Source organism: Desulfuromonas svalbardensis (genome assembly GCF_055389415.1).
This window is the reverse complement of sequence record NZ_AP042416.1, coordinates 632,069-689,739: the sequence shown is the minus strand read 5'-3', so window position 1 is coordinate 689,739 and position 57,671 is coordinate 632,069. Positions and strand designations below refer to the sequence as shown.

Genomic DNA, 57,671 nt, shown 5'->3' with positions numbered 1-57,671 from the left:
TGAATCTCTGCAAAGTATTTCTCAATCGCTAGATCACGTCGAAAATTCAATTCACGCATTAGCCAAACAATCGAATAAACTGGTTCAAGAGGAACGTGAGAATATTAAAAATGTGATGGGTGATGCGCAAGGATATTACCAACTTGTTGATAGTAGTGCGAACCAGATATCTGAACTGGCTTCTAACGTATCGCGCCAAGTTGGCTATGCCGTAACGTCAATGCAATTTCAGGATATGTCTACGCAAATAATTGATACCGTCAGTAAGAGACTCATCGCAGCAGAGGAGTTGCTTGATGGCCTTGTTGCGTTATCAACGAGTGCTGATCCTGATGGTTCAAATGACTCTAGTGAACAGTTGTTGCAGCTTCTCAATTCAGCAAGAGAATTGGTACAACAAAGTCATCACAATCCTGTTTCACAAAAAAGTATGGATGACGGTGATATAGAATTGTTTTAAGTTGGCCATTACAGCCTTCTGGTTGGCGAAGTAATGTGGCAATTTTGAAATGGATCCCCGATTATTTACTTGGCGTTGAAGAGCTTGACAACCATCATCGGCACCTGTTTGATTTACTGAATAAGAGCTATGACATATTTGTTGCTGCTGAAGAAATTTTGATGACAAAAAATGATTTCCTAGGGTTGCAACAGCACCATGGGTTACGTCTAACATTTTGTCAGAGAATTAATGAGATTCAAAGAGGTCATCTCCATGGCCGGACAGAACTGTCATTGGAAATTTTGTTGTTTTTAAAAACTGGATTATAGATCATGTGTTCGTCAAGGATGCCGAATATGGGAATTATATTGCGAATACAGTTTAAATTTACCCCCCCCCAACTTAAAATGTTAGGAGTTGCTTCATATGGCAAAAGTAATTTTAGCAGTAGATGATTCACGTTCAATTTTGCAAATGGTTTCATTTACTCTCAAGGGTGCAGGGTACCAAGTTGTAGAGGCGTCAAATGGCCAAGAAGGGTTGGCTGCAGCCAAAAAAACAAAGGTTGACCTAGTGTTGACCGATTTAAATATGCCGATTATGGATGGTATCACCATGATTCAACAATTACGTGCGCAACCCGCCTATCGGTTTACGCCAATGCTAATGCTGACAACTGAAGCAGGCGGGAATTATAAGGCAAAGGGAAAGGCCGCAGGTGCTACGGGTTGGTTGGTTAAGCCATTTGATCCGCAAAAATTACTCGGAGTGGTCAAAAAAGTGTTGGGCTAACACAAAAAGGAGCACGCATGTTTGAATTTGAAGAACACGTTGTTGAATCATCTTCCGGTGGCAGATATCTCGAATTGATTTTATCTGGCGCGGTGAGTATTGAAAATATCAGTTGCTTAAAAGACCTGTTGCTGGAGAAGTTTGAAACGAACGATCATATTATTTTGGATATGGGACAAATATCCGTCGTTGATTTTGCATTGTTTCAGCTTTTGTGTGCGACCAACAAGTACACCCAGCAAAACGGAAAAGTCTTTGAGTTGAAAAATCAATGCACAGAAGCGTTTATTGATCGCGCCCAGTCCTTGGGCTTTTTGCGCGAGCAAGGTTGTGCCGAATCGGAAGACCCAAAAAAATGTTTGTGGATATCGCAAAACATGTAAAGAGTTCTAGTCGAGCATATCTGAGGTTATAAGAGAAGAAGGGTCAAATTACTTATGCAAGATTCACCTCAACAAGCATTTAAAGAAGAGGCGTATGAACTTTTAAGTGAATTAGAGGATTCGCTGATAGAGCTTGAAGAGCAACCTGAAGATATGGATGTTATTGGCCAAGTTTTTCGTGCCATGCATACCATTAAAGGCTCAGGGGCGATGTTCGGCTTTACCGCGATTGCTGAATTTACTCACGAAGTTGAAACTGTTTTTGATTTAGTTCGCAATGGTGAGCTTAAGGTCAATAAACATCTTGTTGATTTATCTTTGCAAGCCCGAGACCATATTTTGGCACTGTTGAATGCAGATAGTGATGATGAGGCTGCTGAGCAAGTTGATGGTGATGAACTCGTCCAGAAGTTTATAACTCTGGCTGGGCAATCCAATAAATCTGAACCTGCAGCGGAATCCACCGTGGAACCCCCACCTGTTGTGCAACAGCCCGCTACAGAGATTCCACTAAAAACCTATCGCATTCGATTTAAACCAAATATTGATATTCTCCATAATGGAACGATGGTCGAAAATCTTCTGGATGAGCTGGCAGAGTTAGGTTCCTGTCGTATTGTCGCTCACAAACTAAAGGTTTTGCCCCTCGATCAACTTGATCCCGAAAATTGTTACGTTGCATGGGATGCTATTTTAACCTCGCAGTGTACAGAAGATGATATTCACGATGTTTTCATCTTTGTTGAAGATGATTGCGAACTAACTATTTCGATTGTTGATACAGGCGCAGATGGTGATAATCAACAGATTACACGACTGGGCGATATTCTTATCGAACGTGGTGAGATAAGTCAGGCTGAAATCGATGTCGTTATGGCCAAGTCAAAACGGATTGGTGATATGCTGGTTGATGCCAATCTCGTCAGTCGTGACCAGATCGAATCTGCCTTGGTTGAGCAGCAAGAAGTTCGCAAAATAAAAGAGACGCGCAAAGAGAAGCCACCCGTTTCAAGCAGTTTACGCGTGCCCGCAGAGCGCCTTGATGAATTAGTCAATCTCGTCGGTGAGATGGTCACGGTTCAGTCGCGCCTGAGTCAAACGGCAAACAGCAAAGCCGACCCAGAGTTGAACTCGATTGCCGAAGAGGTTGAGCGGTTAACCGAGGAACTTCGTGATAGCATTCTCAATATTCGTATGCTGCCAATCGGCAGTACCTTTAGCAAATTTAAACGCTTGGTTCGCGACATCTCCAATGATTTAGGTAAGAAAGTTGAACTTGAAACCGTCGGTGCCGAGACCGAACTCGATAAAACAGTTATCGAACAGCTTAATGACCCGTTAGTGCATATTATTCGTAACAGCATGGATCACGGCATTGAGATGCCCGAAGATCGCTTGAGCGCAGGAAAAACCGAGCACGGTACGGTTCATTTGAGTGCTGAACACTCTGGAGACAGCGTCATCATTCAGATACGTGATGACGGTAAAGGTTTAGACGCGGATGCTCTACATAAAAAAGCGATCAGCAAGGGGCTTATTGGGGCAGAGGATAATCTGTCACGCCAAGAGATTTTGCAACTGATATTTGCACCAGGATTTTCCACTGCTGAAAAAGTGACCGGGCTGTCTGGCCGGGGCGTCGGCATGGATGTCGTTAAGCGGGCAATTGAAGCGTTACGCGGATCTATTTCACTGGAAAGTAAATCAGGCGTTGGTACCACGGTGAGTATGCGAATTCCACTCACGTTAGCTATTATCGAAAGCTTATTAGTCGAAATTGGTGGCGGCAGCTTTGTTCTGCCGTTGTCGGCAGTCGAAGAATGTGTCGAATTAACCTCTGCAGATACCAAAGAATCTCATGGCCGACATTTAGCCAATGTACGTGGCGAACTTGTTCCCTATTTGCCGCTGCGCCAACTTTTTGATATTGAAGGTCCTGTTCCTGAAGTGCAGCAAATTGTGATTACCAGTATCAATGGCCAAAGGCTTGGTTTTGTCGTCGATGGTGTCGTCGGTGAACACCAAACGGTTATCAAAGCACTGGGGCCGATGTATCGAGGCGTACAAAGCGTTTCTGGCGCGACGATTTTAGGCGATGGGAGTGTGGCTTTGATCTTGGATATTGTCCACTTGATGCAGCAATCAGTTGAATGATTATGAACGCTAGGGGGGGATATGTCCGAGCAAGAAAATGAACACTGCAACCAATTTCTGACCTTTGTTTTGTGTGATGAGATTTTTGCTCTTGATATCAGTAAAGTGTGTGAAGTGTTGGATTGTGCCGATATCACCAGAGTACCGCAGGCACCGGACTATATGTGTGGTGTGATCAACCTACGCGGTAGTGTGGTTCCCGTTGTTGATATGCACTGTAAATTTAACCTCGATGCCAGCGCACGAACCGTCAATACCTGTATCATTATTATCGAAGTTGAATTAGATGGTGAAAAAACCGTGGTTGGTGCCGTGGCAGATTCGGTACGCGAAGTGGTCGATTTGGAAGCCGATCAAATTGTTGCGCCGCCGCGTATTGGCACAAAGCTCAATACCGAATTTATTCGTGGTATGGGTAAACACCTCGATGGCTTTGTGATCATCCTTGATATTGATCAGGTATTTAAGTGTGATGGTGAAAACGGGAGCCAGTAAAACATAAGCTGGCGATGATGTGGATTATGTTGCCATGGCAATCATTAGAAGATGGTGCGGTGCGAGTCGACTTCGCTAATGAGCTGAAGGTGGATGGTTAATAATAATGAAATTTTTCTGTAATTTAAAAGAAGATAAGCGAGGAGGCTACTGTGGCGGAGGATGGATCAAATGAGCAAAATCAATATTTAACCTTTACCTTGGATGATGAGGTGTTTGCAGTTGAAATTTCTAAAGTACGTGAGGTGCTCGATTTTTCAGATGTAACCAAGGTTCCGCAAATGCCAGAATTTATGTGCGGTGTCATCAACTTGCGTGGCAACGTCGTGCCAGTCGTCGATATGCGCTGTAAATTTGGTATTGAAATGACCGAAAGTACCGTCAATACCTGCATCATCATTGTTGAAGTAATAATGGATGGTGAATCGAGTGTTCTCGGCGCATTAGTTGACTCGGTGCAGGAAGTGTTGGATTTAGAGCCAGATCAGATCGAACCTCCACCGCGTATTGGTACTAAGCTGAATACCGAATTTATTCGTGGTATGGGCAAGCATAACGATCAGTTTCTTATTATTCTAGATATTAACCGTGTTTTTTCGCACGATGAAATTTCGTCGTTGCAAGGGGGCGGAACGCCCTCGCAAGAGGAATCGACTGGGTAATGCTATCGTAAATGCGTTACTTAATAAGACGCTGTCGGTATGAAATGGTACTTTTTAGGTTTTTTAATTTAGTGCGAGTCGAAAGGAATAAAAGATGAAACTCGGAATGAAGATAGGGCTTGGTTTTGCGACGTTGCTGGTTATTGCCATCACTCTCGGTGGTCTGGCAATATGGAATATGTCGAATGTGGAAAGGGAGTCAACAAAGCTTTCACAAGAATATGTTCCTGAGGTTGAGGTTGCCAGTAATATTGAACGTTTTTCCATGATGGCCATGTTTCAAATGCGCGGTTATGGTTTTACCGAGGATACCCAGTTTTTGGATAAGGGGGTTGCTAATCTCGAACAGGTAAAAAAATATCTCCAAGCTGCCAAAGAGCTCGCCGAAAATTCACTTCATTTGGTGAAGCTTAAGGGGGCAATTGATGGGGTTGAAACTGAAGTTGAGCGTTATGAAGGCCTTGTCGGCCAAACCGTTGAACTTAACCGGTTGATGAGTGAAAACCGTGATCAACTCGATGGCGCAGCAAAAGTTTATATGCAAAATTGTAATGATTTTCTTGCAGGTCAAAATCGTAAAATGTTGGCAGATATTGCCAACGGCAAGTCGCAAGAGAAGCTTGGGAAGCGGTTGCAAAAGATTACAACGGTCAATGATATCATCAACCTTGGCAATGCCTCTCGTTTAGCTGCATGGCGGTCACAGGCCCAGCGTAATCCAAAAATTATTCAAGCTGCCTATGGTAACTTTGATATGATGGCTACCCACTTCGAGACATTACGCAAGCTGAGTATAAGTCCTGACGATATTCAGCGCATTGCTGAAACGGTGAAGGCTGCCTCACAATATAAAGCTGCGATGGGCGAATTCCTCGCTAATTGGCTAAAAAATGAAGCGGTTGGCAAAAAGCGTAGTGAGGCTGGAATCCATGTGCTCGAACTGTCCAAAGAAACAGCCATGGCAGGAATGAACCAAACCAATGAGATTGCAAAAGGGGCTGTTTCAGCACTTCGCTCAGCTTCAACTGTGATGGTTGGTGGTTTGATTTTTGCGGTATTATTAGGTGTAAGTGTTGCGTTCTTTATTACCCGTCTGATCACCAAGCCGATTATTAAAGGGGTTGAATTTGCTCAGTCGGTTGCTGCTGGTGACCTTTCTGCACAATTAGATGTTTCATCAAAAGATGAAGTAGGTGATCTCGGTCGAGCCTTGAATGGGATGGTGCAACAGCTTCAACAGGTTGTCACTGATGTGCGCAGTGCTTCCGACAATGTCGCTTCTGGGAGCCAAGAATTGTCTGCTAGCTCCGAGGAGATGAGTCAGGGTGCTACGGAGCAGGCTGCTGCCGCTGAAGAAGCATCCTCCTCTATGGAGCAGATGGCCGCCAATATTCGTCAGAACGCCGATAATGCCATGCAGACTGAAAAGATCGCCGTTAAATCTTCCGAAGATGCTAAAAGTGGTGGCGAAGCGGTCACCCAAACGGTCAAGGCGATGAAAGATATTGCCGACAAGATCTCCATTATTGAAGAGATCGCCCGTCAAACAAACTTGCTTGCTCTCAACGCTGCTATCGAAGCGGCACGAGCTGGTGAGCATGGCAAAGGGTTCGCCGTTGTTGCCTCTGAGGTACGTAAACTTGCTGAACGCAGCCAAAATGCCGCCGCTGAGATCAGTGACCTCTCCTCTAGTAGCGTCGAGGTTGCTGAAAAAGCTGGCATCATGCTGACTCAAATGGTTCCCGATATTCAGCGCACCGCCGAACTCGTTCAAGAGATTGCTGCCGCCAGTAAAGAGCAGGATACTGGTGCTGACCAAGTTAACAAAGCGATCCAGCAACTCGATCAAGTGATTCAGCAAAACGCTTCAGCCTCTGAAGAGATGGCCTCCACCTCTGAAGAGCTCAGCAGTCAAGCCGAACAGCTGCAAGATACCATCTCGTTTTTTAAGGTGGATCAAAGCGCTCAGCGTAGTTCATCACGGCCAAAGGCAGCCGCGCCAGCGGCACGCATTAGTCATGTAAGTGGTGCACCAACAGCCAGCAAAAAAGCGGATAGCGGTCTTTCCCTCGATATGGGCAGTGGTCGCGATAAGCTCGATGATGATTTTGAAGAGTATTGATCCTCTCGTGTGAAATTTGACTAAAAAATACCCGACAAGACACCGCTTTATGTTGATCTTGTCGGGTATTTTATTCTATTCAATGCTCCATGCTAAGCGTATAATAAGCGTTAATTCCTGACATGATAATTAATGAAGTGCAATGAACTGGGGGCCAGCGTATGGAGCTAAGCAAGACAGATTTTCAGCGCTTACAAAATTATATTTATGAACAACTGGGTATACAAATATCCGAAAAAAAACGCACCATGCTTATGGGGCGGCTAACGAAGCGGCTGCGTGTACTTAAAATGGCAACAGTCAGCGAATATTGCGATTTTCTCTTCACTGCCGAGGGCCAACAGTTAGAGCAGGTCCACCTGTTTGATGTCATCACCACTAATAAAACTGATTTTTATCGCGAATCCAGTCATTTTGATTTGTTGACGTCAACACTTCTGCCGAAGTGGCAGGAGTCCTTGCGTGAAAATCGCAAATTTAAAATATGGAGTGCGGGGTGTTCCTCCGGCGAAGAGCCATATACCATGGCGATGGTTTTAGGTGATTACGCAGTAAAAAATACGGGCCGCTCTTTCGATTACGACATTATCGCCACAGACATTTCAACCCGAGTGTTAGACCATGCCAAGAAGGCTGTTTATCATGCCGATCGAGTTGAACCCGTCCCTGCCAATATTCGCAATAAATATCTATTGAAAAACAAGGACAGGAACAATCCTTTGGTACGGATTGCTCCCGACTTACGTAAAAAAGTTCGCTTTGGCCGAATGAATTTCATGGATCACACCTTTTCTCTACCAGATAAAATGGATGTTATTTTTTGTCGTAATGTCATCATCTATTTCGACAAGGAAACTCAGGAAAAATTAGTACAGAAGTTTTGTCAAAATCTGCGCCCGGGGGGGTATCTATTTCTTGGCCATTCAGAGTCGTTACACGGTTTTGATGTGCCACTTCAGCAGATTGCCCCAACGGTTTATTGTTATCAACATTAGCTCGTCTTTTGTTTGTATACATTTAGGACACTATGAGACCCCAAGCCCCCCGTCAGCCAAATGTTCACCTTAAGCCAGGAGAGTTGGCGATTGTCTCCCAGCCTGTATTGATCGAAACCGTATTGGGTTCGTGTATCTCGGTATCGTTTTATTGCCCCTTTCAGGGTATTGGTGCCATGTGTCATGGCATGTTGCCCACGGGCGATGCGACAGAATTTAAATATGTCGATTCAGCCATCAACCATATGGTTCAAGCTCTAAAGGGTAAAGGGGTCAATTTATCGACTGTGGTGGCAAAATTGTTTGGTGGTGCCGATATGTTTGCCTTGTGTCGTGATATGGGGCCAGCGAAATACCCAGTTGGTGAGCAAAATATCGCTAAAGCGCGTGAGATATTAGCCCGTCATCGCATTAAAATTAGTAATCATGATGTTGGCGGTGTGTATGGCCGTAAGTTACTTTTTTTTAGTGATACGGGTCAGGTGTTTGTTAAAAAATTAAGTCGTAAAACTGTTGATATGGAATTAATGATGTCTCTCGTTGGGGGAAATGAGTGTGGCTAAAATTAAAGTATTGATCGTTGATGATTCAGCTGTTGTGCGCCAAGCTCTGCAGTCTGTTCTCGAATCGGATCCACACATCGAAGTGATCGCAACGGCGAACGACCCCTTTGTCGCCGCTCAACGGATGAAAGATCAAATCCCAGATGTCATCACCCTTGATGTTGAAATGCCACGGATGGATGGCTTGACCTTTTTACAAAAGATTATGTCGCAACATCCTATTCCTGTCGTGATGTGTTCCAGTCTCGTTGATAACGGTTCAGAAACTTTGATGAAAGCCCTAGAATATGGTGCCGTCGAAATTATCCAAAAACCTAGCCTAGGCACACGTAAGTTTCTTGAAGAATCGCAAGTAAGAATTTGTGATGCTGTCAAAGCAGCGGCCCAGTCCCGCCCACGACAGATAACGCCGCGGCGCAAAATTGCACCCAAACTGACTGCCGATGCCATATTAGCCAAACCAAAATCGGAAGCGATGGTGCGTACCACCGAAAAAATTATTGCCGTCGGTGCTTCCACGGGTGGCACTGAAGCACTCCGTATATTTTTAGAGCAATTCCCCATGGACTCCCCGGGCATTGTGGTGGTGCAACATATGCCTGAAAACTTCACTCGTGGCTTTGCTCAACGGTTGGACTCGTTATGTCAAATGAGTGTCAAAGAAGCTGAAAACAACGACACCGTCGTTCGTGGTCGGGTACTCATTGCCCCAGGCAACAAACACATGCTCCTTAAACGCAGTGGTGCGCGCTATTACGTTGAAATAAAAGACGGCCCCCTCGTTTCTCGTCATAGACCTTCCGTCGATGTCTTATTTCGTAGTGCGGCGCGTTACGCTGGCAAAAACACTGTTGGTGTGATCCTCACTGGTATGGGTGATGATGGTGCCAAGGGGATGAAAGAGATGAAAGAGTCTGGCGCTATCAACATAGCTCAAGATGAAGCAACCTGTGTGGTGTTTGGCATGCCAAACGAAGCCATTAAGGCGGGTGCTGTTGACCATGTCATGCCATTGGAAAGTATCACCATGAAAGTACACTCCTTATGCCGATAATTGGAACGAACCTGTTGGATTAGATTGTCCGCATTTTCTCATTATTTGGAAGGAGATTATCGTATGAAATTAGGAATGAAAATAGGGCTCGGTTTTGCTGCTTTGCTGGTTATTGCCATCACCCTCGGTGGTCTGGCAATATGGAATATGTCGAATGTAGAAAGGGAGTCAACAAAGCTTTAGCAAGAATATGTTCCTGAGGTAGAGGTTGCCAGTAATATTGAACGTTTTTCCATGATGGCCATGTTTCAAATGCGCGGTTATGGTTTTACCGAGGATACCCAGTTTTTGGATAAGGGGTTTGCCAATCTTAAAGAGGTAAAAAAATATCTCCAAGCTGCCAAAGAGCTCGCCGAAAATTCACTTCATTTGGTGAAGCTTAAGGGGGCAATTGATGGGGTTGAAACTGAAGTTGAGCGTTATGAAGGCCTTGTCGGCCAAACCGTTGAACTTAACCGGTTGATGAGTGAAAACCGTGATCAACTCGATGGCGCAGCAAAAGTTTATATGCAAAATTGTAATGATTTTCTTGCAGGTCAAAATCGTAAAATGTTGGCAGATATTGCCAACGGCAAGTCGCAAGAGAAGCTTGGGAAGCGGTTGCAAAAGATTACAACGGTCAATGATATCATCAACCTTGGCAATGCCTCTCGTTTAGCTGCATGGCGGTCACAGGCCCAGCGTAATCCAAAAATTATTCAAGCTGCCTATGGTAACTTTGATATGATGGCTACCCACTTCGAGACATTACGCAAGCTGAGTATAAGTCCTGACGATATTCAGCGCATTGCTGAAACGGTGAAGGCTGCCTCACAATATAAAGCTGCGATGGGCGAATTCCTCGCTAATTGGCTAAAAAATGAAGCGGTTGGCAAAAAGCGTAGTGAGGCTGGAATCCATGTGCTCGAACTGTCCAAAGAAACAGCCATGGCAGGAATGAACCAAACCAATGAGATTGCAAAAGGGGCTGTTTCAGCACTTCGCTCAGCTTCAACTGTGATGGTTGGTGGTTTGATTTTTGCGGTATTATTAGGTGTAAGTGTTGCGTTCTTTATTACCCGTCTGATCACCAAGCCGATTATTAAAGGGGTTGAATTTGCTCAGTCGGTTGCTGCTGGTGACCTTTCTGCACAATTAGATGTTTCATCAAAAGATGAAGTAGGTGATCTCGGTCGAGCCTTGAATGGGATGGTGCAACAGCTTCAACAGGTTGTCACTGATGTGCGCAGTGCTTCCGACAATGTCGCTTCTGGGAGCCAAGAATTGTCTGCTAGCTCTGAAGAGATGAGCCAAGGGGCAACGGAGCAAGCGGCCGCTGCCGAAGAAGCCTCCTCCTCTATGGAGCAGATGGCCGCCAATATTCGTCAGAACGCCGATAATGCCATGCAGACGGAGAAGATCGCTGTTAAATCTTCTGAAGATGCAAAAGGCGGTGGTGAAGCGGTCAACCTGACGGTTAAAGCGATGAAAGACATTGCCGAAAAGATTTCGATTATCGAAGAGATCGCCCGTCAAACAAACTTATTAGCCTTAAATGCCGCCATCGAGGCAGCACGCGCTGGAGAACACGGTAAAGGGTTCGCCGTTGTCGCTTCCGAAGTGCGCAAGCTCGCAGAGCGCAGTCAAAGCGCCGCCGCCGAAATCAGTGAACTCTCCTCCAATAGTGTTGAAGTTGCTGAAAAAGCAGGCACCATGCTTACTCAGATGGTTCCCGATATTCAACGTACCGCTGAATTGGTACAAGAGATTGCCGCCGCCAGTAAAGAACAAGATACTGGTGCTGACCAAGTGAACAAAGCGATCCAGCAACTCGATCAGGTCATTCAGCAAAACGCTTCCGCTTCAGAAGAGATGGCCTCCACTTCCGAAGAGCTCAGCAGTCAAGCCGAGCAACTGCAAGATACCATCTCCTTCTTTAAGCTTGATGAGGGTACTCGACGTTCAGCGTCACGGCCCGTTTCGGCAGAACCTGCCGCACGGATAAGTCATGCGAGCAGCGCGCCAGCAGCGGCTAAAAAAGCGACGAGTGGTCTCTCCCTCGATATGGGCAGCGGTCGTGATAAGTTGGATGATGATTTTGAAGAGTATTGATTAAACCATAGCTGAAAAGATTAGAGTCAATGCCCCGTAAGACACACAGATCACTGTGTTGTTTTACGGGGCATTTTTGTTTTTAACGGCAGAGTTCGGTGTTTTTTAATTAAGAAAAACCTCTTAAGGTCTTGTTTGTACGATTATAATTTTGTTTTTCTTGAGTTTTAAATAAATCTACTTCATAGATTAGGCTGTTGTTTGATGGAAAGTTTTTTATTGACTATAGCAGGATGAAAACCCTGTTGAGTATCGCAGCATGGAAGAAATGTGAAGCCTCAATTGCGATAAAATAGTGCGGAAGGTCAGATTTCGACGCTTAAAGCCGCAGAACGCGTGATTCAAAAGGTCTGAGAGGCGTGATTTTACCTGAACTGTCAGGAAGAGTTTCCCATTTTGTGCTCAATAGAATGTTGCTGCCGAAAGCCTAATCTGTATCTGTGAGTCAAAGGCGGCTCACTAATACATCCCGAACTTATAACTTCTGGATTCTCACCATGATCAGCAGGAAAAAAAGTCTACTCCTACCTGTCGCTATTCTGGCAATTGTCATTCTTTCTGGTCTAGTGATGACAACCCAGCTGGTCGATCACGGTCGGCAGGAGTTTCGCCTAGATCTGCTGCGTCATGCCCGTATTTCCGCCAGCAGTTTCTCGCCGCAACAGGTGACGAATCTCGTTAACAGCTCAAAACAGAATCGACAGACTGGTTGTGAGCCGGTGTGGGAGAGGCTACAGAAGATTCAGCAGGCGATTCCGCAGATGCGCTATATTTACCTGATGCATCTGGTCGATGGTCAGGTGCGTTTTCTCGCCGATAGCGATGATCCCCCCTGTAGCGATTACTCGGCGGAGAACGGCATCTATACGGAGGCTTCGGCTGAGCTGAAAAACATTTTTGCCACCGCCCAGCCTTTTGTTGAAGGTCCGTTGGCCGACCAATGGGGGAGTTGGGTTTCGGGGGTCGCGCCGATCATTGATCGACATACTGGCGAGGTCGTTGCTGTTGTCGGCTTAGATATCGATACGGCTAGTTATTATTCCAAGTTATTAATTTATCGTGGTTTCGGTATCACTGTAACCGTATTGACAGCACTCTTGGTGATACTACTGTTGGCTATTCTTTGGCGTGGCCGTAATGCCAGAGATAGGTTGGCGGATCTCAACCGATCTCTTAATTGTGAGATCGTCGAGCGTCAACGCGCGCAGAGCTGCTTACAACAACAGCTGAATTTTCTCCAAGTGTTGATCGATGCGATTGCTTATCCGGTCTTTTACCGTGATGCTTGCGGAAAATATCTAGGCTGCAATCGAGCATTTGCAACGTTGGTGGGAAAAACCAAAGCTGAGCTCATTGGCAAATCGGTTCATGACCATTTCCCACCAGAGTATGCAGATGTATATGCTCAGGCAGACCGAGACCTTTTAGCGCAGGGCCTGGGGGGAATCCAGACCTATGAGTTCAACATTCCCAGTGTCGAGGGCAAAGCCCTTGAGGTGATCTTCTCCAAGGCAACTTTCCCCACCGTGAACGGCAAGCTGGGTGGGGTGATTGGCACCATTGTCGACATCTCCGAGCGTAAAGAGGTGGAGAAGGCGCTCAGGAAAAGCGAAAATCTGTTTCGCTCGATCTTTGCCAATACCGCCGCCGGTGTCATCACCGTAACGTTTAAAGGTGAATTCCTCAAGACCAACCCCGCGTTCTGTCAGATGCTCGGTTACAGTGAAACTGAACTGGGACAGATGAGTCAGCACGATATCACCCATCCCGATGATCTGGAATCCACCGCAAGGATCTATCGTGATGTGGTGCGGCATAAACCGGAGCGATTTGAAATTGTCAAACGTTATCGGTGTAAAGACGGCACCATCGTCTGGGTGCAGATCACCGGTAGCTGGGTTTACGATGGCGAAAATCCGATCCACGCCGTATTGCTGGTGCTGGATATCAGCGAACGTAAACGGGTCCATGATGAACTGTGTGTGCAGAAGGAGTTGTTGGATAACATCATCGACCATGTTCCAGCGTCGATCTTCTGGAAGGATCGCCAATTAGTATTCCTCGGCTGTAATCAGGCTCTGGCGAATCAGGCTGGTTTTGATCGTCCGGCGGAGATGATCGGTAAAACGGACTACGATCTGCCATGGAAAAAGGAAGAAGCTGATTTTTTCCGCGCCTGTGATCGCCAGGTAATGGCATCGGCGCAGCCGATGCTCGACATCGAAGAGACTCAGCAGCAGGCCGGTGGCCGGCAGGCCACTCTGTTGACCAGCAAGGTGCCATTAACGAATCGTGCAGGTGATGTTGTCGGCCTGCTCGGTATTTTTACCGATATCACCGAACGTAAGCAGGCTGAGAAAACGCTGAAAAAAAGTGAACAGGACTACCGGCTGCTTTATAAGCAGTTTCGGGGACTACTGAATGCCATGCCCGATACCATAATGCTGATCTCTGCGGACTTGACCATCGTGTGGGCAAATCAAGGGGCTAGGAGTCAGTTTACCGACTACGGTAATCTCCATAACCAGTACTGCTTTAATGCTTTGGATGGGCGCAATCAACCCTGTGCGAGCTGTCCAGTTCAGCGCTGTTTTGAATCGGGAAAGCATGAAGAACAGCTTGTTTATGGCGGCGATGGCCGCGTCTGGGCGGTGCGCGCCTATCCCCTGAAAGACGAGCATGGCAAGGTGGTCAATGTTATCGATGTGTGCAGTGATATTACCGAGAAAATAAAGTTGCGCACAGAGGCGGATCGTAACAGCCGTTTGGCCTCTCTGGGCGAATTGGCAGCTGGGGTTGCCCATGAGATCAATAATCCCAACGGCTTGATTTTGCTTAATACCCCGATGCTGCGTGATGTGCTGAATGATGCGCTGTGCCTATTTGAGGATCACTATCAACAGCATGGTCGGTTGGAACTGGGTGGACTGGACTATCACGAGCTGCGTGATGAGTTGCCGGCGATGCTGCAACGCATTGAGGGCGGAGCGGTGCGGATCAAGCGTATTGTTGAGGATCTGAAAAATTTTGTCAGTCAGGGTGAGGTTGATCTGTCGGATCCGCTGGATCTCAATGAGGTTGCCAAGACCGCGATTCGATTGGTGGATAATTCGATCAAGAAAACGACGGATCATTTTGAAACTGATTTTGGTACTTTGCCACCAGGTCAGGGTGACTTTCAGTGGATTGAGCAGGTGGTCATCAATCTGGTCCAAAACGCCTGTTTGGCTTTAACTGATCGCAGTGCCAGAGTGCGGCTGGCGACCTATTTCGATGCCGAAAATAAGTGCAATATCTTGCAGGTTCAGGATGAGGGCGCAGGGATTGCTCCCGAAGCATTGGCACACGTGACCGATCCGTTTTATACCACTAGGCGCCAAAGTGGCGGTACTGGGCTGGGGCTGTCGGTCTCGGCGCGCATCATCCGTGAGCATAATGGTCAACTTGATTTCCAGTCCATACTGGGAGTTGGAACCGTGGTAACGATGAAACTGCCTATCGCCGAACAGGGAGAGCCCGCATGAAAAAATTGTTTCCAGCACAACCAGTGCTGTTGATTGATGATGAAGAGGATTGGACCGCGAGCATGGCGCTGAGGTTGAAATGTTCAGCGGGGATTAATCATGTGCTGACCTGCTGTGATAGCCGCGAGGTCACTGCCCTGTTGTCTGAGCATGAGGTCAGTGTCATCCTCATGGATTTGACCATGCCCTACCGTTCCGGCGAGGAGCTGTTGGCCCAGATCCGTGCTGATTACCCCGATATCCCCGTGATTATCATGAGCGGCATGAATCAGCTGGAGATCGCAGTTCGTTGTATCAAAAATGGTGCCTTTGATTATTTTGTCAAAACGGTGGAGATGGAACGTCTGGTGGCTGGACTCCACCGCGCCTTGGCGCTGCGCGAGCTGAAAAATGAAAATTCAAAGCTCAAATCGCTGATGCTGGAGGATAAATTTGACTATCCACAGGCGTTTGAAAAGATCATTACCCGCAACCGTCAGATGCTTTCGCTTTTTCAATACATTGAGGCGGTAGCCCAGAGCCCAGAACCAGTACTGATTACTGGGGAAAGCGGTGTCGGCAAAGAGTTAATAGCGCGGGCAGTACATGATGTCAGTTGCACCGATCAACCGTGGGTCGCTATTAATGTTGCAGGGTTGGATGACCTCGTTTTTGCCGACACTCTTTTCGGTCATGCGCGTGGTGCCTTTACCGGCGCTGAAAAAATGCGGCCGGGGATGATTGCACAGGCCTGCGGTGGTACATTGTTTTTAGATGAGATCGGTGATTTGAGCCTCTGTAGTCAGGTAAAGCTGCTGCGGCTGTTGCAGGAGGGGGAATATCTCCCCCTTGGGGTTGATCGTCCGAAGTGGCATAATTGTCGATTTGTCGTGGCTACCAATCTGGATTTGGAACAGCGGGTAGCAGAAGGAACGTTTCGCAAAGACCTGTTTTATCGTTTAAACGCCCACCGAGTGCACCTGCCAGCGCTAAGAGAGCGGCGCGAAGATATTCCGCTATTGCTGAACCATTTTATCGAGGAAGCCGCCCACAGTTTGGGGAAAGTCACGCCAACCCTGACGCCGCAGTTGCAACTGCTGTTGTCCACCTATCACTTTCCCGGCAATGTGCGCGAGCTGCGGGCGATGGTTTATGACGCGTTAACGCAACATCGAGGACATACCTTGTCGATGGCAAGTTTTAAAAAAACAATGGATAAGGGCCATGATCCGTCACCGACTCAGGCTATGGACTCTACCCTCTGCCCAGTGTCCGATGCGATGTTGACCTTTGGTCCGCAGTTGCCGACTCTGGAAGAGTCGGCAACACTACTTGTTTATGAGGCTCTGCAACGTTGTCAAAATAATCAGACGATCGCTGCGCGGCTGTTGGGGATTACCCGCCAGGCCCTGAATCAACGCGTGAAAAAGCTCAAAGAGTCGTTGGTATCAGCACCGATCTGATGGCGCTGACTGATGGCACGGGGGTGCAAGAATTATTGCTCTGCAACAATTGTGCATATTAGTTTTTGTCCCCTAGCTTCAATAGGTTAGCTCCGAACTGTCTGCTTCTGTCAATGTAGATTGCCCCCCCCTTTTTTTTATTTCACTCTGCACAATTAAGAATAAACTCCTAAATATCAGCAAGATAGATCCGTTCGACTGAAGTGGCATCCTTGTTGCAATTCTCATTAAGAAGATGGTGTTGGTTAGTAGGTGCGGAACATTTTATGGCAACAAATTCTATTTTTAGTTCACCATCGACAGCCACTCATGTGGATAAGATCTGCAACCACAAAGGGTTCTGGAAGCTACGTGATTTACCTAACTAGCAAATGGGTGAAAGCGGTTTTTTCAACTAATAACGAGGGGAACGCTCAGATGGCAGAAGATACAGAACAGACGAATCAATATTTGACTTTTCAACTCGATGACGAGGTTTTTGCCCTTGAAATTTCAAAAGTCCGTGAGGTGCTCGATTTCTCCGATGTAACCAAGGTTCCACAAACCCCCGAATTTATGCGTGGAGTGATCAACCTGCGTGGCAGTGTGGTGCCAGTGGTGGATATGCGCCTCAAATTCGGCATGACCGAGGCCGAAGCGACGGTGAATACTTGTATCATTATTGTCGAGGTGATCATGGACGACGAAGCCAGTGTTTTAGGTGCGCTGGTCGATTCGGTTCAGGAGGTGCTAGATATTGAACCGGATCAGATCGAACCGCCACCGCGTATCGGGTCCAAGTTGAATACCGAATTTATCCGTGGCATGGGTAAACACAACGAACAGTTTGTCATTATCCTCGATATTGATCGAGTGTTCTCCAGTGACGAGTTAGCCATCGTCCAACAACTGGGTGATGGTGCGACACAAAATGAAACCGTAGCACACCAAAAATAATTAACACAATAAAGGAGAATAGCAATGAAACTCGGAGTCAAGATAGGGCTGGGCTTTGCCTGCCTGCTGGTTATTGCCGCCACCCTGGGGATTGTGTCCATCTGGGAAATGTCTAGTGTTAAAGAGGAATCGATTCAGTTGACTGATGAATTTGTCCCCCTTATTGATGGGGCGACTCAGATCGAGCGCGAGTGGCAGAGCGGCATGTTCCAATTGATGGGCTATGCGACAACAGAAAATAATGGCTATCTTGAAAAAGGTAGACAACATATAGCAGCACTTAAAAAGAAGATACGGGAGACCAAAGAACTGGGTGAGCGGTCGGCTCATTTAGTCCGAACACCAAAATTAGCGACCGATATTGAGGATGCGATTCTCGAATATGAGAGGCTTCTGAATGCTACAGTGGCCACCTTCGCCAAGATGGATAACAACCGAGATGCTCTCGATCAAGCTGCTAGACAGTATATGAAAAACTGCACCGATTATCTCAACGAACAGCAGGAGAAACTACGGCGTGACATTGCGTCGGGCGCTTCAGCGGCTCAGCTGAGTCAGCGCTTGAATAAAATTATCTTGGGCAATAAGGTCATTTCCCTCGGCAACTCCTCCCGCTTGGCGGCCTGGCGCTCCCAAGCGCAGCGGGAACCAAAAATAATTCAGGATGCCCAGCAGTACTTCACCGCCATGGATGTAATATTTGCCGAGCTGAAAAAAATTACCAGTAAAGATATCGATATAAAGCGCATTGATGCTGTCCACGCTGCGGCCGGTAATTATAAGGGGGCGATGAACGACCTGCTTGTCAACTGGCTAGCTGTGAAGGAACAGGGTAAGGCGCGGGTGCCGGCGGCATTGTTAGCGTTAGAGAATGCCCAGACCCTGTCGCGTACAGGGTTGGAGGCAACGAATAAGGTTGCCACCACTGCGGTATCTGCATTGCACTCGGCTTCCAACGTTATGGTTGTCGGTCTAATCGTGGCCCTCATTATAGGCATAATTATCGCCTACTTCATTACGCGCGCTATCACTGTACCGATTTTTAAGGGAGTCCAGTTCGCCGAGGCGATCGCCGCTGGTGACCTCTCCCGTCAGCTTGATGTTCATAGTAAAGATGAGATCGGTCAGTTAGCACAGACTCTCAATGGTATGGTTGGCAAGCTCAAGGAGGTGGTAGAGAATGTCAAGGGGGCGTCTAGCAATGTTGCATCGGGTAGTCAAGAGCTGTCGGCCAGTTCCGAGGAGATGAGTCAGGGAGCTACCGAACAGGCTGCCGCGGCCGAAGAAGCCTCCTCGTCCATGGAGCAGATGGCGGCCAACATCCGCCAGAATGCCGATAATGCCATGCAGACCGAAAAGATTGCCGTTAAATCGTCTGAAGACGCTAAAATTAGTGGTGAAGCGGTTTCCGAAACCGTTACGGCGATGAAGGAGATTGCCAGTAAGATCGGTATTATCGAGGAGATTGCCCGCCAGACCAATTTGCTGGCTCTCAATGCTGCCATCGAGGCGGCGCGGGCCGGTGAGCACGGTAAAGGCTTTGCTGTGGTGGCTTCCGAAGTACGCAAGTTGGCCGAACGCAGTCAGGGGGCCGCTGCTGAGATCAGTGATCTCTCTTCCAGCAGTGTTGAGGTGGCGGAAAGGGCTGGCTCCATGCTCAATCAGATGGTACCTGATATTCAGCGGACCGCCGAACTGGTGCAGGAGATTGCTGCCGCCAGTAAGGAACAGGATACTGGCGCCGATCAGGTTAACAAGGCGATTCAGCAACTCGATCAGGTGATCCAGCAGAATGCTTCCGCTTCTGAAGAGATGGCCTCGACCTCTGAAGAGTTGAATGCCCAGGCTGAACAATTACAGGAGACGATCGATTTCTTCAGAATTGATGAGGGCGGTGGTCGCCGTCAACCGCAGCGCATCGCGGCAGCGGTTCCGAGCCTTGGCGCACCGATAAAAACTGTCGCCCCTCGCCGTCAATCCAAGTCGGACAGTGGCCTAACGTTGGAGATGGGAACGGGGCGTGATGCTCTAGACCGTGATTTCGAAGAGTATTAACCTCTGCGGTGCGATCAACCTCTCTGGTTGGTCGCACCTGTAGCTTCCTAGTTTTGAACTTTTAGCAACCGGTATGTCTGACCACCTGCTGCCAAGGTTCAATCTCCTTATTTTTACTTTCAGTTCACACTACCCAAACATTTATCATTCAGAATTTTGATAGTCGATATCGTACACCTATTTATTTGAGGTACTCCATGTTCCAAGGCCATATTCTTATCGTCGACGAACACTATGAAAAAGACCAACAGGTCGGCCTTTTGTTACGACTGTCCGGCTTTAAGATCACTTTGGCGCGTACGTCAAGTGAGGGGATCAATTGGCTGACAAGTTTAAGTGAGGAGTCGAGTGGTTTTGATCTGATGTTGGTCAATAATGTCACGCGGACGACGGATTTATTGCCCCTGTGTGATGTGGCGAGTCGTTTAACGGGAGGGCTGGCTGTTTTGCTGGTCGAACGTCATTCTCTGCCTGAGAGCGTGATAGCCGATATTTGCGCCACTAGTTGTGGTCGGATAGATTCGTGTTGCCCGGAGGAGATAACGCAGCGAGTACGTCAATTGATTGAGCCAAAAACATAGAAGACAGCCATGAGCTATAGATGGCAGTCCATCTTGCAACTGAAGTTGATGAATCTTTTTCTGCATTAAAGTAAGAGCCAAACTGGTCGGTAGAGTTCTCGCTGTTTTTTCAATTCGCCACGGGTCGTCGTTGCACACACATTTTAGTCTTCCACATGCTACGTCCAGTATCCAGCTCCAGCTGGTGCACGGATAAGTCATGTGATCAGCTCTCCAGTAATGACTAAAAAACAACGAGTGGCTTTTGTCTCGATATGGGTAGCGGACACGACACGTTGGACGATGACTTTGGAGAATAATAATTTAGCCATAGATAAAAAGATTAGATTAGATGCCCCGTAAAAAACACAGTAATTTGTGTACTTTATGGGGCGTTTTAGTTTTTGACTGTTGAATTTGAGATCATTTTTAATGAGTGTAAAGCGCTTAAGTCGTTGTATACGCGAAATAAGTTGTTTTTCCCTTGAGATTTTAATAAAACTACCCCATAACATTAGGTTAGACGTGTAGGCATTGAAGTTGTTTTTTTATTGCAATTAGTTGATTTTTTCTAGTCAGATGAGGGGTGGTCGTATGTCGTGGAAAAATTTTCGTTTAAGAACCAAATTTGCGGTCGGGTTTGGTCTCGTTTTACTGTTATTAGTTGGTGTTGGTATTTGGGGCATTGTTGGTATCAGCGATATTGTTGGCAACGCTGACGAGGTGATTAGTGGCAATAAGTTGAAGGGTGATATGGTTCAGCGTGAGGTGGACCACCTGAACTGGGCAGGACAGGTCAATGCGCTCCTGACCGACGACAAAATTATCACTCTTACGGTTCAAACGGATCCGCATAAATGCGCCTTTGGCAAATGGTATTATGGTCAAGGACGACGAGATGCCGAGCAACTTGTTCCCCAAATTAAGACACCGCTAGCAGAGATAGAGGTCTATCACACCAGTTTGCACGAATCGGCCAAGGAGGTTGGTTCAGTTTTCAATCAGGCAGATCTGTCCTTGGCGCAATTTTTAGCTGAGAAAGAAGCTGATCACCTTCAGTGGGTGAATCTTATTTTAGGCTACTTTGCCAGTGATCAAAAGTCCTTGTCGGTACAGGCCAATGAACACCTATGCGGGTTGGGTAAGTTTATTTATGGTGAGAATGGCAAGGCTGCTGCTCAATCCGATGCACGATTGGCAGAATTCCTTGATAAAATTAAAGAACCACATCGCCGCTTGCATCAATCAGCTAAGTTGATTATGTCCCTGCCAAAAACAGAAGCGCACACTGTTTTTGAACAACAAACGTTACCAGCGTTAACCGAGACGAAAACGGTTTTGTCTGACATGAAAGGTCGGGCAACGGAGAGGATTGAGGGGATGGTTGCTGCTCAAGTTATTTACGCAACAAAAACAGTCCCCAACTTGAAAAAGGTTCAAGGACTCCTCGGTGAGATTAGTAAGACGACCGATGAGCACATCATGACCGATGTCCAGATGCTTGCTGCAGCGGCTAAAACCAGAACTGGGGTGATTATCTTTATTGCTGTGGCATTACCTCTCGGTTTCTTGCTCGCGATTGTGATCGCACGCGGGATCATTGGGCCACTGAAAAAAGGGATCGATTTTGCCGTACTCGTTGCCGATGGCGATTTGCGGGCAACATTAGATGTTGATCAACAGGATGAAGTGGGCCAGTTAGCAACGGCGCTTAAAAATATGGTTGAGCAACTTCAGGGTGTTGTCGCCGATGTGCGCAGTGCCTCTGACAACGTCGCCTCGGGTAGCCAAGAACTTTCTGCCAGCTCCGAAGAGATGAGTCAGGGGGCGACAGAACAAGCCGCCGCCGCCGAAGAAGCCTCCTCCTCTATGGAGCAGATGGCTGCCAATATTCGTCAGAACGCTGATAATGCCATGCAGACGGAAAAGATCGCGGTTAAATCGTCCGAAGATGCCAAAAGCGGTGGCGCGGCGGTAACCCAAACTGTCAAGGCGATGAAGGATATTGCTGAAAAGATTTCGATCATCGAAGAGATCGCCCGTCAAACAAACTTATTAGCCTTAAATGCGGCCATCGAGGCAGCCCGTGCCGGTGAGCACGGTAAAGGTTTTGCCGTTGTCGCTTCCGAAGTGCGTAAACTTGCTGAGCGTAGTCAAAGTGCCGCTGCTGAAATCAGTGATTTATCCTCTAGTAGCGTCGAGGTTGCCGAAAAAGCTGGCACCATGCTTACTCAGATGGTTCCCGATATTCAACGTACCGCTGAATTGGTACAAGAGATTGCCGCCGCCAGTAAAGAACAAGATACTGGCGCTGACCAAGTGAACAAAGCGATCCAGCAGCTCGATCAGGTCATTCAGCAAAATGCTTCCGCTTCAGAAGAGATGGCCTCCACTTCCGAAGAGCTCAGCAGTCAAGCCGAGCAACTGCAAGATACCATCTCCTTCTTTAAGCTTGATGAGGGTACTCGACGTTCAGCGTCACGGCCCGTTTCGGCAGAACCTGCCGCACGGATAAGTCATGCGAGCAGCGCGCCAGCAGCGGCTAAAAAAGCGACGCGTGGTCTCTCCCTCGATATGGGCAGCGGTCGTGATAAGTTGGATGATGATTTTGAACAGTATTGATTCAGCCATAGATTAAAAGTTAGATTCGTTGCCCCGTAAAACAGTGAGAACTGCTCTGTTTTACGGGGCATTTTTACTTTTGAAGCGAGGTCGTCGATATTTGTTGTTTTCAGAAGAGGATAGTCCTTTACAGCGAGGAGCGAAAAGACGTAATATTTTGCGTTTATGTTTTTTTGAACCTTAATTCCGCATTCTATTGAGTCGATACACTATTATGAGCAGCCCTCCTATTTCCAGATTTTTTGATTGGTTACGCCACGTTGGTTTGAAAGTTCTCAACCGATTCCGCATTAGCGAAAATACCTTTATGGCTATTTTGGCCGTTGCCATTGGTCTGTTGTCTGGGCTGTGTAATTACGCTTTCCGTCAAACCATTGATTTTTTCCATTGGTTAGTGATCGAACAGGGGATGGAATTTTTTGACATCTCGTGGCATCACTGGAGTAGCGCGCGCTGGTGGGCAATTTTGTTTCCCGTCGTCGGTGGTCTGTTGATGATCCCCTTTGGCATTTGGTTCAAAAAGGACCTAAAGTTCGGTTTCTCCTCCTTTCTCGAGCAAGTGAATCTGCGTGGTGCAAAGATCCCTGGGCGTACCATCATTACCCGTGGCTTAGCCAGTGCCATCACTCTGGGAACCGGTGGTAGTGCGGGGCAAGAGGGGCCGATTGCTCAAATTGGCGGCGCAGTGGGTAGTCAGTTTGGTCAAGGGTTTAAGGTCAGTGGTAACCGCCTCAAGGTGTTGGTGGCCTGTGGTGTTTCCGGTGGCGTGGCGGCGACCTTTAATGCTCCTATAGCTGGGGTATTTTTCGCTCAAGAAATTGTCCTGCTGTCGTCATTTGAAATTTCGAGTTTCACCTCAATTGTTATCGCTAGTGGCATGAGTACCGTGGTGTCGCGGGCGCTGCTTGGCAATGAGATCGCGTTTCATATCCCCCCTTATCAGATGGGTTCACACTGGGAACTGTTGTTGTATGTGGTTCTTGGCGCGATTGTCGGAGTGTTGGCGGCGACCTTTATCGATGTCCATTTTCGCATTAAGGATGTGTTCGATAAGTTGAAAATTCCGCGGTTAATGAAACCGATTGGTGGGGCATTTTTGGTTGGTTTGATTGGCGTCGGTTTCCCGCAGGTGTTTGGTAACGGTTACGATTTCATGAACGAGTTCCTCAACGGTGGTGGCACGTTGTATCTGCTCCTGGCGTTGATCCTATTTAAGGCGATTGCTACGTCGATCACCCTTGGTTCAGGCTTGCCTGGCGGTTTGTTTGCCCCAGTTTTGTATATCGGTGCGGTGATTGGTGGGGCGTTTGGTCACATTAGTCAGCAGCTACTTCCCTCATTAGCGATTTCACCAGGCTCGTATGCTCTTATCGGCATGGGGGCTTTTCTGTCGGCTGCGACCCATGCACCAATGACTGCTATCTTCCTGCTGTTTGAGATGACCGCTTCGTATCAAGTTATTGTACCGATCATGTTGTCGTGTGTGATTGGGACCTCCATCTGCCGCCATTATAAAAAAGAGAGCTTGGATACCGTTGAATTAGCGCGGGCAGGCATTGATCTTGAGGCGGGTAAAGAGCGTAATATTATGAAGTCGATCAACGTGGGTGACGTTATGACCACTCAGCTTGAAACGGTGCCAGAGAGCATGACTCTGCGACAGTTCACCGACTTCATTGCCAGTACTAAGCATACAAATTTCCCTATCACCAATATCGATGGTGAGTTGACAGGGATCATCTCTATTCAGGATTTTCTTGGGGTCGTTTTTGAAAGAGATTTGATGGACTTGGTGGTGGTCAAGGAGTTGGCAACCCCTGAGGTAACCACTATTTTTGCCGATGAAAACTTAGATCATGCGATGCGGAAAATTGGTTATCGTAATATCGAACAGCTACCTGTTGTCGCTAGAGATTGTACCAATAAATTGATTGGTATTATATCGCGGCGCGATATGGTCTCAGCCTACAATAAAGCTTTGATGGCGCGGACTCTTGAGGAAGATGTTGATGAGTAGAATCAGTCCAAATCTTAATCCACACCAGTTGGAAGCGGTGAATCATGCCGAAGGGCCATTATTGATTTTGGCTGGTGCAGGGTCGGGGAAGACCAGTACCCTCACCGGGCGGGTGATTCATTTAGTGCAAGAACTTGGCGTTCCCGCATGGCGAATTCTAGCGGTAACCTTCACCAATAAAGCGGCGTCCGAAATGAAGGAACGCATTGAAAGCCGCCTTCCAGACCAAGAAACGCCGTGGGTTTCCACCTTTCACTCCACCTGTGTACGAATTTTACGCCGCGAAATCAACGCTTTAGGCTTCGAATCGTCATTTACAATTTATGATGATCAGGATCAAGAGCGGATGCTAAAAAACATCCTCAAAGATTTAGGCATCTCCGATAAAGAACTTAAAGCCCGTGCCGCAGCATCGGCTATTGATGCGGCAAAAAATAAAGGGCAGTTTCCTGACGCTATGGCCCAGGACGATAGCAATAACCGTGTTGTCGCGCAAGTGTATGCCATGTATCAAGAGCGGCTGAAGCGTGCCAATGCTCTAGATTTTGGCGACTTGCTCCTCTATTGCGTTAAGTTGTTTGACGAGCATCCTGAAGTATTGGCGCGTTATGCGGGGCGGTTCCTGTATATGTTGGTGGATGAATTCCAAGATACCAATATGGTGCAATACCGACTGGTACAACAGTTGTCCTCCGTGCATGGCAACCTGTGTGTGGTGGGTGATGACGATCAGTCGATCTATCGCTGGCGCGGTGCTGAGGTGGGTAATATCCTCGGTTTTGAGCGCGATTTCCCCGGTTGCACTACCATCCGGTTGGAGCAAAATTATCGTTCAACAGGGACAATCCTTGAAGCTGCCGGAACGGTTGTCGCGAATAATATCGGCCGTAAAGGTAAAACCTTATGGACCGAAAACCCTGATGGTGAACCAATCACTCTGGAAGCACTGCCTGACGATCTAGAAGAGGCGCGTTACGTGGTGTCACAGCTTAAGCTGTTGCGCCAGTCGGGCCGTCATCTGCGCGACATAGCGTTGCTCTATCGCACCAATGCCCAATCGCGAGTTCTTGAGGAGGCGTTGGTTGGCGAGCGCATCCCTTATGTGATGTTTGGCGGTATGCGCTTTTTCACCCGTATGGAGGTTAAAGATATCCTCGCTTATCTGCGGGTGTTGACTAATCCTGCCGATACCATTTCAGCGCAACGAATTGTCAATGTTCCAGCGCGCGGAATCGGTGCGACAACGATTGCTAAAATTGCTAAATTCGATCAAGAGGCGGGTGGTTTTCTTGCCGCATGTCAGATGGCGATTGATCGTGGAGTTCTTAAGGGGGCAGCAGCAAAAAAAGTCACTGAATTTGTGCTGATGATCGATGGTTTTAGGCAGCGCCTTGAGGATGTTTCTTACCCGCAATTAACGGAAGAACTGATTAAAGAAACCGGCTACGAACAGATGCTCAAGGGGGAAAATACTCAAGAGGGCAAGGATCGCCTCAATAACCTTGATCAATTGCTCGCAGGAATGGAAGAGCACCGGGGGCGTGAATTGACCTTGCAAGACTACCTCGAGCAGATCGCTTTGGTGACCGATCTTGATGCCTATGATGCTAGTTTAGATCGAGTGACTTTGATGACCCTCCATGCATCCAAAGGGCTTGAGTTTCCAGTGGTATTTATGACCGGTATGGAGGATGGCATCTTCCCCTCTTCGCGTGCTACGGATGGTGGCGAACAGCTTGAGGAGGAGCGTCGGCTATGTTATGTCGGTATGACGCGGGCGATGGAGAAGCTTTTTCTGACTCATGCGCAACGCCGCCGTGTCTACGGTAGTTATCAGTATAATCCACCGAGTCGTTTTATTGCCGAGGTTCCAGAAAGTTTACTTGCTGATGTGGTAAAAAAACCGCTTCGGTCCACTTCTAAGCACAATCTGTCCTCGTTGTTTGATCAGATTCCAACCACTGCACCCGCATCGAACCCTGCAAGTGCACCAGCGTCTGTGGCGTCGCCGCCGCAGGCAGTCGCTGCAGCGATCGCTGATCAACCCGTCATTGAAGTGGAACGCCCCGCCGCCCGCAGTGATGATTTACGTATTGGCAGTCGGGTTCGCCATGCTCGTTTTGGTGTTGGGACAGTGCGTCGCCTTGAAGGGGCGGGAGATAAACAAAAGGTCACGGTGTATTTTAACCGTTTTGGGCCGAAGAAGTTACTGCTGAAATTTGCCGGACTAGAGCCAGCGTAAAGCAGCTCTGTAGCAATATGCGGTTTTTGAGATGAAAAAAAGCGCCCCTATTATGGGGGCGCTTTTTTTATTGTCAGTAGGCTGTCGGACTTGACGGGCCGTAGCGAGAAATAGACTGCTTGAGACCAAATTTTCGAGAATTTGAGAGCGAATAGCTGGCCTATTTGTCGAAAATTGTCGGGGATATGGGCCAAGTCAGGCTATTTCGCAGTAGGTCCATGTTAAGTCTGATAGCCTGCTAGTTGCGTACTTGTGGCAGTAACTCTTCGAGAAGTGTGAAGTACTCGTGCAGGTCAGCCATGGTCATGTCAGCCATATGGGGGATACGGAACGTTTTGTTCTTAATCTTGCCGTAACCGTTGTCCATCGCATAGCCGCGCTCACCGGCGAGTTTTTTCAGCTGCTCAAGATCGGTGCTGCCATCGTTCTCACCGCTGGTCAAGGTCATGGAGCGACAACCCTCTGGGGCAAATAGGCCAAACCCTTGCTGCTGTAGCCATGTTTGTGTTGCTTCAGCCATTTCAGCGTGACGTTGATAGCGGTTGTCTAATCCCTCAATAAACATTTTCTTCAACTGTGCATCAAGGCCAAAGATGAGGCTGATGCATGGGGTGCTTGGTGTGTTGTGTTTGAGGTCGTTCTTTTCAAACTCCTCAAAGTCAAAATAGTAACCGCGATTGGGTGTGGCTTTAGCCTTATCAAGGGCCGCACGAGAGACTGCACATACCGCTAATCCGGGTGGTAGGCCGAAGGCTTTTTGCACCCCAGCGAGGCATACATCAAGGCCTAGAGCCTTAAAGTCGATGGGAACCGCTGTCATTGATGACACGGTATCGACAATAAAAGAGACGTAAGGGTATTTTTTCATCACCTCAGCGATTTCAGCTAACGGCGACATCACACCTGTTGAGGTTTCGTTGTGAACCATGGTCATTGCATCGTAGTCACCACTTGAAAGAGCCTTGTCAACCATCTCAGCGGTGATGGGTTGTCCCCATTCGGCACTATATAGGTCAGCCGGAATGCCGCATCGTTTGGTGACATCGTGCCACTTGGTGCTAAATGCGCCATTACCAAAGTTAGCGCAGCGTTTTTGCACCAGATTACGCACTGCACCCTCCATGATGCCGAAGGCGCTACAGGTGGCCAAAAATACTGGATCTTTGGTGTTGAGCAGGGTTTGTAATTGTCCGGTAACGCTGGCGTGAAGGGTGGCATATTCGGGCATCCGGTGGCCAATCATCGGTGCGGACATGGCAGCAAAAACGTCATTACTGACTTCTACTGGGCCGGGGATGTAAAGTTTTTTTACCATGATGATTCCTTTCGGGAGCCTCTTTAATGGGAGTCTCATGAGTACATTGATTGATGCGTTGCCTGTGCAACTGCTTGAAATATAACCTATTTTTTGTACTGACTCTGTGGTTTATCATGGGTGAAAAATGGTGTCAAGTTCTTGTGTGGCTGCCGCCGCCTTGTCTGCATGTATTCGTGGTTATTTTTTTACTGAGTTACCCCTTGACTTTCCCCCGTCACTGATTATATTTTCCTTTGTTGTTAGCACTCCAATACTACGAGTGCTAACGTTAATTTTTACGTTAACTACGTCGTTATTTTGGCATGATGCCACAATTTTTTATTTATTAAACCTGAAGGAGACAGAGAATGAACATCAGACCTCTGCAAGACCGCTTAATCGTCGAGTGTATTGAAGAAGAAACAATGACCGCCGGTGGTATTATCATTCCTGATACAGCATCTAAAGAGAAGCCACAAGAGGGTCTCGTTGTTGCTGCTGGTAAGGGCAAGGTCACAGCTGAAGGTAAAGTTCTCCCTCTTGATGTAAAAGTGGGTGATCGTGTTCTGTTTGGCAAGTATGCTGGCAGTGAAGTTAAAGTTGAAGGCAAAGCGTTCTTGATGATGCGCGAAGATGATATTCTCGGTGTGGTTGAGAACTAATCAACGATTATTGAAATAATCTGTACCATCAATATGCTTATTCAAATTACATAGGAGTTTCAATACAATGGCTGCAAAAGAGATTAAGTTTTCCGAAAGTGCCCGCGCTAGTATTCTTGCTGGTGTTAATATGCTCGCTGATACCGTAAAAGTAACCTTGGGACCTAAAGGTCGTAACGTTGTTATTGATAAATCCTATGGTGCTCCATTGATCACCAAGGATGGCGTTTCAGTTGCTCGTGAGATTGAGCTCGAAGACAAATTTGAAAACATGGGTGCTCAACTGGTTAAAGAGGTTGCTTCTAAGACCTCTGATATCGCTGGTGACGGTACAACCACTGCAACGGTTCTCGCTCAAGCGATCTATCGTGAAGGCGTGAAGCTTGTGACTGCGGGTCACAACCCAATGGAAATTAAGCGCGGGATTGATAAGGCGATTGAAGCAGCTGTTGGTTCACTACGTGAGCTTTCACAGCCTATTCAAAATCACAAAGAGATCGCTCAGGTTGGTACCATCTCAGCAAACAGTGATGAGACCATTGGTAACATCATTGCTGAAGCAATGGACAAAGTCGGTAAAGAGGGTGTTATCACCGTTGAGGAAGCTAAATCAATGGATACCTCTTTAGAGACCGTTGAAGGGATGCAGTTTGATCGCGGTTACCTTTCTCCTTACTTTGTTTCTGATTCAGAGCGCATGGAGTCTGCAATGGACGATCCTGCAATTCTCATCTACGACAAGAAGATCTCCAACATGCGTGATCTGCTTCCTATTCTTGAGCCTGTGGCCAAGACGGGTCGTCCTCTTATGATTATTGCTGAAGATGTTGATGGAGAAGCGTTGGCAACTTTGGTTGTTAACAAGCTACGTGGCACATTGAACGTTGTTGCCGTTAAAGCTCCGGGCTTTGGTGATCGTCGTAAGGCGATGCTAGAAGATATCGCAACTCTGACTGGTGGTCAGGTGATCTGCGAAGAGATGGGCTTTACTCTTGAGAGCGCAACAGAAGATATGCTTGGTACCGCTAAGCGTGTTGTTGTTGACAAAGATAACACTACAATCATCGATGGTGCTGGTGATGAAGCAGCTATCAATGGTCGTGTAAAAGTGATCCGTGCTCAAATTGCTGAAAGTAGCAGCGAGTATGATCGCGAGAAATTGCAAGAGCGTTTGGCTAAATTAGTTGGTGGTGTAGCGGTTGTTAAAGTTGGCGCTGCAACTGAAACCGAGATGAAAGAGAAAAAAGCTCGTGTTGAAGATGCACTGCATGCAACTCGTGCAGCGGTTGAAGAGGGTATCGTCCCTGGAGGCGGTGTGGCTCTTATCCGTTGCATCGCAGCGGTTGACGCTTTAGAGCTCCCTGGCGAGCAGAAGTTTGGTGTGCAGATCATCAAGCGCGCTCTCGAAGAGCCGTTACGCCAAATTGCTTCAAATGCTGGTCTCGAAGGTTCTATCGTTGTTAACAATGTTAAGAACAGCGAAGGTTCATTTGGTCTAAATGCAGCAACTGACGAGTATGTTGATCTCCTCGAAGCGGGTATTCTTGATCCAACAAAAGTAACTCGTAGCGCACTGCAAAATGCAGCTTCAATTGCTGGCCTCATGCTGACAACCGAAGCATGTATTGCTGACGTTGCTAGCGATGATGCTGGCGGTATGCCTGCTATGCCTGGTGGCATGGGTGGAATGCCTGGCATGATGTAATCATCAGCTCTCTTAGTTAGATTTAAAGCCCCCTGTCTTGATTGATAGGGGGCTTTTTTTTGATTTAAAGTAAATTATAAATGGACTTTTGTTGTCCGATAGTTATGGTATGTTAGTCCAGTAGAACGCAGTTATTTGGTAATTTGTGAGAGAATGTGTGCAAGCTCCTGAAACTAGGAAATTAAATATAGGAAATTTCTTGACAATGTTTTTATGATGATTGTAAATAGAACGGGGTTTAACTGTTGCTGCTCTGACACGGTGTGTCATGATTTCATCACATTGATGAGCAGTAATGCAGCTTTACCTTCTAGTAAAAGAAAACAGCATCCTGATTAGTACTGATCTTTCGTTATTAACAAAATAGTGCGTCACTCCCGCTAAGGCTTGAGTCTCGAAATCTATGTAAAGCCACTGAATATCTGCCTTCGCAGGTATGGCGAGTTCAAAGAACAGCACCATACGGTAGATTAATACTAATCAAGATTAGCTGCGAAAAGTCGTTCAAGTATGGGGATTTACCAGTTGTTCGATTTATCAACCTTGTTTGGTACGCAAGGTGCATAAGTTTTAATAATGTTAGATTTATTGTTGTGTGGCAATGTTAGCGCTTACAGGGTGGGTATTCCTTGTAGTAGGCAGCGTTTTTGTCACACGGGTATGGGTTATTTAACGAGGATGAAACAAGGAGGAAACACAGTATGAGAAGAATATTTGTAGCTCTAGCAGTAATGCTGAGTATGGCAGTTCCGGCCTTTGCGGTCGATTTTACGTTCAATGGTGATTTTAATCACCGTTTCCGTATGTACACGAATCAGGCTAGCTTCTTTAATAGTGTTGATAAAGGCGAGAGTCTTACCAGAAAAGCGCTTATCAGTAAAGATACAAACAATGATACAATGGGCGAGCTCAAGTATCGTTTGTGGACCACAGCAACCAGTGATGACGGTGCAATCAAGGGTGTATTCGCTATCGAACTTGGTGGTATTCAGTTTGGTAGGACTGGCGACGGTGGTTTTAGTGGCGATGGTAGAACAATTGAAGCGCGCTGGGCATATACCGATTTTGCTTTAGCCGGTGGCCGTGCACGTATGGGCTTGATGCCAGTTAAAGTTAACAAGTTTTTGTGGAATGAGACTGTAACCGGTGTCGATTATAAGGTTGCTGCTGGTGCTGGTGATCTAACTGTTGGTTGGTATCGTGGCTATGAGGTTTTTGATACTGATAACAGCCCAGCTGATCTCGATGCTTTCTTGGTACGTTATGATCTGAAGCCTGCGGACGGTACTAAGGTTGGTTTCTTTGGTTTGTGGCAAACCAGTGATGGTTTTACTTCATCAGACACTGTGACAACTCCTGCTTCAAGTGTTTTGAATGCAGATGGAACAATTACAACGACAGACGCTTCAACCAGTTTTGTTTCAGAACCTGCTAGATATTATACCAAAGCCTTTGGTGGGTATGATCTCGATCTATATACCTTTGGTGTTGATGGCAACATGAAGTCTGGCGATTTTTTCGCTAACTGGGACCTGATGTACCAGATGGGCGACTTCATGGAAGAGTCGGATTTCGGCGGCTATTTTGCGCACTTTGATGTTGGTGTTAAAATGGGCAAAGGTAAGTTGACCTACACATTCTGGTATGCTTCCGGTGATGATAATAGCAATGATGGTGATATGGATGCCTTTGTTGCCACAGATGTCGACATTAACTCCGAGTATTCAGTGATTCTTTTCGAAGGCTACACTGACGACGATTATTTCTCAGCTTCCCCTTACCTCCAGGATAAAGGTCTGATCCTGAACCGTCTTGGTTATGACTATCAAGTTACCGATAAGTTGAAGGTTGGCGCAGCTGCTTTGTATCTGATGACCGCTGAAGATATTGGTAATGATACAACTGGTGATGGTAAAGTTGACCAGTATGCAGATGATACCTTGGGTGTTGAATTTGATGCTTACGCTAGTTACAAGTTGTTTACTAGCACCGAAGCTGCGATTCAGTTTGGTTACTTAATGGCAGATGATGCTATGGACTACTATGAATTTGAACAAGATGGTAATGCTGATGAAGATATCTTTATCATTAGTTCACGCATCCGTTACAAGTTCTAAGTTTAGAAATGTTAGTATAAAAAAGGCCGGGCATTTGTCCGGCCTTTTTTATGTGCAGTGTGGGTGTAAAAGGGTATAGTCTTCGTTTGAAATATAAATTAAAACTGCTCGTCGTGAGCTAGAAATATATGGATAAATTACTGCAATAGTTAATGTTTAATTTTATCGTTGGAGGTACCTGTGAAGTCAAGAACACTAGTTCGAGTTTTGATGCTAAGTTGCATAGCAGTGCTATGGAGTGTGCAAGGGTGGGCGTTATCAACGGCTCAAATTGCTAAGGATTTTAGCTTGGTCTCGGGCTATGTGGTTATGGCAACGGGAAATGAATACATTATCGACCTTGATAGTGCTCAAGGTGTTGCGGCGGGTGATCTGTTTAGTGTGGTCACTAAGGGCGGTAATATTGTTCATCCGGTAACTAAAAAGATTATTGGTAGCCTCGATACCGTTAGTGCTGTTTTAAAAGTAACGCGGATCAAATCAGGTTACTCGTATGCAGTTAAGGTTCGCGGTGAGGGAGACCTCAGTGCTGGTACAGAGATTAATCGCTTCGATAGCATCAATGCCACGTTTCAAGATCAGTCGGGCGATTCTGAAGTGCTGAAGGCTGAATTGATGGCGGCGTTGCCTCGTTTGCAATGGCAAGGTGATACACAGGTCGCTGATGCCGACCTCGCCTTTGTGGCAACCACAGCAGGTTTGCAAGTCCGTGATGGCTCAGGCCAATTGCTGCGCTCTTATCAAACAGGGCAGATTGTTGCTGCACCAGTAACGAGTGCAATGACTTTTCCTGCGGCGGTTCCACAGGTTGCAGTTCCTCAAGTTGCCATGGCACAGCAAGGGCCAGTGACCTATCAAACTCGGAGTCAGGTTGGTGCTTATGGAACCAGTGCTCTGAATATGCAATTCCCCAGCTTTGTTAAGGTGGGACAATTTGATACCACCACGGTGATGTCAGATTTTGAAAAATTCAACGATCAACTGTATCTCGCTTCGACAGACGGTAGTGCTATTAAGGTTTATCGTGTCGGCGAAACACTCGAGCTTGCAGGTCAGGGCGATAGCATCACAATGGGGCAAATCCTCAGTGTGAGTTGGTGGCAACCACAGGGCGATACATCACTGTATTTAGTGGTAACAGTTTGGGGTGATGACCGTGTTGAAAGCGATGTTTTACGCTGGGACGGTCAAGCTTTCAGTGCCGTTAAAAAAGGTCTTAACCGCTTTCTTGCTGGATTTGATGCCGATGGCAACGGCACTTCCGAGTTGTTGATTGGTCAGGATTTTGATCGTGAAATGTTCTACGCACCGCGCTTTAACGCTTATACGTTAAATGGTGACAAGCTGGTCCGGTCAGATCTGCAATTTGAGTTACCAAAGTTATTTCGCATTATTGGCGGTTTGCTCTCTGATGTAACAGGCGATGGCCAACCGGAAGCAATCTTTATTCGTAACCGTCGTTTATATGTCTACTCGGGTGAAAATCAACTCTACAAATCTAGTAAAGAGATGGGGGCTTCACTTTCAGGAGTCACCTACGATATTGACCCAAGTTCCCAAAATCCAATGATTAATACAGCATCATGCGATGTGGCACCTATTGCTGCCGATCTTGATGGTGATGGTAAACCTGAAATTGTTGCCATCAGTGCTGAAGGTACGTACCTTCAAGCTGCGGGTGTCAGCTCATCCATCAACAACAGCTGGTTGTCGGTGTTGAAATATCAAGACGGTATGATGATGAAAGGAACTCTCGGTGATAAGCTAGAGCGTCCTATTCAAGGCTTAGCGGTTGATAACGGCAAGGCGATCATGGTAGCGACCGATGTTGCAGGTATCCTCGATGGTACTGCGGCGAGCTACGTTTTGGCAGTTCCTGTTCAGTAGTCGCTACATATTTTTTGCAATAAAAAAGGGAGGGTGCTGTGGCAACCCTCCCTTTTTTATGCGAATTTTTAGTGCTAGAATGATGATGTCAGGTGTTGCTATAGAAGGATGATAGCTTTGCTTAAGGGATCAATGAACATGCTTTCCATAGAAAAAAACCGTAGCGCTAGTTTTGATGTCGATCCACAGTGGGGCTTTACACCACTGTTCATGAATGGACACCCAGTTGCTGGGGGCAACCGATTACTGTTTGAAGACTGCCGCTCTGCAAAAATTGGTGACATTATGAACCCACCCACTGTTAACCGTTGGCTGATAAACAGTCTTCTCGATACGGATCTATATAAGCTCACCATGCTTCAGGCCTTCTATCATGCGCCAGAATTCCGAGCTGTTACCGTCGAGTGGAAATTTGCCTGCCGTAACCCAGCTATGGCCAATTTTACCAATATGCTGAGCGATATTCATCATCAGTTAGAGCATCTGTCTACCCTCACTTTTACCAATTTAGAGTTAGATTATCTCGACTCGTTTCCATTCTTTAGTCAAGATTTTATCGAGTTTTTACGCATCTTTCGTCTTGATATGCGCTTTGTTGAGATTAAGCAAGTGGGCGATGGTCTGGATATCCGTTTTCGCGGCCCCCTTATTCATGTCACGTTGTTTGAGATATATACCCTCGCTATTATCAGTGAATTACATACCGAATTGGAACATGGTGGCGTTGATTTAGTGAGTGCACGAACCAAGTTATCCGAAAAGATTGCTCTGGTGGCAACACCAGAATTGAGGTCTGGTTTCCATTTTGCTGATTTTGGTACGCGCCGACGGGCAAGTCAAGCGTGGCACGAAGAGGTAGTGAGTACCCTTCAGCAGAAGTTGCCTCAGGTGTTTGCCGGGACCAGTAATCTCGATTTGGCTCGGCGCTATGGACTAACACCAGTGGGAACAATGGCCCATGAATGGTTCCAAGCGTGGCAGGCAATAACGCGACTTGCCGATGCCCAAAAGGACGCACTTGAAGGTTGGGTGCGGGAATATCGTGGTCGCTTAGGTATTGCACTGACCGACTGTTATTCAATGGATGCCTTTATTCGTGATTTTGCCGATCCTTATTTTGGTAAACTATACGATGGCCTGCGTCATGATAGCGGCCCACCCATTGTCTGGGGTGAAAAAGCAATTGCCATGTATAACAAGATGGGGATTGACCCCCTTAGTAAAACTCTGGTGTTTAGTGACGGACTGACGTTCGAAAAGATGATTGAGTTGTATCGCCACTTTAACCAACGAACCAAGGTTTCGTTTGGCATTGGTACCATGTTAACGAATGATGTCGGCCCTCAGCCGCTTAATATCGTCATTAAAATGGTGACTGCCAATGGTAAACCTGTAGCGAAAATATCCGATGAACCCGGTAAAAGCATGTGTGAAGATGATGAATATCTCAAATATTTAGCTTCTGTTTATGATATTAACCATTGTCGTTGAAGTTTATCCCCAATCCCCCACAAATAAGAGATAGCCGATGCGCTTTATTCATTGTTCCGATATCCACCTAGGTAAAACGTATCGAAATCCGCATGCAGAATCCACTCGTTATGATGATTTCTTCCAAACCTTCGATTACATCATTGCCGATGCGGTAAACCAACATGTCGATTTTATGCTGATTGGCGGTGATCTGTTTCATGTCGGTCAAATCTTACCGAAAACCTTTGCTCGTACCATTGAATCACTTCAGCCTCTCAAGGATGCAGGAATCCCCTGTATCGCCATCGAAGGTAATCATGATTGGATCCACCGTCGCGATAGTCTTTCGTGGATGGAAGCGTTGTCGCACATGGGCTATATCAAGTTACTGCGTCCTCAGCGTGATGATGACGGTGGTTATGCGTTTCCACTTTTTGATGACACGGAAGGGATGGGCGGCCATGTCCAGATTGGCGACCTGAACCTGTATGGCCTCGGCTACATTGGCGCGCAGGCGGGCAGTCACGTTGAGCGCATCTGTGATGCTGTCACCACCAGCAACAATATCCTGCTGTTCCATGTCGGAATTTGGAGTTTCTCGCCCGTTGAAATTGGCAATATGAAACTGGAGGAGGCGCAGCCTCTCGCTAAAAAGTTTGATTATGTCGCCCTCGGTCACGGCCACAAACCGTATATCATCAACAGTCCTGAAGGTGGTCCTTACGCTTACAATCCCGGCTCGCCTGAACGGGTCAACTTCGGCGAACAGAAATACGCTAAGGGCTACTACCTTGTTGATGTTGAAGAGGGCGCATATCAAGTGGCATTCAAAGCCACCGACCCACGACCAATGGTGGTGGCCACCATCGATCTCGAAGGTGCTGAAAATAGCGAGGTCGCGCTCAGTCGGTTTTGTACGCAAGTGACGTCGTTGTTAGCCGATTGTGTCGATGTGGATGCGGTTAAACCCGATACTCGTGCGCCGTTACTGGAGTTAAAATTAGTTGGTCAGGTGATGTTTCATCCGTTTGAGTTAAGTCGCGAACGTCTTAGGTTAGCGTTGGATGAGATGGTTAAACCGTTGCACCTCGAAGTGAAAAATCAACTATCCCTTCACAGTCGTGGCTCTGAAGCGGGTGATGCTAACAAGAGCTTAGCTGAAATTGAGAGCGATGTGTTGCATGAGCTGATCGCCACCAATAGTGAGTATCAGGGTCGTGAACAGGATTTGACCCGCCTGGCGCTAACGTTGCGTGACGCCGTCCAGCGCGGTGATACCGATGGCGATGAACTTCTCAGCTTACTCGAAGGCGAGGTGTAGCCATGCAGATTCTCGCCATTCATCTACAAAACATCAAATCGCATCGCGATACCACCCTCACTTTTTCAGCGGGGATCAATGTCCTCTCTGGGCCAAATGGCATCGGCAAAAGCACCATTTTTGAAGCTATTGGCTACGCTCTGTTCGGCGTTGATGCCCAGAGTTTTGTCGGCAACATTGAGCGTTTTATCTCTATTGGCGAAAAACGTGGGCTGATTGAGGTCGATTTTTTACTCAAAGATGAGGAGTTTCGCGTCAGTCGCACTGTTGCCAAAGCATCAAAATGGTTGTTAGCCAAGAAAATTGGCGGCGAGTTTGAGGTGGAAGAGCATAAGGACAGTAAGGAGACTGAAGGGCGAATTAAGCAATTGCTCGGTCTCAATAATGGTCGCGCTCTCGCTGAACAGTTCGAGTTAGTGATCGGCCCGTTTCAACATGAATTTCTTGGCCCGTTTGTTATCAAACAAGCCACCAAGCGCCGTGACAAGTTTGACGAAATTCTCGGTATCGCCAGTTGGCGAAAAACCTTCAACGACACCAAAGCACTGACCAGCGCCATTAAAGCCAAAGTTGATGTTCTTCAGGCAGAGATCGGTTCAAAGCAGGACCAGATTGAGGTGTTGCCGATCAAACGCTTAGAGCTGAAAAGCGCCATCCAGCAAGGGACACAAGCCCAAGCAGATTTAGCGCAACAGCAACAGCAGTTGCGCGAACTTGAAACACAATTGCTCAGCCTGGAGCAACAACAACAGGCTGTACAAACATTGCAAAGTGCCATTGCCACCCATCGCGAACGTATTCAGAATGGGTGTGATAAAATTGCCAGCCAAAAAGGGTTAATTGTCGCCGCTCAGGAAGCGCAAAAGGTAGTTGATGAGACCGTGGCAGGCTTTAACGCCTTTGAGCAAGCGACAGCCGATTTTACGGCGCTACAGGTGCAAGCGAAGCAGCAGCGTCAGCTCGAAAAACAGGTTGCCCAGCTCGATAAACAACATGCCGCAACAACGCAGCGTCATGAGACGGAATCTAAGCAGGTTGAGCGCCAGCAGCAAGAGTTGGTAAACGAACTGCAGCAGCTCGACGAGCAGCAAAAAAGTTTGGTAGTGGATGAAGGGCTTCGTACTGTCGCATCATCATTGGCACCACTTCGCACTGAGATTGCCTCAGTGCAAACCCAGCAAGGGCAACTTGCAGGGCGGCGCGCGGGATTTAAAGAGGGTAGCGAAAAGCTGGCGACCGGGGTGTGTCCATTTTTTCAGGAAAAGTGCCTCAATATTTCTGATCGCCCCGCAAACGATGTGTTTACTGCCAAGCTAGATGATCTCGGCCAGCAACAGCACCAGCTTGAAGGGGTAATGACCAGCTTAAGGCAGCAAGAATCGCACGCTGTCCACGCCGACCAGCAGATTAAAGCAATGCAGGTCAAGCAAGAATCCTTAGCCCAGCAACAGCAGGCTTTACAACAGCGTCAACATACTAACAATCAACGAACCAATGCTTTACAAACGTTATGGCAACAGCAACAAGCCGAGCACAAGGTTCTACTGGAGCAGAAACAGGCGTTAGGTAAATTTTCCGAACTGCAAGAAAATCTTGATCGCGTCGATGAGCAGAAACGGCTCCATCACCCTGCGCGTGATCGTTATGTCGCCAATCAACAGCAAGCCGCAGAACTGAAACAACGTCAGGATCAACTGGTGACATTTGAGCGGTTTTTGTTAAAATTACAGCATGAACTTGGCGAACATGAAGCAAGTCTACAGCAGGCCTTACGTGACTATTGTGCTGAAAGACATCAACAGCAACGAGGGAAGAAGGATCAACTGACACAACAGATTGGTGGCTTAAGCCAAAAAGTGATCAGTCTCGGCGCAGATCAGAAGCGCTTGACCGCTGAGGTTGAACATCTGTTGAAAATCGAAGCTGAGGTAGCTGATAAAAAAGGCCAAGTCAAGGTTTACGCCGACAAAGATGAACTGGTTAAGTTCTTACGCAACAAGGTGTTTCGTAACGTCTCTGGCTACCTCTCCGAGCGTTTTCGTAAAGAGATTAGTCTACGTGCCGACCGCATCTATCGCACCATTGCCGAAGTGGACGAAGAGCTGTGCTGGGGCGATAACTATCAGATTATCTTACGTGATCTCGATGACGGTGAACTACGCGAGCGCATCGATGAGCAGCTATCCGGTGGTCAAATCATGAGCGCCGTAGTTTCACTGCGCCTTGCGCTGCTGCAAACTATTGGCGCGCGCATCGCCTTCTTCGATGAGCCAACCTCCAATCTCGATGCCGCACGCCGCGAAAACCTCGCTCACGCCTTTAGAGCGATTGACGTCGGTCGTGAAGAGGTTACCGAACATTGGTACGATCAACTGTTTTTGATCAGTCACGATGTCGCCTTCACCGAAGTGACCGATCAAATTATTTCGTTAGGCGAGTGACGGCACCGTTCATTCAGCGAACAAAGGAACTGATATGGCAACTTCACCACCACGGACTATTTTAATCACCGGCGCGACAGGGTACATCGGTCGACGTCTGAAAGATCGTCTCCTCGATCGCGATGATTTACGTATCCGCCTACTCGTGCGTAACCCCGATAAGCTGCGAAGCGGTTTGTCGAAAAAGGTCGATGTGGTGGTTGGTGATACCTTTAATGTCGAGTCGCTGCATCAAGCTTTGACCGGCGTGGATGTAGCGTATTATCTCATCCACTCAATGGGGACGGGTTCCGACTACGCTGAAAAAGATCGCCGCAGTGCTGAGAACTTTAGACAGGCATGTATTGCAGCTGGGGTGCGCAGAATTGTTTATCTGGGTGGCTTGGGTGAGGCGAGAACCGCTAGCGCGCACTTGCTCAGTCGTCTTGAAACGGGGGAAGTATTAAGTTCCCACGCTGATGAAATTCAAACGCTGTGGTTTCGAGCTGGGGTGATTATCGGCGCGGGCAGTGCTAGTTTTGAGATGATTCACGATCTGACCCAACGCTTGCCGATCATGTTTACCCCCAAATGGGTGACAACGCGCACGCAGCCTATTGCTGTGGATGATGTGCTGGCCTACCTTGAAGCGGCAAGTGATGTAGAGGTCGATGGCAATTTAATGGTAGATATTGGTACTTCTGCAACCACCTTTAAAGGGATTATGGCGCAAGCCGCTTTAAGCATGGGGCTAAAACGCACCATCATCCCCGTCCCACTTTTTAGCCCTAAAATATCCTCCTACTGGTTGATCTTTGTTACCCCTGTGCCCTTTAGTATCGCCTCGGCATTAGTTGAGGGTTTAAAGTCGGAAACGGTCGCTCAAAACGACCATGCCGCCACATATTTCCCAGATATTGTGCCGAAGTCATTGGAATATGCCTTCACGGTTGCCTTAGCCGAAGTTGAGCACGATCAAGTACTGAGTCGTTGGTGCGATAGCAGTAGCGGTGAAACGTGCGACATCCAGGGGAAACGTGAGATCCCCCGTGGTGTATTACGCGATAGACGCTCCTTTTCTCTCAACGGTGTCGATGAATCTTTGGTGTTTGATCAAATTTGCGGATTAGGTGGCGTGGGTGGTTGGGATGCCTACGATCCGCTGTGGTATTTGCGCGGCATGGTAGATAAAATGTTTGGCGGTGTTGGTTTAAATCGCGGTCGCCGTGATCCGTTACAGTTGCGCGTGGGCGATGCCGTTGATTTTTGGAAGGTGGTTGATCTGCAAGACAATCATCGGCTCCTTCTCAGTGCCCAAATGAAGCTCCCCGGCAAAGGGTGGTTGGAATTTGTCGTTGACCGTGGCATTTTGATTCAAACGGCCTATTTTTATCCCGATGGCTTGTGGGGTCAGCTCTATTGGTGGTCGGTCAGCCCATTACATAGTTTAGTATTCCCGAGAATGGGGCGGAAATTGATCGAAAAAGCGCAACAGAGTCGTTGCCGTTCAGATTTAAACAAATAGGAGATGATATGGACTTAAAAGAGTATTTTTCCAGTCACAATGGTTTGGGCGTAATGTCAACGGCCGATAACGATGGCCGACCAAATTCAGCCCTCTACGCGCGCCCTCAAGTGCGTGATGATGGTACTTTGGCCATGGTGATGCTCGGCCGCTTGACTTACGAAAACCTTAAACATAATCCGTACGCCCATTTTCTGTTTGTTGAGCAAGGCGCTGGCTATAACGGGCTACGTTTGTCACTGAAAAAGATTGCTGAAGAGCATGACCCACAGGTGATTGCCAGTTATCGCCGCCAGCAAAGCAACGGCAAAGGGAGTGGCGATAAGGAGTGTTTCGTCGTTTACTTTGAGATTGAAAAATCACTGCAACTTGTTGGTGGCGAGCCGCTTTAACCCTTCATAAAATAAACATACGTAGTGGTTTGATAAATTCATTAACCTACAGCACTCTGAGAAACATCATTTACCTTGAACATTAAAAATTATAGCAGTAAAATTAATCGTTTGTCGGTCTTTATGTGAAAGCTGGGAGGGGTGTGTGGTTTAATCAATAGTAAACACCCTTAGTCGCAAGGATGCCAACCAATTTCCTGTGGAACTGGCGTGTACACCGATCCGGTCTCAGGGTAAAATATTTGGTACGATTACTATCGTTCCACGATATAGGTGATCGGATAAAAAAAGAAAAATTGCTGCAAGAAATTCAACAAAAATCACTGCAAAGTAACGAACGTCTAGAATGTCTGAGTCGTCTTGATGGGCTTACCAGCATCGCTAATCAGGTATTTTTTGAGTAATCAAATTTATGCGAACTGAAATATTTAAGCATCACCAGCGAGTGATTATTGAACCGGGTGAATTTTATGTCTCCAATCGGCCCGTGACCATATCAACCCTCCTTGGTTCATGTGTTGCCGTGTGTCTATTCGACCCGATCAATAAAGTGATGGGGATGAATCATTTTATGCTCAGTCATAATCATCATCCGTGTGAACAACCTGTCCTGCAAACAGATGCGGGTCGCTATGGCGTAAATGCTATGGAACTGTTGATCAACAATATGTTGTTGGTTGGCGCGGAAAAACGATTATTTAAGGCTAAGGTGTTTGGCGGCGGAAATGTTCTGAAGAACGTTTGCCCACGCCAGGGTGGACGAACTGTTGGTGAGCAGAATATCGAATTTATTCGTGATTTCCTCCAAAATGAAAGGATCTCACTTGTTGCTGAAAGTTTAGGTGGCAATGAGGGGCGGGTGATCCATTTCTCTCACGGAAATTTTAGTGTTTATGCGCGCAAAATTAAAAGTGCCGAGCGCGGCCGGCGGTTAGGTCTGCGTGATCATAATTGTTGGCTTCATGCGATGAGTGAGCAAGAGAAGCATAGCGACAGTGCGAGAGATATCGAACTGTGGGGTAATGATTAGTTTTGTTGCTGTTTTTTTGTCGCTGAGATAATCTCATTTGAAACTATTTCACATGAAAGGATTGTTATGCCTAAGCAAGAAGAATTTCTCGATGAGGCGATTCGCCGCAGCAATCTCTCGAACTCAAATCAGATGGAGATGCTTACCTTTCGTCTCAGCGATAATCAACTTTATGGTATCAACGTCTTCAAAATTATAGAAATTGTCGAATGTCCTGATCATTTGACACGTATCCCTTGTTCGCACCCCGCGGTAAAAGGGGTTGTCAGCTTCCGTGGCGATGCTGTCACCGTTATTGACCTAGCCGAGGCTCTCGATATTGAAAACGTCACAGACAGTCACAATAACGGCTACCTCATTGTCTGTGAATATAGCCGTCAGCTAAATGCTTTCCTAATCACACAGCCTGAATTTTTATTAACGCGTGGCTGGGATGAGATCGTTAAACCCGAGGGTTTTAACGCCAAAGCCCTCGTTGCAATCGCATATACCGATACCGAAGAGATGGTATTACTGCTCGATATTGAAGAGATCTTGGCGGATGTGCTGAGCTTAGAATCTTTTATTGGCCAAGGTGTTGCTGACGATGCCAAGCTACGCGGTGTCGGTAAAAAAGTATTATTACTCGACGATTCCAATACGGCTATGATGATGTTGACTAGCATCATGGATGAGATGGGGATTGAATCTCAGTCATTTGATAACGCACCCTCAGCACTTTCTTTTCTTAAAGAGGTGGCTGGTGAAAATGGTGAGATTCCTGTGGATCTTATTATTTCAGATATTGAGATGCCAAAAATGGATGGGTTTACCTTCGCCCGTACTGTTCGTAGTTTGACTGAAATTACTCAGGTTCCTATTGTTCTTCATAGTTCTATGAGTAATCCAAGCAACCAATTGAAAGCGGAAGAGGCGGGTGCGGACCATTTTATCGCAAAATTTAATCCAACTGCACTGAGTACCTTGGTGATGGAGGTTTTAGGGTGCTAATTTGTCGTTGCAACTTTTGCACTCCTTGGCTCTGAAACCCATTCGTTACACTGTAACAATTCCTCAATCGTGGGCTGTGGCATCCGATATTAATTCACTTGTTTTTCTATAATACCAGCGCATTTTAGCATTTCTCCGTATGAATGATATAATTGGCAAAAGGCCATTGCATCTGTCATTTTTCCAAGGCGAGAGCATGCTGAATCATCCACAATATCCCTGCGCACTCCCCGCGCATCGTACCGCCTATCTTTACAATCTCCCTGTGTGTGACTACGGCCATATCTGGCAACTGCAAAAGCAGTTGGTTGCCCAGCGGTTTGCTGGCGAGCTTGAGCATGACCTGTTTTTGCTGTTGGAGCATACGCCAGTATTGACGATTGGACGCAAGGGTAGCCTCGACCACGTACTGATGGGGGCAGATTTACTTTGCCGCCAAGGTGTCGCTCTGTACCAGACCGAACGGGGCGGCGAGGTCACCTTTCATGGGCCGGGCCAGTTGGTGGTGTATGGCATCTGCAATTTGCGCTCTAGCGGTCTGACGGTGCGTTCTTATATTGATCGCTTAGAGCGGGTAATGCTGGCTGTCGCCCGTAACTGGGGGGTGGCGGCAACAGTGGATTGCCGTCGGCGCGGTATATGGGTTGGCGATAAAAAACTTGGTAGCATTGGCATTGCGGTAAAAAAAGGGATCAGCTTTCACGGTTTGGCGCTCAACGTGGATATGGATTTGACCCCGTTCGGTTGGATCTCCCCGTGTGGTTTACCGGGGGTGGAGATGACCTCTCTGGCTTTGGAATGTGAAACATCGGTAGCGATGAATGAGGTACGTCAACAGATGGCACTACAGTTACAGCACGTATTTGGACTGGCATGGTGCGATGACAAGGAAGGAATAAGTGATGAAACCGATCTGGTTGCGTCAACGGTTAGCGCCTGAGGGGTTGAGCGCTGCGGTGCAGCAGACGTTACAGGCTCATGACCTGAACACGGTGTGCGAGGGGGCGCGGTGTCCTAATCGCCAGCAGTGTTACGCCGACGGTACCGCTACTTTTTTGATTCTGGGCCAAGTTTGCAGCCGTCACTGCCGCTACTGTGCCATCGAGTCTGGCCCGCTGCTACCGATAGATGACACAGAACCCGTCAGGGTTGCGGCGGCAACAAAGCAGTTGGCCCTGCGCTATGTGGTGATTACCTCGGTAACCCGCGACGACCTGAGCGACGGTGGCGCATTGCAGTTTCGTCGCACCATTGAACAAATTCGTGCCATGGATCCAACCATCGGCGTTGAGGTGCTGGTTCCAGACTTTCAGGGCAATAGGCAAGCACTTGAATTGATCCTCGAAGCCCGACCGGATGTGATCAATCACAATTTGGAAACCGTTGAGCGGTTGTACCGCACCGTGCGGCCTGATGCCAATTATCAACGCTCGTTGCAGCTGTTGCGCGGCGCAGCGGATGGGGAAGCATCGCGGATCAAGTCGGGGCTGATGTTGGGTCTTGGAGAACAGCAGCATGAAATTGAACAGGCCTTGCATGACCTGCGTAACGCTGGCTGCCAGATGCTAACCCTCGGCCAATACCTGCAACCGAGCCGCAATCATTTCCCCGTTCAGCGCTATGTAACGCCAGAGGAGTTTGACCACTGGCGGCAGTTTGCTTTGGCACTGGACTTCGCTGCGGTGGCAAGCGGGCCACTCGTTCGCAGCTCATGGCGCGCCGCGGCGTCGTATCGTCAGTGTTGTTGATAGCTGGTGCAGACGATTTGGCCCAGCGCTATCCTCCTTTCCTACTGGGGGTTGCTTGACAACGGCTTCTGGCTTAATAGAATTAAATTGTGAATCATTCAAGAATCGCTTCCATTTAAATCGGTTGAAAATGCATGGGGTAGCCATGCGAAAAGGAGCGTGCGATGCCATATCCACCCATCGACAAAAATCTTCATGGCTTGGCGCTAGCGCCCCAGCTACAGGATTACCAACGAACATGTCGTGAGTTTTCTTGGCAGCAAGTGAGCGATAAGTTGGCGGGGCTACCCGGCGGCGGCCTCAACATTGCTTACGAAGCGGTTGACCGCCATGTACTGGGCGATGGGGGCGAACGGGCAGATCATGTGGCATTGCGCTACCTCTCCAAGCGCGGCAGCGTAGAGGATATCAGCTATCGGCAACTGATGGAGCACAGCAACCGCTTTGCCAATGTGCTGAAACAACTGGGATTGAGCAAGGGTGAACGGGTATTTCTCCTTGCCGGCCGGGTGCCGCAACTCTATTACGCCGCTCTAGGTACGTGGAAGAATGGCTGTGTTCTCAGTCCACTATTTACCGCCTTTGGTCCAGAACCGATCCATCAGCGCATGGAAAAAGGGACTGCGCGGGCGCTGGTCACTACTGCTAAATTATACCAGAAGAAGATTGTCCCCCTGCTGCCGCGTTTGCCTCAGTTGCGTTACGTGCTGGTGATAGATGCCGAACAGGATCTTGACCCACAAGGGGATGTTCAAGTGCTGTCGTTGCCACGACTACTGGAACAGGCTTCTCCTGATTTCACCATTGTTCCCACCACGGCCGACGATATGGCCATCATCCATTTTACTAGCGGTACCACGGGTATGGCCAAGGGCGCGGTGCATGTCCATGGGGCAGTAGTGACCCACTACATGTCAGGTCAGTACGCTCTGGATCTTCATCCGCAGGATATCTTCTGGTGTACCGCCGATCCCGGCTGGGTGACGGGAACTTCGTATGGGATCATCGCACCGTTGTGTCATGGCGTGACCAGCATTATCGATGAAGGTGATTTCGATGCCAATCGTTGGTATCAAACTCTTCAGGATCAACAGGTGAGCGTATGGTACACGGCGCCGACAGCGATCAGGATGCTGATGCGTGGTGCTGATCAGCCGTGTAAGCAGTTCGACCTGAGCCAGTTACGTTTTATCGCCAGCGTCGGCGAACCTCTGAACCCCGAAGCGGTGGTGTGGGGGCAACAGGCCTTGGGGCTGCCGATCCACGACAACTGGTGGCAGACCGAAACTGGCGGTATCATGATTGCCAACTATGCCGCGCTCCAGATTCGCCCCGGTTCGATGGGCCTAGCGTTGCCCGGTATTGAGGCGGCGGTGCTGCGCTATGACGACCAAGGTGGGCTACAGCAGATCAGCGATCCAAAGCAGGAGGGTGAGCTGGCGTTAAGAGCTGATTGGCCTTCTATGTTCCGCAGCTATCTGGACGAACAGCAACGCTATGAAAAGTGTTTTGTCGATGGTTGGTATTTGACCGGCGACCTCGTGCGCCGCGACGAAGATGGCTACTTCTGGTTCATGGGCCGCGCCGACGACATCATCCAGTCGGCCGGTCATCGGATCGGCCCGTTCGAGGTGGAAAGCGTGCTAATCGAACATCCAGCCGTCGCCGAAGCAGGGGTGATTGGCAAGCCGGAGCCAACAATCGGTGAGCTGGTTAAGGCTTTCGTCTCTTTACAGACGGGGGTGGAGCCGAGCGAAGAGCTGCGTCTGGAACTGATCGGTTTTGCCCGCAAAAAACTGGGTGCTTCGGTGGCACCGCGAGAACTTACTTTTCTTGATACCCTTCCAAAAACCCGTAGCGGTAAAATCATGCGGCGGCTTCTCAAGGCCCGAGAACTCGGCCTTCCGGAGGGGGATACCTCAACGTTGGAGACCAATGATGGAAAAAACGAGCCCTAATCTGACAGATGTGTTCGATCAGCCGACGGCGGTGGAGCGGTTGCGCCAGATGATTTTATTGCGCCGTTTTGAAGAAAAATCTGCCGAACTGTATAGCGCTTCAAAAATACGCGGTTTTCTCCACTTATATGTCGGTCAGGAAGCTGTGGCTACGGGCATTATCCCTCAGCTACAACCGGATGACGCGGTGGTGGCGACCTATCGCGAACACTGTCACGCCCTGCTCAAGGGGGTGTCGCCCGGTGCGATCATGGCGGAACTGTACGGCAAGCAGGAAGGTTGTAGCGGTGGACGTGGTGGTTCCATGCACCTGTTCGATGCCGCCACTCGGTTTTATGGCGGTTGGGCAATTGTCGGTGGCGGGCTGCCACTGGCCGCGGGACTAGCCCTTGCCGATACGATGAAACAGCAGCAACGGGTTACCTGTGTGTTCTTTGGTGACGGGGCCATGGCCGAAGGGGAATTTCACGAGGTGATGAACATGGCAGTGCTGTGGCAACTGCCAGTGCTGTTTGTGTGTGAGAATAATCTTTATGCCATGGGCACCCGCCTCGATCTATCCGAGTCGCAGACCAGCCTGAGTGAAAAAGCGGCAGCCTATAATGCTAAGACGTTCACGGTTGATGGTATGGAGTTACTCGAAGTGACTGAGACCGCAAAACAAGCCATCGATTATGTCCGCTCTGGAAATGGCCCCTGTTTCCTCGAATGCCAGACCTACCGCTTCCGCGCCCATTCGATGTTTGACGCTGAACTCTATCGAGAAAAAGCGGAAGTGGAGCAGTGGAAAAAACGTGATCCCCTGCTGACCTATAGTCAATTGCTCAAAGAACAGGGTTATCTAGACGACGCGTTGACTAAGCAACTGCAAACAGAGGTAGATAAAGAGGTGGCAGAGTCTGTGCGTTTTGCCGAAGCTGGCAGCTGGGAAGCTGTGGAAGATTTAACCCGTTTTGTTTATTCAGAGGGGTCTTAAAATGGCTGAGAACACGACACGTCAATTAAGTTATCGCGAAGCAGCGCGTGAAGGGATACGTGAAGCGTTGCAAAAGGATGAGCGGGTATTTCTGATGGGCGAAGATGTCGGCCATTATGGTGGCTGTTTTGCTGTCAGTAAAGGGTTGCTAGCAGAGTTTGGTCCGCAGCGGATTCGAGATACGCCGCTGTCTGAGTCAGGATTTGTTGGCATTGGTATCGGCGCGGCAGTTGGCGGTATGCGGCCGATTGTGGAGATTATGACGATCAACTTTAGCTTGCTCGCACTGGACCAAATCATCAACCACGCCGCCACCCTACTGCATATGTCTGCCGGTCAATTCAATGTTCCAGTGGTGATCCGCATGGCCAGTGGTGCGGGTAATCAACTGGGGGCGCAGCATTCTCACCGACTTGAAGGTTTGTATGCCCACATTCCGGGGCTCAAGATTCTCACTCCAGCAACGGTGGAAGATGCCTACGGTATGTTGTGGCCGGCGCTGCAAGAGCCCGATCCCGTGGTGATCTTTGAACATGCCACCCTGTACAACTTTGAGCAACAGGTTCCAGCCCAATTTGCCGAAGTAGATATCTCTACGGCCAAGATTCATCGCCCTGGCAGCGACATTAGCCTTATCACCTATGGTGCCTCGCTGCATAAATGTTTGGCTGCAGCTGAAACATTGAGGGAAAAAGGTATTGAAGCCGAAGTAATCGATCTGAGAGTGCTGCGGCCGCTCGATGAAACCACCTTCCTCAACTCAGTGCGCAAGACCCGGCGAGCGGTGATTGTCGATGAAGGATGGCGTAGCGGCAGCCTCGCGGCTGAGATTAGCGCCCGCATCATGGAGCAGGCGTTTTACGATCTCGATGCACCGGTCGAGCGACTGTGTAGCGCCGAGGTGCCGATGCCTTACGCTCAGCACATGGAACAGGCAGCATTGCCTCAAGTAGAAAAGATTGTCGCCCTCGTTGAACGGATGCTAAAGGGCGGTGATCATGACTGATTTTACCATGCCCAGCCTCGGTGCCGACATGCAGAGTGGGGTGCTGGTGGAATGGCTGGTCGCAGAGGGTGACACCGTCCACCATGGCCAAAGCATTGCGGTGGTGGAAACCGCCAAGGGTGCTATCGAAGTTGAAAGCTTTGTCGATGGCGTAGTGGCGGAAATTATTCATCAACCGAGTGATGAGGAGATTGAAATCGGGGTTGTGCTAGCACGCATTCGCAGCGAAAACGAAGCGGATTCAGTGCCTTCTCCAGCTCCGGCTGAGGAACTGCAACCCAAACCGTCCGTCACAACAGAGCCCCCATCCGTGCACCACGAAGACGAACCTCTGCGGGAAAAGGCCAAACCACGCATCTCCCCAGCCGCCCGCCGCTTGGCCACCGAGTTACAGGTAGATCTGACCAAAGTGACTGGCACAGGACCGGATGGCGTGATTCAGCGCAACGATGTAGAAAGGGCCCATGGCCAAGAGGACGGCCAACCGCAGGCTCGCCATGAGGTGGCCCCAGCGAAAGTGGTGGCGGTGCGCACTGGACGGGCTGACCCCATGCGCCAGGCAATTGCCAGCGCCACCAGTCGTTCCAACCGCGAAATTCCACACTACTATCTGAATCGGAAAATCAATCTTCAGCGCGCCTTGCAGTGGATGGCAGAGCGCAACCGCTCATTGCCCATTCAAGACAGGATGCTGCCAGTCGCCCTGCTGGTGTGGGCGGTAGCGGCGTCACTGCGTCAGGTCAAAGATCTCAACGGTTTCTGGCTAGATGACCTCTTTCAGCCTGCGCAACAGATTGGGATCGGTTTTAGCGTGGCCCTTAAAACTGGTGGGTTGGTGATGCCAGTGATTAAGGGTGAAGCATTGGACAGCCCGCAACAGAGTATGGCCGAACTAGGCCGATTAATCAGCCATAGTCGCAGTGGCAAGCTGCGCCAGAGCGATATGGAGGGCGCTACCATCAGTGTCACCAATCTTGGCGATTTAGGCGTGGACAGTGTTCATGGGGTGATTTTCCCACCGCAGGTGGCCATTGTTGGCTTCGGTCGCATTGATCAGCAGCCGTGGGCCGAAGGCGATGCCTTAACAGTGAGGCCTGTGGTCACTGCCTCGCTGGCGGCTGATCATCGCGCTACAGACGGCTTAATTGGGGCGCGCTTTCTCCAGCGTCTCAATTGTGTCTTGCAGGAGATGGAGGTTTCCCCATGATGACGGATGCCGACTTGACGGAAGTGATCTTTAACCTGATTGAGAAGATTGCTCCTGGTTGTGAACCGCAGCAGTTGCAGGGGGATGACACTCTTCGTGAAGAGCTGGAACTTGATTCCTTCGACTTTCTCAAATTTCTTGTTGGTTTGAGCGAGCAGCTACAGGTGGATATTCCTGAGGCCGATTATGAAAAAATTCAGACTCTGAACAGCTTGCTGGCCTACCTTCAGGCTGCTAATAGACAAACCTAACTGTTGTATCGCGAGGTAACCATGGCTGAAACTGTCTATGATTTGTTGGTGGTCGGTGCTGGCCCCGGTGGCTACAAGGCCGCAGTGTACGCTGCCCAACGGGGCTTGAAGGTTGCCGTAGTGGATGAACGACCATTGCCCGGCGGCGTGTGTTTGCATGAAGGCTGTATCCCCAGTAAGGCCCTACTGACTTCCAGCGCTCTGTTTGCTCGTAGCAGCCAAGGGCTGCAGGAACACGGCATTGATTTGTTGCCACCGAGATTAGATGTGCCTCGAATGATGGCGCGCAAACAGCAGATTGTTGATCGCCTGAGCAGTGGTGTGAAGTTTTTACTTCAAACTCATCATGTCGATTATCATCACGGACGAGCGACCCTGTTACCGCCAACTCCAGAAGGACATCAGGTTGACGTTGTAACAGAGCAGGAGACCCGTGTGCTGAAGGCGCAACGGCTGCTACTAGCGACCGGCAGCCTGCCTCGTGATCTTCCAGCTCTAGTCGTGGATGGTCGCCGCATTCTCCATGCAAACCATGCCCTAAGCCTAGAGCAGGTGCCAAAGCATCTTTTGATCGTCGGAGCGGGTGCCATCGCTCTGGAACTTGGCTCGGTGTGGCGACGGCTGGGAGCTGAGGTGACGGTGGTAAATCGAAGTGGAAGGATAGCCTCCTTTTCCGACCCTGCCCTGAGCGGTGCTCTACAGCAGGCGCTAGAGTCGCAGGGCTTTAATTTCAAACTTCAGTGTCGGGTTGACTCAGTGGATACCGACAGTGATTGCCTCAAAATACGGTTGGTGGACGGAGCGAGTAATGCGCAGACGGTTACCTGTGATCGTATTCTGGTGGCGGTTGGATGCCGTCCCAACAGCGACAACCTCGGACTAGAACAAATTGGTTTGAGCCCCGGTGATGGGGGTATGCTAGAGGTAGATGAAAACTTCCAGACAGCGGTGACCGGCGTTTATGCGTTGGGCGATCTGATTGACGGACCAAAGCTGGCGCATAAAGCCAGTCGCGAAGCGCAAGTGTTTGTTGACCGCTTGATGGGCCAACCATCCACCATCGATTACACGCAGGTTCCCCGAGTGATTTACACTTCACCCGAGCTGGCGATTGTTGGCCAAAGCACTACGGAATTAAAGCAACAGGGGATTGAATGCGTCAGTTGTCGGCTACCCTTTGCGATCAATGGTCGCGCCCACTGTAACGGTGAAACCGCCGGCACTATCGAAATCGTGGCAACTCCTGTCACCGGCCGTGTTCTCGGGGTGGCGATTTTAGCAGAGATGGCTTCAGAGTTGATCAATCAAGCCGCTTATATCTTGATGACCGGCGGCAGCGTAGAGGATCTGACACATCACTGTCCCGCTCACCCCACTTTTGGCGAGTTGTTAAAAGAGACAGCGGAGAAGTTGCAGGAGAAAATGGCGAAGTGATAAAAGGGAACGGGCCGAGTTGTCGTCGTCCAACGATGAGACTGTCGTAGTGGCTTCTCTTATCTTCTCTTTGATCTATGAGGACGTATTCCAACCGAATCAAATGGGATACCCAGTTCATTTTGAGCATTTAACAGCCGCCAGTTATCGGCCCGAAACTGCCTCAATCCAATGCCTGAAGGCAATCGGTGCAATGAGGACATGCTTAACGCGCGTCACTGCCACGTAAAGAGCTGAGTTTCTTTTGGCGACCCCCTTTTTCCGCTCACTGGAAATTAGATCAATGAGGTCTGGAGTAAGCATCACGCAGTCAAACTCGTGGTTACGTGAATCTGTAGCTCTTACCACGGTATAGTGATTTCCCACACTCTGTTTATGCATGGACTTTGCCTCAGCCCAATTCTCACTCGTATAACCACGATCGAGCATTTCGAATATTTTATTAAAACTGCGATTCTTCTTATAACCTTCAATGAGGCTGTCCCATGTGTCGAATTTTTTGAGGGCTCCGTGGCGAGGTTTAATCCCTTTTTCTTTCAAATTCAGGACAGCGCTTACAAAATTATCGAGGTCCTTTAGGCTGGATAATAATCTATATTCGATCCCTTTATTTGATAACCTCTGTACCCACTCCCAGACGGCCCATTCATCACTTACAATAATTGCAGCGGGCCTCTCTGGTATCGTTGCCTCGTTGTAATACTCAATAGAGGTGGGTACTTCTGAGCTCCCTTGAAACGGTGCTTTAGTGCCAAAAGGGTGTACACGAATGATGGGGTTAATCACTTCAGATAACAGGTTTCCAGATCTGAATGAATCGGTAATCTGGTATTCACGGAAACTGTTAGCAGAACGATTATTCAGACCGTCTAGATTTTGATAGCAATCCCCCAGGCTTATGTAGGGCTGTGGACTTGCATCGAGAAACTGAAGCATGGCTGGTGATAAATCATGGGCCTCGTCAACAATAATATGTTTAAATTTAGAGGGGACGGTCATTTTTAAAATCGTTGCAAGCTTAACCTGGTGGTAAGCACGAATAATAAGCACATCCTGGCTTGCCGGGTTTAATATCTTTGCCCAATAATCTCTCGCCTTGGTTATGATTAATTGCGCTATGCTAGCCTTTAAGCGTGGCTCTTTAGGAAGATGGTTTTTGGTTATAAAATCATCCGTACTATTACAGAACTTCGTTAATGTTCCGGTTATTAACCTGATCACCTCGCTGTCCGTTAATCCTATGATATTTTCTAGCTGGTAACACTTTGCAATGACGTTTTGGCTCAAGTTGTAGTTCATGTTCACGGTGGAATGGGTATGTTGATAATCGCTAGGCAACGCATTTCTAGCTGTCTCGCCAAACGTCTGGCATGAATATTTTTTTCTTATCTGTAGTGGCAATCCATTAAGTTGAGCTTTGTTATGCGTAAGGATCAATAAGGATTCCGGCTTACACCCTTTTACTTCATATCTGCTCAACAACTCTTGGATCATAAATGTTTTACCCGTCCCAGCGTACGCTTGGATGTGTAAATGATCGTTCGTGCCCTCGTTGATAATGGTTGTAATCCTCAATTGGTCATTCGTAAGCAAAGAAGTCGACCCATTTGTTTTTGAACCGTTACCGTTCAGGGAAATCATAGAGGGGTATTTTGTACTGAACTCATAATCCCACTCGTCATAATAGTCAAGGTAGTCTCGTTGTTGTATTACCTTGGCATTGACCAGCCTGAGTCCCAGTCTATACATCTCTTTGGTGCCAATCTTTAGCTTGTCGTATTCAATATGGCTTATAAGTTCTTGCTTTAATGACGAAAGTTGGCCTCTTTTAGATTTATCTTTGGCCAGCAAAAATAAATGTTCTAGATTCCTTTCAAACCCACTGGGATGTTCAGAAGATTGCACGTAGCTTGGTACCATCTGCACGGCACAAAGCCCCAATATTTCGTCAAGACAAAGACCCTCAAGCACCGTTATAAAAGATGCACCTGCTTTGAATATAGCTTCAAGTGATTTCGAAGAAACTGGAATGTAGATATGCTGTGACATGTAAGTTGTTCTCCGTCCGTCAATTGTGCTAGTTCTGGGTGTTTTACCGTCCATTTTCGACAAATAGGCTCACTATTCGCTCTCAAATGCGAACATTACGATACTGTATTGATTGATAGGTGCAGAAAATTGCCACCTATTTACATTCACATCCCACGATAAAATGTACTGACAAACCCTGTCAGCCGTTTGCTTACACGGTTAAATATCGGGTCACGTTGCATGAGTTTTGGTTTGTGCTCCATGGCAGCAAAAATATCTTCGCGCAGCGGTTCTTGGTTGGTGTAAATCATCCGTTCGACCAGCGCTTTAAGGTGGTCTGGACTCAAGTTTTCTTCCTTACACAATACCTCGGTTGCTTTTTCTTTTTCGATTTCCCAGAATGAATCAAAGGCATCCTGAACTTCTGCACCAGATTCGAGTCCCTCTAGGTTTTCCTTGATGAAGGTGTCAATCAGCATTTGTTTACTGCGTAGTTCTGGTGAACCACTAAAGAGTTGCATGATGGATTTGTATTGGTATTCGTAATCTTTGTCATTGTCTGCGCCTTTGAGAGTGGCCAGCAGTTTGAGAATATAGGCAACATTGATTTCATCACGCTGTATCAACTCAAGCTCAAAGTCGACTTCTTGCAGGATAGACACCTTCTCGGTTGCATTTTCAGTACGAACTTTATCGTAGAGGTCAAGATACTTACTCTTGTAATCTTCAAACTCCTGTTCATCGAGCTTAAGATCGTTGTAGCTGAAGTCAGTAAATGAAGCGAGAATGTTTTTGAGCCGCATCAGTTCGCGGAATGCTTTGATGAACTCCAGTTCTTGTTCTTCATCTTCTAGCTCATTGATACTGTCCAGATCGGGGGCTATGGCCAGCAGTTTTCCATAGGCTTTATTAAACAAGCGCACAAATTCATCATAGCTTGGCATGATCACTGTTTCTTTAGCTTCATTGTTGGAAAACAGTGCTAGGGCTTCATCGGTGGCTTTCTTCAGGTTGCGAAACACCACAATGTTTCCTTGCGATTTCTGCTCATTGAGAATGCGGTTGGTGCGCGAATAGGCTTGAATTAGGCCGTGATGCTTAAGGTTTTTATCAACATATAAAGTGTTGAGTGTTTTGCTGTCAAAGCCAGTCAAAAACATATTGACCACCAGCAGAATATCAATCTTGCGCTCACGAACCTTTTTAGAGATGTCTTTATAGTAGTTGTAAAAGGAATTATTATCTTTGGTGGTGAACTTAGTCTCGAATAGGGCGTTATAATCACCGATAAACTGCTCTAGCTTGTCGCGGCTATGGCTGTGCTTTACATGATATGGAGCGGGCTGTTCTGCGACCTTATCGAGATCAATATCTAACATGCCATTCGCATCCTGATCTTCCTCATTGGCAGCGTAAGAAAAGATCGTCGCAATTCGCAGATTATTGCGCTGGCTTTCTTGTTGTTTGCGTTGAAAAATTTCGTAGTATTGAATGAGCGTTGCTACGCTGCTGACGCAAAACATGGCGGTGAACGCTTTACTGCGTGTTTTACGGTGGTGTTGAGCCAGAATGTAATCGGCGATTTTTTCAAGCCGTTTTGGTGAATCCATCAGCTCTTTGGTGTCAATCCCCTCGACATCGATATCAACTTCGTTATCAGAATCATGTCGTTTGTAGCGGCCCACATACTCGATTGAAAACTTGAGTACGTTTTCATCCTTAATCGCATCAACAATAGTGTATTTGTGCAAGCACTTATCGAATAGATATTTGGTGGTGTATTTGCGCGAGGCCTTAGTCAGAGCGTTATCAACAAAAATGGGTGTACCAGTAAAACCAAAGAGTTGATGATTAGTGAAAAATTGAGTGATTCGCTTATGGATGTCGCCAAACTGACTGCGGTGGCATTCATCAAAAATAAACACGATCGGTTTAGCGCTGAGCTTGGCCATACGGGATTGGTAGCGCTTATTGGTAATTGCGTTATTCAGCTTTTGAATGGTGGTTACCACCAGTTTGGTATTGCGCCGTTCATTTGCTTTTTTAGCTGGTACAGGTGCATCGGTCAGTTGATCTACCAGCAGTTTGGTGTTGTCGGTGCTATCCACGCAACCCTGAGAGAACGAGTTAAACTCTTTTGCCGTCTGGTAATCGAGGTCTTTGCGATCAACCACAAAGACAACTTTATGAACCTGTGCAACACCTGTTAGAATTTGTGCTGTTTTAAATGATGTGAGTGTTTTTCCCGATCCTGTCGTATGCCAGATATAGCCATTCCAGCCGTTGCCGTTGCCTTCGTCATCTTCATCATCGCCATCATCACCACTAATCCCTTTTGTCTGGTGTCGTTGTTTGACCCGTTCAACAATCTTCTCTGTGGCGTAAATCTGATACGGGCGCATCACCATTAAAATACGGTCGGCTTCATTCAAAACTAAATATTTTTGAATAAGATGTGAAAGCGTCTCTCGTTGGAAAAACTGAGCGGAAAATTGTGTTAAATCGGTATAGCGGTTGCTGTCACTGTCGGCCCAGTAGAAGGTTTGCTTAAAGCTTTGGCTTTTATTGTTTGCGTAATATTTAGTGTTCACACCGTTGGTGATGACAAACACTTGTACATACTGAAATAAGCCATCTTCGGCCCAATACGAATGGCGTTGGTAACGGTTGATTTGATTGAAAGCTTCTTTCAGCTCTAAGCCGCGCCGTTTAAGTTCTACCTGAATAAGGGGTAAGCCGTTAATCAGAATTGTAACATCGTAACGGTTGCGGTAGCTGCCCTCAACGGTTACCTGCTGGGTCACTTGAAAGGTGTTTTTTGACCATTTTGAATCTAAAAAGCGGATGTGACAGTTGGTGCCATCATCGCGGTTAATGCTCAAGCGATCACGTAGCGTTTTTGCTTTATCAAACGCGTTACCCTTGGCAAGGCTATTGCGAATCTGGCTAAATTCATTGTCTGAAAGCTTTATGGCATTTAACGCTTCCAGTTGTGTTTTTAGATTTTGGCGTAGGTCTGTCGCATTGGTAATGTGGACAGCCTGAAACTTTTGGCCCACCAGCTGAGCAACGAGCTTGTCTTCTAATTCT

42 protein-coding genes (2 of these 42 running past the window's edge) are annotated in these 57,671 nt (G+C 47.8%); 39 read left to right on the top strand and 3 right to left on the bottom strand.

The genetic code is table 11. The features are described 5' to 3' along the window. The 20 genes from ACZ5KY_RS03070 to ACZ5KY_RS02975 all read left to right on the top strand — a co-directional run. Positions 1 to 460 carry the end of a methyl-accepting chemotaxis protein gene (locus ACZ5KY_RS03070; RefSeq protein ID WP_464242437.1) on the top strand. Its footprint begins 743 nt before the window's first position, so 460 of the gene's 1,203 nt are visible here — the last part of the coding sequence; the start codon falls outside the window, past its left edge; the stop codon is at positions 458 to 460. Positions 461 to 495: 35 nt separating this feature from the next. Further along, positions 496 to 771 carry a hypothetical protein gene (locus ACZ5KY_RS03065; RefSeq protein WP_464242436.1) on the top strand — a complete coding sequence of 92 codons (276 nt, stop codon included), beginning with the start codon at positions 496 to 498 and terminating at the stop codon, positions 769 to 771. Between the two features lie 97 nt (positions 772 to 868). After that, complete coding sequence (locus ACZ5KY_RS03060) at positions 869 to 1,234, top strand: response regulator (RefSeq protein WP_464242435.1); 366 nt, start codon at positions 869 to 871, stop codon at positions 1,232 to 1,234. Between the two features lie 17 nt (positions 1,235 to 1,251). Then, on the top strand, positions 1,252 to 1,617 hold the full coding sequence (locus ACZ5KY_RS03055) for an STAS domain-containing protein (protein WP_464242434.1): 366 nt from the start codon (positions 1,252 to 1,254) through the stop codon (positions 1,615 to 1,617). A 54-nt stretch (positions 1,618 to 1,671) separates the two neighbouring features. Continuing rightward, positions 1,672 to 3,771, top strand: coding sequence for a chemotaxis protein CheA (locus ACZ5KY_RS03050; protein WP_464242433.1), 2,100 nt, complete (start codon positions 1,672 to 1,674; stop codon positions 3,769 to 3,771). Positions 3,772 to 3,792: 21 nt separating this feature from the next. Further along, a complete protein-coding gene (locus ACZ5KY_RS03045; protein WP_464242432.1) occupies positions 3,793 to 4,266 on the top strand; it encodes a chemotaxis protein CheW in 474 nt (157 codons plus the stop codon). 152 nt (positions 4,267 to 4,418) lie between these two features. Next, positions 4,419 to 4,928: a chemotaxis protein CheW gene (locus ACZ5KY_RS03040; RefSeq protein WP_464242431.1), complete on the top strand. Its 510-nt coding sequence runs from the start codon at positions 4,419 to 4,421 to the stop codon at positions 4,926 to 4,928. Positions 4,929 to 5,022: 94 nt separating this feature from the next. Beyond that, entirely contained in the window at positions 5,023 to 7,050 is a 2,028-nt protein-coding gene (locus ACZ5KY_RS03035) for a methyl-accepting chemotaxis protein (RefSeq protein WP_464242430.1), read from the top strand. A 161-nt stretch (positions 7,051 to 7,211) separates the two neighbouring features. Beyond that, complete coding sequence (locus tag ACZ5KY_RS03030) at positions 7,212 to 8,045, top strand: CheR family methyltransferase (RefSeq protein WP_464242429.1); 834 nt, start codon at positions 7,212 to 7,214, stop codon at positions 8,043 to 8,045. Positions 8,046 to 8,077: 32 nt separating this feature from the next. Beyond that, a complete protein-coding gene (locus ACZ5KY_RS03025) occupies positions 8,078 to 8,608 on the top strand; it encodes a chemotaxis protein CheD (RefSeq protein WP_464242428.1) in 531 nt (176 codons plus the stop codon). Beyond that, a complete protein-coding gene (locus ACZ5KY_RS03020) occupies positions 8,601 to 9,662 on the top strand; it encodes a protein-glutamate methylesterase/protein-glutamine glutaminase (protein WP_464242427.1) in 1,062 nt (353 codons plus the stop codon). Before ACZ5KY_RS03025 ends, ACZ5KY_RS03020 begins: the two co-directional genes overlap by 8 nt. 234 nt (positions 9,663 to 9,896) lie before the next feature. Further along, the gene (locus ACZ5KY_RS03015; protein ID WP_464242426.1) at positions 9,897 to 11,753 is read left to right on the top strand and encodes a methyl-accepting chemotaxis protein; all 1,857 of its coding nucleotides are present in this window, start codon (positions 9,897 to 9,899) and stop codon (positions 11,751 to 11,753) included. A gap of 497 nt (positions 11,754 to 12,250) precedes the next feature. Then, positions 12,251 to 15,277 (top strand): PAS domain S-box protein, encoded by a 3,027-nt coding sequence (locus tag ACZ5KY_RS03010; RefSeq protein ID WP_464242425.1) that lies wholly within the window; start codon positions 12,251 to 12,253, stop codon positions 15,275 to 15,277. Continuing rightward, positions 15,274 to 16,719, top strand: coding sequence for a sigma-54-dependent transcriptional regulator (locus tag ACZ5KY_RS03005; RefSeq protein WP_464242424.1), 1,446 nt, complete (start codon positions 15,274 to 15,276; stop codon positions 16,717 to 16,719). The genes ACZ5KY_RS03010 and ACZ5KY_RS03005 overlap by 4 nt, the downstream gene beginning before the upstream one ends. Positions 16,720 to 17,136: 417 nt before the next feature. After that, on the top strand, positions 17,137 to 17,655 hold the full coding sequence (locus ACZ5KY_RS03000; protein WP_464242423.1) for a chemotaxis protein CheW: 519 nt from the start codon (positions 17,137 to 17,139) through the stop codon (positions 17,653 to 17,655). 24 nt (positions 17,656 to 17,679) lie between these two features. Further along, the gene (locus ACZ5KY_RS02995; RefSeq protein ID WP_464242422.1) at positions 17,680 to 19,710 is read left to right on the top strand and encodes a HAMP domain-containing methyl-accepting chemotaxis protein; all 2,031 of its coding nucleotides are present in this window, start codon (positions 17,680 to 17,682) and stop codon (positions 19,708 to 19,710) included. 197 nt (positions 19,711 to 19,907) lie between these two features. Next, positions 19,908 to 20,291 carry a hypothetical protein gene (locus ACZ5KY_RS02990; protein ID WP_464242421.1) on the top strand — a complete coding sequence of 128 codons (384 nt, stop codon included), beginning with the start codon at positions 19,908 to 19,910 and terminating at the stop codon, positions 20,289 to 20,291. Positions 20,292 to 20,864: 573 nt separating this feature from the next. Beyond that, the gene (locus tag ACZ5KY_RS02985) at positions 20,865 to 22,892 is read left to right on the top strand and encodes a methyl-accepting chemotaxis protein (RefSeq protein ID WP_464242420.1); all 2,028 of its coding nucleotides are present in this window, start codon (positions 20,865 to 20,867) and stop codon (positions 22,890 to 22,892) included. Between the two features lie 214 nt (positions 22,893 to 23,106). Then, positions 23,107 to 24,909 carry a chloride channel protein gene (locus ACZ5KY_RS02980; protein WP_464242418.1) on the top strand — a complete coding sequence of 601 codons (1,803 nt, stop codon included), beginning with the start codon at positions 23,107 to 23,109 and terminating at the stop codon, positions 24,907 to 24,909. Next, positions 24,902 to 27,151 carry an ATP-dependent helicase gene (locus tag ACZ5KY_RS02975; RefSeq protein ID WP_464242417.1) on the top strand — a complete coding sequence of 750 codons (2,250 nt, stop codon included), beginning with the start codon at positions 24,902 to 24,904 and terminating at the stop codon, positions 27,149 to 27,151. Before ACZ5KY_RS02980 ends, ACZ5KY_RS02975 begins: the two co-directional genes overlap by 8 nt. Before the next feature lie 238 nt (positions 27,152 to 27,389). Here the strand turns inward: ACZ5KY_RS02975 and ACZ5KY_RS02970 are convergent, their stop codons facing one another. Further along, positions 27,390 to 28,466 (bottom strand): pyridoxal-phosphate-dependent aminotransferase family protein, encoded by a 1,077-nt coding sequence (locus ACZ5KY_RS02970; protein WP_464242416.1) that lies wholly within the window; start codon positions 28,464 to 28,466, stop codon positions 27,390 to 27,392. Between the two features lie 350 nt (positions 28,467 to 28,816). Between ACZ5KY_RS02970 and ACZ5KY_RS02965 the strand changes: the two genes are divergently transcribed. The 19 genes from ACZ5KY_RS02965 (at position 28,817) to lpdA (ending at position 52,550) form a co-directional block, all read left to right on the top strand. Then, a complete protein-coding gene (locus tag ACZ5KY_RS02965) occupies positions 28,817 to 29,110 on the top strand; it encodes a co-chaperone GroES (RefSeq protein ID WP_464242415.1) in 294 nt (97 codons plus the stop codon). 67 nt (positions 29,111 to 29,177) lie between these two features. Continuing rightward, positions 29,178 to 30,815: a chaperonin GroEL gene (gene groL / locus ACZ5KY_RS02960; protein WP_464242414.1), complete on the top strand. Its 1,638-nt coding sequence runs from the start codon at positions 29,178 to 29,180 to the stop codon at positions 30,813 to 30,815. Between the two features lie 701 nt (positions 30,816 to 31,516). Next, on the top strand, positions 31,517 to 32,932 hold the full coding sequence (locus ACZ5KY_RS02955; RefSeq protein ID WP_464242413.1) for an alginate export family protein: 1,416 nt from the start codon (positions 31,517 to 31,519) through the stop codon (positions 32,930 to 32,932). Between the two features lie 180 nt (positions 32,933 to 33,112). Further along, positions 33,113 to 34,819, top strand: a complete 1,707-nt coding sequence (locus tag ACZ5KY_RS02950; protein ID WP_464242412.1) for an FG-GAP repeat domain-containing protein — start codon at positions 33,113 to 33,115, stop codon at positions 34,817 to 34,819. 285 nt (positions 34,820 to 35,104) lie between these two features. After that, a complete protein-coding gene (gene pncB, locus ACZ5KY_RS02945) occupies positions 35,105 to 36,310 on the top strand; it encodes a nicotinate phosphoribosyltransferase (protein ID WP_464244619.1) in 1,206 nt (401 codons plus the stop codon). A 37-nt stretch (positions 36,311 to 36,347) separates the two neighbouring features. Further along, positions 36,348 to 37,613, top strand: coding sequence for a metallophosphoesterase family protein (locus ACZ5KY_RS02940; protein WP_464242411.1), 1,266 nt, complete (start codon positions 36,348 to 36,350; stop codon positions 37,611 to 37,613). A gap of 2 nt (positions 37,614 to 37,615) precedes the next feature. Beyond that, a complete protein-coding gene (locus ACZ5KY_RS02935; protein WP_464242410.1) occupies positions 37,616 to 40,054 on the top strand; it encodes an AAA family ATPase in 2,439 nt (812 codons plus the stop codon). A gap of 34 nt (positions 40,055 to 40,088) precedes the next feature. Further along, a complete protein-coding gene (locus tag ACZ5KY_RS02930; RefSeq protein WP_464242409.1) occupies positions 40,089 to 41,558 on the top strand; it encodes an SDR family oxidoreductase in 1,470 nt (489 codons plus the stop codon). Between the two features lie 8 nt (positions 41,559 to 41,566). Continuing rightward, positions 41,567 to 41,950, top strand: coding sequence for a pyridoxamine 5'-phosphate oxidase family protein (locus ACZ5KY_RS02925; RefSeq protein ID WP_464242408.1), 384 nt, complete (start codon positions 41,567 to 41,569; stop codon positions 41,948 to 41,950). Positions 41,951 to 42,362: 412 nt separating this feature from the next. After that, entirely contained in the window at positions 42,363 to 42,980 is a 618-nt protein-coding gene (locus ACZ5KY_RS02920; RefSeq protein WP_464242407.1) for a chemotaxis protein CheD, read from the top strand. A 66-nt stretch (positions 42,981 to 43,046) separates the two neighbouring features. Further along, the gene (locus ACZ5KY_RS02915) at positions 43,047 to 43,970 is read left to right on the top strand and encodes a chemotaxis protein CheW (RefSeq protein WP_464242406.1); all 924 of its coding nucleotides are present in this window, start codon (positions 43,047 to 43,049) and stop codon (positions 43,968 to 43,970) included. A 196-nt stretch (positions 43,971 to 44,166) separates the two neighbouring features. Continuing rightward, a complete protein-coding gene (lipB, locus tag ACZ5KY_RS02910; protein WP_464242405.1) occupies positions 44,167 to 44,910 on the top strand; it encodes a lipoyl(octanoyl) transferase LipB in 744 nt (247 codons plus the stop codon). Continuing rightward, positions 44,873 to 45,718: a lipoyl synthase gene (gene lipA / locus ACZ5KY_RS02905; protein WP_464244618.1), complete on the top strand. Its 846-nt coding sequence runs from the start codon at positions 44,873 to 44,875 to the stop codon at positions 45,716 to 45,718. Before lipB ends, lipA begins: the two co-directional genes overlap by 38 nt. A gap of 164 nt (positions 45,719 to 45,882) precedes the next feature. Then, positions 45,883 to 47,676 (top strand): acetate--CoA ligase, encoded by a 1,794-nt coding sequence (acsA, locus tag ACZ5KY_RS02900; protein ID WP_464242404.1) that lies wholly within the window; start codon positions 45,883 to 45,885, stop codon positions 47,674 to 47,676. Further along, a complete protein-coding gene (gene pdhA / locus ACZ5KY_RS02895; protein WP_464244617.1) occupies positions 47,657 to 48,652 on the top strand; it encodes a pyruvate dehydrogenase (acetyl-transferring) E1 component subunit alpha in 996 nt (331 codons plus the stop codon). The genes acsA and pdhA overlap by 20 nt, the downstream gene beginning before the upstream one ends. A 1-nt stretch (position 48,653) precedes the next feature. Further along, entirely contained in the window at positions 48,654 to 49,658 is a 1,005-nt protein-coding gene (locus ACZ5KY_RS02890) for an alpha-ketoacid dehydrogenase subunit beta (RefSeq protein WP_464242403.1), read from the top strand. Then, a complete protein-coding gene (locus ACZ5KY_RS02885) occupies positions 49,651 to 50,865 on the top strand; it encodes a dihydrolipoamide acetyltransferase family protein (protein ID WP_464242402.1) in 1,215 nt (404 codons plus the stop codon). The genes ACZ5KY_RS02890 and ACZ5KY_RS02885 overlap by 8 nt, the downstream gene beginning before the upstream one ends. Next, positions 50,862 to 51,116: an acyl carrier protein gene (locus ACZ5KY_RS02880; protein ID WP_464242401.1), complete on the top strand. Its 255-nt coding sequence runs from the start codon at positions 50,862 to 50,864 to the stop codon at positions 51,114 to 51,116. The genes ACZ5KY_RS02885 and ACZ5KY_RS02880 overlap by 4 nt, the downstream gene beginning before the upstream one ends. A 21-nt stretch (positions 51,117 to 51,137) precedes the next feature. Then, positions 51,138 to 52,550, top strand: a complete 1,413-nt coding sequence (gene lpdA, locus ACZ5KY_RS02875) for a dihydrolipoyl dehydrogenase (RefSeq protein ID WP_464242400.1) — start codon at positions 51,138 to 51,140, stop codon at positions 52,548 to 52,550. Positions 52,551 to 52,694: 144 nt separating this feature from the next. Here lpdA and ACZ5KY_RS02870 read toward each other — a convergent pair whose 3' ends face one another. Both ACZ5KY_RS02870 and ACZ5KY_RS02865 read right to left on the bottom strand, forming a co-directional pair. Further along, positions 52,695 to 54,599 (bottom strand): UvrD-helicase domain-containing protein, encoded by a 1,905-nt coding sequence (locus ACZ5KY_RS02870; RefSeq protein ID WP_464242399.1) that lies wholly within the window; start codon positions 54,597 to 54,599, stop codon positions 52,695 to 52,697. 146 nt (positions 54,600 to 54,745) lie between these two features. After that, positions 54,746 to 57,671, bottom strand: the 3' portion of a protein-coding gene (locus ACZ5KY_RS02865; protein WP_464242398.1) for a type I restriction endonuclease subunit R. Its footprint extends 20 nt past the window's final position; the window shows 2,926 of its 2,946 coding nt (coding positions 21-2,946); its start codon lies off the right edge, out of view; its stop codon occupies positions 54,746 to 54,748.

Coding starts and splice junctions, on each gene's coding strand:
- ACZ5KY_RS03060 (WP_464242435.1), top strand. CDS start 869: ATGGCAAAAGTAATTTTAGCAGTAGATGATTCACGTTCAATTTTGCAA.
- ACZ5KY_RS03055 (WP_464242434.1), top strand. CDS start 1,252: ATGTTTGAATTTGAAGAACACGTTGTTGAATCATCTTCCGGTGGCAGA.
- ACZ5KY_RS03050 (WP_464242433.1), top strand. CDS start 1,672: ATGCAAGATTCACCTCAACAAGCATTTAAAGAAGAGGCGTATGAACTT.
- ACZ5KY_RS03045 (WP_464242432.1), top strand. CDS start 3,793: ATGTCCGAGCAAGAAAATGAACACTGCAACCAATTTCTGACCTTTGTT.
- ACZ5KY_RS03035 (WP_464242430.1), top strand. CDS start 5,023: ATGAAACTCGGAATGAAGATAGGGCTTGGTTTTGCGACGTTGCTGGTT.
- ACZ5KY_RS03030 (WP_464242429.1), top strand. CDS start 7,212: ATGGAGCTAAGCAAGACAGATTTTCAGCGCTTACAAAATTATATTTAT.
- ACZ5KY_RS03025 (WP_464242428.1), top strand. CDS start 8,078: ATGAGACCCCAAGCCCCCCGTCAGCCAAATGTTCACCTTAAGCCAGGA.
- ACZ5KY_RS03015 (WP_464242426.1), top strand. CDS start 9,897: ATGATGGCCATGTTTCAAATGCGCGGTTATGGTTTTACCGAGGATACC.
- ACZ5KY_RS03010 (WP_464242425.1), top strand. CDS start 12,251: ATGATCAGCAGGAAAAAAAGTCTACTCCTACCTGTCGCTATTCTGGCA.
- ACZ5KY_RS03005 (WP_464242424.1), top strand. CDS start 15,274: ATGAAAAAATTGTTTCCAGCACAACCAGTGCTGTTGATTGATGATGAA.
- ACZ5KY_RS03000 (WP_464242423.1), top strand. CDS start 17,137: ATGGCAGAAGATACAGAACAGACGAATCAATATTTGACTTTTCAACTC.
- ACZ5KY_RS02995 (WP_464242422.1), top strand. CDS start 17,680: ATGAAACTCGGAGTCAAGATAGGGCTGGGCTTTGCCTGCCTGCTGGTT.
- ACZ5KY_RS02990 (WP_464242421.1), top strand. CDS start 19,908: ATGTTCCAAGGCCATATTCTTATCGTCGACGAACACTATGAAAAAGAC.
- ACZ5KY_RS02985 (WP_464242420.1), top strand. CDS start 20,865: ATGTCGTGGAAAAATTTTCGTTTAAGAACCAAATTTGCGGTCGGGTTT.
- ACZ5KY_RS02980 (WP_464242418.1), top strand. CDS start 23,107: ATGAGCAGCCCTCCTATTTCCAGATTTTTTGATTGGTTACGCCACGTT.
- ACZ5KY_RS02975 (WP_464242417.1), top strand. CDS start 24,902: ATGAGTAGAATCAGTCCAAATCTTAATCCACACCAGTTGGAAGCGGTG.
- ACZ5KY_RS02970 (WP_464242416.1), bottom strand. CDS start 28,466: ATGGTAAAAAAACTTTACATCCCCGGCCCAGTAGAAGTCAGTAATGAC.
- ACZ5KY_RS02965 (WP_464242415.1), top strand. CDS start 28,817: ATGAACATCAGACCTCTGCAAGACCGCTTAATCGTCGAGTGTATTGAA.
- groL (WP_464242414.1), top strand. CDS start 29,178: ATGGCTGCAAAAGAGATTAAGTTTTCCGAAAGTGCCCGCGCTAGTATT.
- ACZ5KY_RS02955 (WP_464242413.1), top strand. CDS start 31,517: ATGAGAAGAATATTTGTAGCTCTAGCAGTAATGCTGAGTATGGCAGTT.
- pncB (WP_464244619.1), top strand. CDS start 35,105: ATGAACCCACCCACTGTTAACCGTTGGCTGATAAACAGTCTTCTCGAT.
- ACZ5KY_RS02940 (WP_464242411.1), top strand. CDS start 36,348: ATGCGCTTTATTCATTGTTCCGATATCCACCTAGGTAAAACGTATCGA.
- ACZ5KY_RS02935 (WP_464242410.1), top strand. CDS start 37,616: ATGCAGATTCTCGCCATTCATCTACAAAACATCAAATCGCATCGCGAT.
- ACZ5KY_RS02930 (WP_464242409.1), top strand. CDS start 40,089: ATGGCAACTTCACCACCACGGACTATTTTAATCACCGGCGCGACAGGG.
- ACZ5KY_RS02925 (WP_464242408.1), top strand. CDS start 41,567: ATGGACTTAAAAGAGTATTTTTCCAGTCACAATGGTTTGGGCGTAATG.
- ACZ5KY_RS02920 (WP_464242407.1), top strand. CDS start 42,363: ATGCGAACTGAAATATTTAAGCATCACCAGCGAGTGATTATTGAACCG.
- ACZ5KY_RS02915 (WP_464242406.1), top strand. CDS start 43,047: ATGCCTAAGCAAGAAGAATTTCTCGATGAGGCGATTCGCCGCAGCAAT.
- lipB (WP_464242405.1), top strand. CDS start 44,167: ATGCTGAATCATCCACAATATCCCTGCGCACTCCCCGCGCATCGTACC.
- lipA (WP_464244618.1), top strand. CDS start 44,873: ATGAAACCGATCTGGTTGCGTCAACGGTTAGCGCCTGAGGGGTTGAGC.
- acsA (WP_464242404.1), top strand. CDS start 45,883: ATGCCATATCCACCCATCGACAAAAATCTTCATGGCTTGGCGCTAGCG.
- pdhA (WP_464244617.1), top strand. CDS start 47,657: ATGGAAAAAACGAGCCCTAATCTGACAGATGTGTTCGATCAGCCGACG.
- ACZ5KY_RS02890 (WP_464242403.1), top strand. CDS start 48,654: ATGGCTGAGAACACGACACGTCAATTAAGTTATCGCGAAGCAGCGCGT.
- ACZ5KY_RS02885 (WP_464242402.1), top strand. CDS start 49,651: ATGACTGATTTTACCATGCCCAGCCTCGGTGCCGACATGCAGAGTGGG.
- ACZ5KY_RS02880 (WP_464242401.1), top strand. CDS start 50,862: ATGATGACGGATGCCGACTTGACGGAAGTGATCTTTAACCTGATTGAG.
- lpdA (WP_464242400.1), top strand. CDS start 51,138: ATGGCTGAAACTGTCTATGATTTGTTGGTGGTCGGTGCTGGCCCCGGT.
- ACZ5KY_RS02870 (WP_464242399.1), bottom strand. CDS start 54,599: ATGTCACAGCATATCTACATTCCAGTTTCTTCGAAATCACTTGAAGCT.